This is a genomic window from Vibrio sp. JPW-9-11-11 (assembly GCF_013369335.1).
Classification (GTDB): Bacteria; Pseudomonadota; Gammaproteobacteria; order Enterobacterales; family Vibrionaceae; genus Vibrio.
Map to the genome: position 1 here is coordinate 285,993 of NZ_SZQJ01000005.1, position 57,671 is coordinate 343,663.

Annotated in this window: 55 protein-coding genes and 2 tRNA genes; 37 read left to right on the forward strand and 20 right to left on the reverse strand. The window is 47.2% G+C overall.

What is annotated here, in order from left to right; all coding sequences use genetic code 11:
• Positions 1 to 173: 173 nt before the first annotated feature.
• The 7 genes from FCU94_RS07145 to FCU94_RS07175 all read left to right on the forward strand — a co-directional run bounded on the left by FCU94_RS07145 (position 174) and on the right by FCU94_RS07175 (position 7,731).
• The gene (locus FCU94_RS07145) at positions 174 to 992 is read left to right on the forward strand and encodes a substrate-binding domain-containing protein (protein WP_176287852.1); all 819 of its coding nucleotides are present in this window, start codon (positions 174 to 176) and stop codon (positions 990 to 992) included.
• Positions 993 to 998: 6 nt separating this feature from the next.
• On the forward strand, positions 999 to 1,697 hold the full coding sequence (locus tag FCU94_RS07150) for an ABC transporter permease (RefSeq protein ID WP_176287853.1): 699 nt from the start codon (positions 999 to 1,001) through the stop codon (positions 1,695 to 1,697).
• A 4-nt stretch (positions 1,698 to 1,701) separates the two neighbouring features.
• Positions 1,702 to 2,418 carry an energy-coupling factor ABC transporter ATP-binding protein gene (locus tag FCU94_RS07155; RefSeq protein WP_176287854.1) on the forward strand — a complete coding sequence of 239 codons (717 nt, stop codon included), beginning with the start codon at positions 1,702 to 1,704 and terminating at the stop codon, positions 2,416 to 2,418.
• A complete protein-coding gene (gene mobA / locus FCU94_RS07160; protein ID WP_176287855.1) occupies positions 2,396 to 2,983 on the forward strand; it encodes a molybdenum cofactor guanylyltransferase MobA in 588 nt (195 codons plus the stop codon). The genes FCU94_RS07155 and mobA overlap by 23 nt, the downstream gene beginning before the upstream one ends.
• Positions 2,980 to 4,758: a bifunctional molybdopterin-guanine dinucleotide biosynthesis adaptor protein MobB/molybdopterin molybdotransferase MoeA gene (locus FCU94_RS07165; RefSeq protein WP_176287856.1), complete on the forward strand. Its 1,779-nt coding sequence runs from the start codon at positions 2,980 to 2,982 to the stop codon at positions 4,756 to 4,758. The genes mobA and FCU94_RS07165 overlap by 4 nt, the downstream gene beginning before the upstream one ends.
• Positions 4,759 to 4,815: 57 nt before the next feature.
• Positions 4,816 to 5,082, forward strand: coding sequence for a DUF2960 domain-containing protein (locus FCU94_RS07170; RefSeq protein ID WP_176287857.1), 267 nt, complete (start codon positions 4,816 to 4,818; stop codon positions 5,080 to 5,082).
• A 153-nt stretch (positions 5,083 to 5,235) separates the two neighbouring features.
• On the forward strand, positions 5,236 to 7,731 hold the full coding sequence (locus tag FCU94_RS07175) for a sensor domain-containing phosphodiesterase (protein ID WP_176287858.1): 2,496 nt from the start codon (positions 5,236 to 5,238) through the stop codon (positions 7,729 to 7,731).
• 47 nt (positions 7,732 to 7,778) lie between these two features.
• Here the strand turns inward: FCU94_RS07175 and nagK are convergent, their stop codons facing one another.
• Together nagK and FCU94_RS07185 are read right to left on the reverse strand one after the other, a co-directional pair.
• Positions 7,779 to 8,687, reverse strand: a complete 909-nt coding sequence (nagK, locus tag FCU94_RS07180; RefSeq protein WP_176287859.1) for an N-acetylglucosamine kinase — start codon at positions 8,685 to 8,687, stop codon at positions 7,779 to 7,781.
• Positions 8,688 to 8,821: 134 nt separating this feature from the next.
• The gene (locus tag FCU94_RS07185; RefSeq protein WP_176287860.1) at positions 8,822 to 9,568 is read right to left on the reverse strand and encodes a tRNA-uridine aminocarboxypropyltransferase; all 747 of its coding nucleotides are present in this window, start codon (positions 9,566 to 9,568) and stop codon (positions 8,822 to 8,824) included.
• Positions 9,569 to 9,635: 67 nt separating this feature from the next.
• Between FCU94_RS07185 and FCU94_RS07190 the strand changes: the two genes are divergently transcribed.
• Complete coding sequence (locus tag FCU94_RS07190; protein ID WP_176287861.1) at positions 9,636 to 10,424, forward strand: sterol desaturase family protein; 789 nt, start codon at positions 9,636 to 9,638, stop codon at positions 10,422 to 10,424.
• A gap of 20 nt (positions 10,425 to 10,444) precedes the next feature.
• Here the strand turns inward: FCU94_RS07190 and FCU94_RS07195 are convergent, their stop codons facing one another.
• The gene (locus FCU94_RS07195) at positions 10,445 to 12,475 is read right to left on the reverse strand and encodes a methyl-accepting chemotaxis protein (RefSeq protein ID WP_176287862.1); all 2,031 of its coding nucleotides are present in this window, start codon (positions 12,473 to 12,475) and stop codon (positions 10,445 to 10,447) included.
• Between the two features lie 84 nt (positions 12,476 to 12,559).
• Here FCU94_RS07195 and FCU94_RS07200 point away from each other — a divergent pair, with 84 nt between their 5' ends.
• Positions 12,560 to 13,072, forward strand: coding sequence for an NlpC/P60 family protein (locus FCU94_RS07200; RefSeq protein WP_176287863.1), 513 nt, complete (start codon positions 12,560 to 12,562; stop codon positions 13,070 to 13,072).
• 10 nt (positions 13,073 to 13,082) lie between these two features.
• On the opposite strand, the gene FCU94_RS07205 is transcribed toward FCU94_RS07200, so the two are convergent.
• Positions 13,083 to 13,427 carry a DUF3802 family protein gene (locus FCU94_RS07205; protein ID WP_176287864.1) on the reverse strand — a complete coding sequence of 115 codons (345 nt, stop codon included), beginning with the start codon at positions 13,425 to 13,427 and terminating at the stop codon, positions 13,083 to 13,085.
• Positions 13,428 to 13,776: 349 nt separating this feature from the next.
• On the opposite strand from FCU94_RS07205, the gene FCU94_RS07210 reads away from it, so the two are divergent.
• Positions 13,777 to 14,643, forward strand: a complete 867-nt coding sequence (locus FCU94_RS07210; RefSeq protein ID WP_176287865.1) for a fructosamine kinase family protein — start codon at positions 13,777 to 13,779, stop codon at positions 14,641 to 14,643.
• A 238-nt stretch (positions 14,644 to 14,881) separates the two neighbouring features.
• The gene (locus FCU94_RS07215; protein ID WP_176287866.1) at positions 14,882 to 15,085 is read left to right on the forward strand and encodes a CPXCG motif-containing cysteine-rich protein; all 204 of its coding nucleotides are present in this window, start codon (positions 14,882 to 14,884) and stop codon (positions 15,083 to 15,085) included.
• A gap of 18 nt (positions 15,086 to 15,103) precedes the next feature.
• Here FCU94_RS07215 and FCU94_RS07220 read toward each other — a convergent pair whose 3' ends face one another.
• A complete protein-coding gene (locus FCU94_RS07220) occupies positions 15,104 to 15,715 on the reverse strand; it encodes a riboflavin synthase subunit alpha (RefSeq protein ID WP_176287867.1) in 612 nt (203 codons plus the stop codon).
• A 138-nt stretch (positions 15,716 to 15,853) separates the two neighbouring features.
• Between FCU94_RS07220 and FCU94_RS07225 the strand changes: the two genes are divergently transcribed.
• Entirely contained in the window at positions 15,854 to 17,224 is a 1,371-nt protein-coding gene (locus FCU94_RS07225) for an MATE family efflux transporter (protein ID WP_176288349.1), read from the forward strand.
• A gap of 42 nt (positions 17,225 to 17,266) precedes the next feature.
• On the opposite strand, the gene FCU94_RS07230 is transcribed toward FCU94_RS07225, so the two are convergent.
• Positions 17,267 to 18,130, reverse strand: coding sequence for a DNA ligase (locus FCU94_RS07230; protein WP_176287868.1), 864 nt, complete (start codon positions 18,128 to 18,130; stop codon positions 17,267 to 17,269).
• Positions 18,131 to 18,434: 304 nt separating this feature from the next.
• On the opposite strand from FCU94_RS07230, the gene FCU94_RS07235 reads away from it, so the two are divergent.
• The 22 genes from FCU94_RS07235 to FCU94_RS07340 all read left to right on the forward strand — a co-directional run bounded on the left by FCU94_RS07235 (position 18,435) and on the right by FCU94_RS07340 (position 42,401).
• Positions 18,435 to 18,755 (forward strand): STAS domain-containing protein, encoded by a 321-nt coding sequence (locus FCU94_RS07235; RefSeq protein WP_176287869.1) that lies wholly within the window; start codon positions 18,435 to 18,437, stop codon positions 18,753 to 18,755.
• A 29-nt stretch (positions 18,756 to 18,784) separates the two neighbouring features.
• Entirely contained in the window at positions 18,785 to 19,624 is an 840-nt protein-coding gene (locus tag FCU94_RS07240) for an OmpA family protein (protein WP_176287870.1), read from the forward strand.
• Positions 19,611 to 21,698, forward strand: coding sequence for an SLBB domain-containing protein (locus FCU94_RS07245; RefSeq protein WP_176288350.1), 2,088 nt, complete (start codon positions 19,611 to 19,613; stop codon positions 21,696 to 21,698). Before FCU94_RS07240 ends, FCU94_RS07245 begins: the two co-directional genes overlap by 14 nt.
• Positions 21,698 to 22,402, forward strand: a complete 705-nt coding sequence (locus tag FCU94_RS07250; RefSeq protein ID WP_176287871.1) for a chromosome partitioning protein ParA — start codon at positions 21,698 to 21,700, stop codon at positions 22,400 to 22,402. Before FCU94_RS07245 ends, FCU94_RS07250 begins: the two co-directional genes overlap by 1 nt.
• 8 nt (positions 22,403 to 22,410) lie before the next feature.
• Positions 22,411 to 23,214, forward strand: a complete 804-nt coding sequence (locus FCU94_RS07255; RefSeq protein WP_176287872.1) for a phosphate/phosphite/phosphonate ABC transporter substrate-binding protein — start codon at positions 22,411 to 22,413, stop codon at positions 23,212 to 23,214.
• A gap of 9 nt (positions 23,215 to 23,223) precedes the next feature.
• The gene (locus FCU94_RS07260; RefSeq protein ID WP_176287873.1) at positions 23,224 to 25,524 is read left to right on the forward strand and encodes an ATP-binding protein; all 2,301 of its coding nucleotides are present in this window, start codon (positions 23,224 to 23,226) and stop codon (positions 25,522 to 25,524) included.
• A gap of 24 nt (positions 25,525 to 25,548) precedes the next feature.
• The gene (locus FCU94_RS07265; protein WP_176287874.1) at positions 25,549 to 27,024 is read left to right on the forward strand and encodes a sigma-54-dependent transcriptional regulator; all 1,476 of its coding nucleotides are present in this window, start codon (positions 25,549 to 25,551) and stop codon (positions 27,022 to 27,024) included.
• Positions 27,005 to 28,054 carry a glycosyltransferase family 4 protein gene (locus tag FCU94_RS07270; protein WP_176287875.1) on the forward strand — a complete coding sequence of 350 codons (1,050 nt, stop codon included), beginning with the start codon at positions 27,005 to 27,007 and terminating at the stop codon, positions 28,052 to 28,054. Before FCU94_RS07265 ends, FCU94_RS07270 begins: the two co-directional genes overlap by 20 nt.
• A gap of 129 nt (positions 28,055 to 28,183) precedes the next feature.
• Entirely contained in the window at positions 28,184 to 29,386 is a 1,203-nt protein-coding gene (locus tag FCU94_RS07275; protein ID WP_176287876.1) for a glycosyltransferase family 4 protein, read from the forward strand.
• Positions 29,379 to 30,554 carry a glycosyltransferase family 4 protein gene (locus FCU94_RS07280; RefSeq protein WP_176287877.1) on the forward strand — a complete coding sequence of 392 codons (1,176 nt, stop codon included), beginning with the start codon at positions 29,379 to 29,381 and terminating at the stop codon, positions 30,552 to 30,554. Before FCU94_RS07275 ends, FCU94_RS07280 begins: the two co-directional genes overlap by 8 nt.
• Positions 30,555 to 30,565: 11 nt before the next feature.
• Positions 30,566 to 31,993: a lipopolysaccharide biosynthesis protein gene (locus tag FCU94_RS07285; RefSeq protein WP_176287878.1), complete on the forward strand. Its 1,428-nt coding sequence runs from the start codon at positions 30,566 to 30,568 to the stop codon at positions 31,991 to 31,993.
• Entirely contained in the window at positions 31,993 to 33,366 is a 1,374-nt protein-coding gene (locus FCU94_RS07290; RefSeq protein WP_255199247.1) for an O-antigen ligase family protein, read from the forward strand. The genes FCU94_RS07285 and FCU94_RS07290 overlap by 1 nt, the downstream gene beginning before the upstream one ends.
• Before the next feature lie 84 nt (positions 33,367 to 33,450).
• Positions 33,451 to 34,179, forward strand: coding sequence for an acyltransferase (locus FCU94_RS07295; RefSeq protein ID WP_176287879.1), 729 nt, complete (start codon positions 33,451 to 33,453; stop codon positions 34,177 to 34,179).
• Positions 34,172 to 35,287 (forward strand): glycosyltransferase, encoded by a 1,116-nt coding sequence (locus FCU94_RS07300; protein ID WP_176287880.1) that lies wholly within the window; start codon positions 34,172 to 34,174, stop codon positions 35,285 to 35,287. Before FCU94_RS07295 ends, FCU94_RS07300 begins: the two co-directional genes overlap by 8 nt.
• Positions 35,284 to 36,723, forward strand: coding sequence for a GumC family protein (locus FCU94_RS07305; RefSeq protein ID WP_176287881.1), 1,440 nt, complete (start codon positions 35,284 to 35,286; stop codon positions 36,721 to 36,723). The genes FCU94_RS07300 and FCU94_RS07305 overlap by 4 nt, the downstream gene beginning before the upstream one ends.
• 130 nt (positions 36,724 to 36,853) lie before the next feature.
• Entirely contained in the window at positions 36,854 to 37,942 is a 1,089-nt protein-coding gene (locus FCU94_RS07310) for a glycosyltransferase (protein ID WP_176287882.1), read from the forward strand.
• Positions 37,939 to 39,126 carry a glycosyltransferase family 2 protein gene (locus tag FCU94_RS07315; RefSeq protein WP_176287883.1) on the forward strand — a complete coding sequence of 396 codons (1,188 nt, stop codon included), beginning with the start codon at positions 37,939 to 37,941 and terminating at the stop codon, positions 39,124 to 39,126. Before FCU94_RS07310 ends, FCU94_RS07315 begins: the two co-directional genes overlap by 4 nt.
• Before the next feature lie 9 nt (positions 39,127 to 39,135).
• Complete coding sequence (locus FCU94_RS07320) at positions 39,136 to 39,774, forward strand: sugar transferase (RefSeq protein ID WP_176287884.1); 639 nt, start codon at positions 39,136 to 39,138, stop codon at positions 39,772 to 39,774.
• Positions 39,775 to 39,938: 164 nt separating this feature from the next.
• Positions 39,939 to 40,015: transfer RNA gene (locus FCU94_RS07325), tRNA-Val, on the forward strand.
• Positions 40,016 to 40,048: 33 nt separating this feature from the next.
• Positions 40,049 to 40,125 (forward strand) — tRNA-Val (locus tag FCU94_RS07330).
• A gap of 244 nt (positions 40,126 to 40,369) precedes the next feature.
• Entirely contained in the window at positions 40,370 to 42,127 is a 1,758-nt protein-coding gene (locus tag FCU94_RS07335) for a Na/Pi cotransporter family protein (protein ID WP_255199240.1), read from the forward strand.
• Positions 42,128 to 42,206: 79 nt separating this feature from the next.
• On the forward strand, positions 42,207 to 42,401 hold the full coding sequence (locus tag FCU94_RS07340) for a DUF2986 domain-containing protein (RefSeq protein WP_176287885.1): 195 nt from the start codon (positions 42,207 to 42,209) through the stop codon (positions 42,399 to 42,401).
• On the opposite strand, the gene FCU94_RS07345 is transcribed toward FCU94_RS07340, so the two are convergent.
• On the reverse strand, positions 42,384 to 42,863 hold the full coding sequence (locus FCU94_RS07345; RefSeq protein WP_176287886.1) for a LabA-like NYN domain-containing protein: 480 nt from the start codon (positions 42,861 to 42,863) through the stop codon (positions 42,384 to 42,386). The two genes, FCU94_RS07340 and FCU94_RS07345, sit on opposite strands and share 18 nt — an antisense overlap.
• A gap of 341 nt (positions 42,864 to 43,204) precedes the next feature.
• Here FCU94_RS07345 and FCU94_RS07350 point away from each other — a divergent pair, with 341 nt between their 5' ends.
• Positions 43,205 to 44,239 (forward strand): GGDEF domain-containing protein, encoded by a 1,035-nt coding sequence (locus FCU94_RS07350; protein ID WP_176287887.1) that lies wholly within the window; start codon positions 43,205 to 43,207, stop codon positions 44,237 to 44,239.
• Here the strand turns inward: FCU94_RS07350 and FCU94_RS07355 are convergent, their stop codons facing one another.
• The 4 genes from FCU94_RS07355 to FCU94_RS07370 all read right to left on the reverse strand — a co-directional run bounded on the left by FCU94_RS07355 (position 44,240) and on the right by FCU94_RS07370 (position 48,205).
• Positions 44,240 to 44,899, reverse strand: coding sequence for a DUF2726 domain-containing protein (locus FCU94_RS07355; RefSeq protein ID WP_176287888.1), 660 nt, complete (start codon positions 44,897 to 44,899; stop codon positions 44,240 to 44,242).
• A 72-nt stretch (positions 44,900 to 44,971) separates the two neighbouring features.
• On the reverse strand, positions 44,972 to 45,778 hold the full coding sequence (locus FCU94_RS07360) for a hypothetical protein (protein WP_176287889.1): 807 nt from the start codon (positions 45,776 to 45,778) through the stop codon (positions 44,972 to 44,974).
• 124 nt (positions 45,779 to 45,902) lie between these two features.
• Positions 45,903 to 46,589 (reverse strand): response regulator, encoded by a 687-nt coding sequence (locus tag FCU94_RS07365; protein ID WP_176287890.1) that lies wholly within the window; start codon positions 46,587 to 46,589, stop codon positions 45,903 to 45,905.
• A complete protein-coding gene (locus FCU94_RS07370; RefSeq protein WP_176287891.1) occupies positions 46,586 to 48,205 on the reverse strand; it encodes an ATP-binding protein in 1,620 nt (539 codons plus the stop codon). The genes FCU94_RS07365 and FCU94_RS07370 overlap by 4 nt, the downstream gene beginning before the upstream one ends.
• 334 nt (positions 48,206 to 48,539) lie before the next feature.
• On the opposite strand from FCU94_RS07370, the gene FCU94_RS07375 reads away from it, so the two are divergent.
• Positions 48,540 to 48,764 carry a hypothetical protein gene (locus tag FCU94_RS07375; protein ID WP_176287892.1) on the forward strand — a complete coding sequence of 75 codons (225 nt, stop codon included), beginning with the start codon at positions 48,540 to 48,542 and terminating at the stop codon, positions 48,762 to 48,764.
• A gap of 36 nt (positions 48,765 to 48,800) precedes the next feature.
• Here the strand turns inward: FCU94_RS07375 and FCU94_RS07380 are convergent, their stop codons facing one another.
• From FCU94_RS07380 to FCU94_RS07420, 9 genes are all read right to left on the reverse strand, one after another.
• On the reverse strand, positions 48,801 to 49,949 hold the full coding sequence (locus FCU94_RS07380; RefSeq protein ID WP_176287893.1) for a tetratricopeptide repeat protein: 1,149 nt from the start codon (positions 49,947 to 49,949) through the stop codon (positions 48,801 to 48,803).
• Entirely contained in the window at positions 49,946 to 50,563 is a 618-nt protein-coding gene (locus tag FCU94_RS07385; RefSeq protein ID WP_176287894.1) for an energy transducer TonB, read from the reverse strand. The genes FCU94_RS07380 and FCU94_RS07385 overlap by 4 nt, the downstream gene beginning before the upstream one ends.
• Positions 50,563 to 50,967, reverse strand: coding sequence for an ExbD/TolR family protein (locus tag FCU94_RS07390; RefSeq protein ID WP_176287895.1), 405 nt, complete (start codon positions 50,965 to 50,967; stop codon positions 50,563 to 50,565). Before FCU94_RS07390 ends, FCU94_RS07385 begins: the two co-directional genes overlap by 1 nt.
• The gene (locus tag FCU94_RS07395) at positions 50,958 to 51,521 is read right to left on the reverse strand and encodes a MotA/TolQ/ExbB proton channel family protein (RefSeq protein ID WP_176288353.1); all 564 of its coding nucleotides are present in this window, start codon (positions 51,519 to 51,521) and stop codon (positions 50,958 to 50,960) included. The genes FCU94_RS07390 and FCU94_RS07395 overlap by 10 nt, the downstream gene beginning before the upstream one ends.
• A complete protein-coding gene (locus FCU94_RS07400; RefSeq protein WP_176288354.1) occupies positions 51,521 to 52,861 on the reverse strand; it encodes a MotA/TolQ/ExbB proton channel family protein in 1,341 nt (446 codons plus the stop codon). The genes FCU94_RS07395 and FCU94_RS07400 overlap by 1 nt, the downstream gene beginning before the upstream one ends.
• Positions 52,861 to 53,628, reverse strand: coding sequence for a DUF3450 domain-containing protein (locus FCU94_RS07405; RefSeq protein ID WP_176287896.1), 768 nt, complete (start codon positions 53,626 to 53,628; stop codon positions 52,861 to 52,863). The genes FCU94_RS07400 and FCU94_RS07405 overlap by 1 nt, the downstream gene beginning before the upstream one ends.
• A 133-nt stretch (positions 53,629 to 53,761) precedes the next feature.
• A complete protein-coding gene (locus FCU94_RS07410) occupies positions 53,762 to 54,538 on the reverse strand; it encodes an MBL fold metallo-hydrolase (RefSeq protein WP_176287897.1) in 777 nt (258 codons plus the stop codon).
• A gap of 164 nt (positions 54,539 to 54,702) precedes the next feature.
• Complete coding sequence (locus FCU94_RS07415) at positions 54,703 to 55,665, reverse strand: lactate/malate family dehydrogenase (protein WP_176287898.1); 963 nt, start codon at positions 55,663 to 55,665, stop codon at positions 54,703 to 54,705.
• A 122-nt stretch (positions 55,666 to 55,787) separates the two neighbouring features.
• A complete protein-coding gene (locus FCU94_RS07420; protein ID WP_176287899.1) occupies positions 55,788 to 56,660 on the reverse strand; it encodes a DMT family transporter in 873 nt (290 codons plus the stop codon).
• Between the two features lie 127 nt (positions 56,661 to 56,787).
• On the opposite strand from FCU94_RS07420, the gene FCU94_RS07425 reads away from it, so the two are divergent.
• Complete coding sequence (locus FCU94_RS07425; protein WP_176287900.1) at positions 56,788 to 57,489, forward strand: glycerophosphodiester phosphodiesterase family protein; 702 nt, start codon at positions 56,788 to 56,790, stop codon at positions 57,487 to 57,489.
• The last annotated feature ends 182 nt before the right edge of the window (positions 57,490 to 57,671 follow it).

Consider the following 57,671-nt stretch of genomic DNA (forward strand, 5'->3'; position numbering starts at 1 on the left):
TCCCCGGTCAAAAATTAATTGTGTAACTTATTGATATTTCGTTCGAAAATGTTCACATATTTCTGGCACCAAGCTTGCTTAATATGCGTGTCGATTTATAAATATATCGACAGTGTCGAAAGCCGTGAGATAAACGGCGGTTTTTGTAAGTCAAAAAATGGAATTATAACGATATGAAAGCAATTACGATTACCTTTGCAGCAGCGTCATTAGCTCTAGTCAGTTACTCTTCGTTCGCTGCAGGAGAGAAGCCCCACGTTCGTTTAGCAACGACTACCAGCACCTACCATTCCGGTTTGCTCGATTACTTGTTACCTAAGTTCGAGCAAGAAACGGGATATCAAGTGGATGTGATCGCTGCTGGCACCGGAAAGTCGCTAAAAATGGGCGAAAATGGCGATGTTGATTTGGTCATGACTCATGCGCCTAAAGCGGAGGCCAAGTTTGTCGAACAAGGTTTCGGCGTGCTGCCACGCAAACTGATGTACAACGATTTTGTTATCGTGGGACCGCATTCCGATCCTGCGAGTGTCAGTCAACAAAAGGATGTTGCGGCCGTCTTTAAGTCCATTGCCAATCAAAATGCGACATTTGTCTCGCGGGGAGACGATTCTGGCACGCATAAAAAAGAAAAAGGGATTTGGCAGCAAACCAATATCGAGCCTAACTTCGGCGGTTATCGCAGCGTCGGCCAAGGCATGGGGCCAACGCTGACTATGGCCAATGAAATGCAAGGCTACACCATGACTGACCGTGGTACTTGGCTGGCTTACACCAATAAACTCGATCTTGAAGTACTGTTCCAAGGCGACAAAGATCTGTTTAACCCTTACCAAGTCATTTTGGTCAACCCTGAGCGCTACCCAAGCATCAACTATCAAGGAGCAAAAGTGTTCAGTGACTGGTTAGTGACTTCGAAAGGTCAAGCGCTAATCAATAGCTTTAAACTCAATGGCACACAACTGTTTGTTGCGAACGCTAACGAGCAGTAATTGCCGATGAACTTATGGCAAACCACCTTTGATGCGCTAGCACTCCTGGTCAGCTTTGACCAGGAGCTATGGGAGATCGTTGTGGTCTCCTTTAGCGTTTCTTTGTCGGCCATCTCTATCGTTCTCTTTCCAGCGATCATCTTCTCCTTCTTACTGGCCTACACCGAGTTCAAAGGTAAATGGATTTTTTTGTCTTTGATTAATACCTTACAAGCGGTTCCTACCGTCGTTATCGGTTTATTACTCTACATGTTATTGTCTCGCTCAGGGCCGCTTGGCGACTGGCAGATGCTGTTTACTCAAAAAGCGATGATTGCGGGGCAGATGCTAATTGGTTTCCCCATGCTCGTTTCTATGATGCATGGCGCGCTGCAATCGAGTGACCGACGCGCGGTCGAAACCGCTGTGACGCTTGGCGCGAGCATACCCAGAGTTATCGCTACTATGATTTGGGAAACCCGCTTCCCTTTAATGGCCGCCGCCATCGCTGCTTTTTCACGAATTGTGACGGAAGTAGGCTGTTCGACCATGGTGGGGGGGAATATCATGGGTATCACGCGTAATATCCCTACCGCCATCGCGATGGAGAGTCATAAAGGCGCGTTTGCTCAAGGGGTTGCACTCGGCATAGTCCTATTGGCTTTGGCACTGGTGCTTAACTTCTTGCTGACCAGTATGCGTGGCAAAGGGTATTTGAGGACTTAGCAATATGACGATAAAAATGACTGCCCAGCAGTTGTCGATGCGCTTTAAAGAACGAGTTCTATTTCATATCCCGTCCTTATCGATTGGACCCAATGATGCCATCTATCTAAAAGGTGACAATGGCGTAGGTAAAACGACGCTACTCAAAATACTCTCTGGGCTTATCAAACCCACCACAGGGCGCGTTTACGCGCCCAATGACCGTTGGATGCAGCGCTGGTTTACTCGTAGTGGGCGCAACCAAGTGATCTACCTGCACCAATCCCCTTACCTATTTGATGGCAGCGTGTACCAAAATGTCGCCTACGGTATCCGTTATCAAAAAGAACCAGCAAAAGATAAGCGAGCGCAAGTCATTACCGCGTTACGTATGGTAGGCTTAGAAACGCTCGCTGATGAGCATATTTCTGTGTTATCAGGAGGCGAAAAGCAGCGTGTAGCGATGGCGCGAGCTTGGATTTTAAAGCCTTCGATTCTATTAATGGATGAGCCGAGCGCTTCGCTTGATCAAGAATCGATCGAGCGCTTAGTGATGATGGCGCAAGATTTGTTGAATCGAGGTTCAAGTTTGGTTATAACCAGCCACCAGACCAATGCTTTAACAGACTTATGCCGCAAGCAGTGGTGGATCAAAGCCTCCACCTTGGTCGAGTCGCCGCTACTTCAAGTCATTACCGATAAAGAGATAAAGAGTCGCTATGCTTCTTCCAACGCAAACTAGTTGGGTTATTTTGGCGGGTGGACAAGCCAGCCGCATGGGTGGCAATGATAAAGGGTTAATTTTGTTGGATGGTAAACCACTCATTCAACATGTGATTGACCGTCTTGCCCCGCAAACTTCTCAGATTTTCATCAACGCCAACCGTCACCAATCGCAGTATGCGCAGTACGGCCAAGTATTTACTGATGAGTTCAAACAGTATCCCGGCCCTTTGGGGGGGATCCATGCTGGTCTTCTCAACGCACTAACCGACTGGGTCGGTTTTGTTCCTTGTGACAGCCCACAGATTAACAGCGACTTGGTTACTCGTTTTTGCTCTGCGGTCAACGCTGAGAGTGACATCCTCGTGGCGCATGATGGAGAGCATCAACAACCTGTGTTTACGCTCTACCACAAACGCGTGCTACCGAAACTGACCGCATTTCTCGAGCGAGGTGACCGTAAGATTATTTTGCTCTACAAAGAGTGTCGCACCCAGTATGTCGATTTTAGTGACTCACCGCAGTGCTTTGTAAACTTAAATACGCCCGAAGAACTGGCCCAATTTGGAACGCTTAGCAGATGAACAATCCACTCCCTATCCCACTACTTGGCTTTGCCGCCTACTCAGGTACAGGAAAAACGACCTTACTCGAAGCCCTGTTGCCCAAGTTGACACAAGTTGGCCTTAGAGTTGGCGTACTCAAGCACGCACATCACAATTTTGATGTCGATAAACCAGGCAAAGACAGCTTTCGATTGCGCAAAGCTGGAGCGAGTCAAATGTTGATCTCGTCTCGAAACCGTTTCGCCTTAATGACGGAGACTCCGCAGCAGGAGTCAAGCTTTGAGTACCTGCTATCGCGCTTTGATTGTGACAATTTGGATGTCATTTTAGTTGAGGGGTGCAAGAACATTGCTTTCCCCAAAATTGAACTGCACCGCGAAGCGGTCGGCAAGCCTTGGCTGTATCCAAACGACAGCAATATCATCGCGATTGCTGCGGATACGATGGTGACCGATTGTCCCTTGCCACAATTGAACATTAATGATTTAGCGGCGGTCGCCAAATTTGTTGTCGACTATGTCCAAGCCCATACCTCAGCTCAAAACCAAGCTAGCGCGGTTGCATGTTGCGATACACTCTCTCCTGCCTTTTTGTCGGTCGTTCAAGGGCAAGATAAAATTCTTTCTCAAGTTGACGTAATCACCGGCAAAGAGCGATGCGCCCTTGAAGATGGCTATGGACGCGTATTGTCCCGCCCTGTGACTTCTCCCATAAACGTTCCACAAAATACCAATTCAGCAATGGACGGCTATGCTATCCGCAGCGATGACCTAGAGTCGGATCACTACCAAGTCGTGGCCGAAGTCTTCGCAGGTCATGGGTACGAGCAAGCTTTAGCCAAAGGCCAAGCGGTCAAAATCATGACTGGCGCACCCATGCCCATTGGGGCTGATACGGTTGTCATGCGCGAGCAAGCGACACAATCTGGTGACACTGTCACGTTTAATCAAGCTCAAATCAAAACGGGACAAAATGTCCGTCAGGCGGGAGAAGACTTAGCCATCGGCGCAGACGTATTTTCGACTGGCCAGCGTATCTCTTCACCTGAAATAGGCATGATGGCTTCGCTTGGCTTAAACGAATGCGAGGTCTATCGAAAACTCAAGGTCGCCCTATTTTCGACTGGTGATGAAGTGCAAGCGCCAGGAACGCCGCAAAAAGATCACTCCATTTACGACTCAAACCGATTTACCCTGATCGGCTTGCTGCAAAGGCTGGGCTGCGATGTGATCGATTTGGGCATTATTGATGATGACCAAGCGCTGATGATTAACGCGCTCGAACAAGCCGCACAACAAGCTGACGTGGTGATCACTTCAGGTGGTGTGTCTGTCGGCGACGCCGATTACATTAAACTTGCGCTAGATAAATTGGGCCAAATTGACTTTTGGCGTATCAATATGCGCCCTGGCCGACCGCTCGCCTTTGGCCAACTGAATCACAAGCCATTCTTCGGTTTACCAGGCAATCCTGTGGCCGTGATGGTCTCGTTTATTAATTTTGTTGAACCGGCCTTGCGCAAAATGCAAGGTGAGAAAGATTGGCGGCCCCTTAAGGTTAGTGCAATTGCGGAGCAAGACCTCCGCTCACGACAAGGACGGACAGAGTTCAGTCGCGGTATCTATCAAGTCGATATCTCGGGCCAACTGACGGTGAGAACCACAGGCCAACAAGGTTCGGGGATCTTACGCTCAATGAGTGAGGCCAACTGTCTGATCGAAATCTCGCCCTCTATCGACAACGTCAAGGCCGGGGAAAGCGTGACAATCATCCCACTTCAAGGCAGAATCTAAGCTTTGCTACTCTAGGCCAGCACAGCTGGCCTTTTTAATGACTTTTAGGATGTTTTTATGGCGCGCACGATTCTTTACACCTACAAAGAGGAAGAGAAGACTCTTACCTTTTCATACCAACAATACCGTACTATTCATGAAGCGGTTGCCGATGCTGAAGGGATTGACCTTACGGAATATTTGAAAATGGAGCAGCAGATAGAAGCGATCTCTGACACCAAAGCCGTGCGTAACTATCGTGACAACCACTTTCGCAAGCTTGGGTTTGGTAAAATTACCCTAAAACAAAAAGAGAATCGTGGTGTGGGCCATAAAAACAAATAGTCAGCGTTGAGGGCTATCTATTTGCCCTCTCTGTTAACAACTTTATATATTTCAATCACAATTCACCGTAAAGCGGATGTACAACCCCTACTAACTGTGTGACTATCTGTTGAATCATTTTCCGTATCATTCAACTTAGGAACTCGCTGCGCAATGGAATCGCTGATCAGAAAGGTGATTGATTCAAAAGACGAAATGGAGCTTTATCAGCGTTGTTTAAACGAAGTCTATTTACGCTATAAGCCCGATCATTGCCTGATTGCTGAATACAACTTAGAGCAGCGAAGCGCCACTACACGGTGTTATCTTGCCCATGGAAAGCTTGCCGACAATATCAGTTATTCGCTAGGTGGCACGCCTTGTGAATCGGTACTCGACAACTCAGCGATGTGTGTTTACCCCGCTGGTATTCAAGAGCAGTTCCCCGACGATGACATCCTTCAAATCATTAATGCCCAAAGTTATCTAGGGATTCCGATTCAATCGAGAAGTCAAACCACCATTGGCGTCATTGCGTTGATGTACAACGACGCATTGCCTCACACTGACTTTGATACCAATTGGTTCGAAACGCTCGGCTTTCTGATCGGTAAAACCATTCTTCAGCAGCGACTGGGCAAACAAAAAGATGATTTATTAAGCCAGTTTCAACGCTCGGAACAGTTAACTCATAGTGGTTCGTGGAACTGGAATGTCGCCGAAGATCACTTTACGTTTTCAGACCAACTCGCCAAGATGCTCTCAGCACCTCACGCTGCATCACTTACTTTTGACCAGTTTTTCAGCCGCTACGTGTTCAATCAGCCAGAACCATTTGTCAAATTTAAAGCTAGCCTCAACTTGGCCACTCACACTGAACACTTTACGGTATATAAAGAGCACAACCCCGGCCAGCTTCAACTCGAAATCAACTATTCAAGACAATTTAGCCCGCAAGGCGATTTACTTGAAGTCACAGGACACGTTAAAAATGTCACCCATGTTTCTGATTTAGAAGCCGAGTTTGACCTTGCTCAACGTGTCATCGAACTGTCGCCTAATGGCGTGCTGATCACCGATAAGAATAACCGCATCATTAACTGCAATTCAAAAGTAGTGAAGATCAGCGGTTACACTGCAGAACAACTCGAGGGGCTAAACCCCTCTGTTCTAAGCTCTGATCTACATGACTCTGATTTCTATCGTTCAATGTGGCAAACGGTTCATGAGCGCGGCTTTTGGCAAGGAGAAATATGGAATCAGAGTAAAAGCGGCGCTATATACCCTGAGCATTTATCTATATATCAACTGCGCAATCGTTTGGGTGAAGTTCAAAACTATATCGGTATCTTTGAAGATCTGAGTTTACAGAAATCAATTGAAAATGAACTCAACCGCTACAAAGACCAGTCTGACTTTACCGGATTGATGCAGCGTGAAAAATTCATTAACGCCCTAGAGCAGGTAGAAGAGCCTGTTGTTGTTATCGTCGATATTAAGCGTTTCTCTTCATTTAATAATATTTATGGTGAGTCATTTGGCAATAAGCTCCTCATCTATGTAGGGCAAGCCATCCACACTCATTTTAGCGGCGACTCTATCAATACCTGCCGCTACGGCGCCGACCAGTTTGCATTGAGTGTCGACAAGCGATCGTCCATCAACATAGACCACTTGGTAGAGAAAATACGCTTGGTGCTTGAAACGCCGTTTAAGATAGACACCCACTCGGTCGACCTATCGGTGAACATTGGTCTATCTAGTTGTAAACAGGTGCTCGATACCCACCCACTCAAACAAGCTTATTACGCACTGACCGAGGCAAAACACTCCCCATCCACTGCGACGATTGAATATTCTGTCGATCTTGAAAATAGGATTGCTCGTCGACATGAATTGAGTCGCAAGCTCAAGAAGGCTCTCGACGAAAAACGTATCGGCGTTGCCTATCAAACGATTTTCGACCTCGAGACCAGTTCGATAGTAAAAATGGAAGCACTCGCACGTTGGACAGAAGATGACGAGGTTATCCCTCCTTATGAGTTCATTTCCATTGCCGAAGAGTTTGGTTACATCTTCCAGCTTGGTCAGGTATTACTCGAGAAAGTATGCCAGGACATGGTTAAGCTCAAGCACCTTGGTTTTGATGAAATCTCTGTCAACGTGAACCGCTCCATTGATGAGCTAAGCCAAGAGAGCCATAGTCACTGCTCGATTACCAAAATCATTGATAAACATGGGCTTAGTTACAAAGATATCGTTATTGAGGTTACCGAATCGATTCCGTTAGAGGATAAACCCCAAGTACAAGAGCTGCTGCGTTTTTTACGTAGGCAAGGGGTGAAAGTGGCATTAGACGACTTCGGTACTGGTTACGCGTCGTTTTCCAATTTGATGAAAAATACCATCGATATTCTAAAAATCGATCGTTCATTTGTTATGGATATCGAACAGAACCGCAACAACGTAGTCTTAATTCAATCTGTCACTCTGTTGGCTGAACAGCTTGGTGTTTCGGTGATTGCTGAAGGCGTTGAGACACAGCAACAGTTAGATATTTTGCGCGGATTGAACTGTCGATACATTCAAGGCTACTTATTGAGTAAGCCTAAACCGATAGAAGCGGTTATCGACGATCTGCAAAGTGCAGCTGCTGAAGTGATGCTGTAGAGTGTGATAAACGAACAACGGGAGCTAATGGCTCCCGTTGTTGATCGTTATTTGATGTTCAAGAATGCGGCACCGCGAACACCACCAGAATCGCCATGCTTCGCTTTGATGATCTTCGGACATTTGGCTACAGAAAGTAGGTACTTAGGCACTCGTTTTGGCATCTCTTCGTAAATCAGCTCAAAATTCGACAGCCCGCCTCCTAGCGCGACCACATGTGGGTCATTGGCAGTAAAGATATTGGCAAAGCAAATCGCGAGCAGTTCCATAAAGCGTTCAACATGCTCACACGCTTTTTCTTCGCCCGCTTGATACGCTTGAATAATCTCAATCGCCTTTTTCTCTTCGCCAAAATAGTGCGCGTAGATAAGCTCAAAACCACGACCGGACAGGTAGCTGTCGAGGCAGCCTTGTTTACCACAGCCGCAACCAAGTAGCGGCGCGTTGTCACCAAGGTGGAACCATGCATCGATAGGTAAACGCATGTGACCCAGCTCGCCGGCTACGTGGTTTCGACCAGAGAATACTGAGCCGTCATAAACCAGCCCGCCGCCAAAACCTGTTCCTAAGATCAACCCCATGACTGAAGGCTCATCTTTTAACTCTTCATCCCACGCTTCGGAGAGTGCAAAACAGTTCGCATCATTTTCGATCTTAACGCGGCGACCAATTTTGGCTTCTAAGTCCGCGCGCAGTGGTTTCCCTTTCGCCGCAGGTACATTGACCGTCAGTACGGTGGCGTCGTCCGCGTCTTCCATGCCAGGTAAACCAAGACCAATTTTACCTTCACAGCCAAACTGTTGATCGTACTTGCTGACTAGGCCTGTAATTGTGTCAACTAACAGTGCGTAGTCATCGGTAGGCGTTGGCACGCGTTCGGTCGCGACTCGTTCTAATTTGTCGTTAAACGCACCAAACTCTATTTTAGTGCCACCAACGTCAAAGCCGTAGTACATCTCATCTCTCCCAAAAACAAATAATAAAATCAATAACCGATTTATTATCCATATAGCTAAGCCTACAAACTGTGACTTATGACCAATTTAGCCTTGAGGTAGTCGTGTTTGGACACTCCTTGTGCACACGGTCATCAATTATTAGAGCGATTTCTCGTTTCTACGTTATTAACAAAGGCTTGTAGCACGGGACGCTCGCTCTCCGACTTCGCTCGACTCTTACTCTGTAGATAACTCTCTTTGAATACCTCAAACCAAGCCGTCAAGGTACTCGCTAAACACGCTTGACCTATTTGTTCAAATACTAGGCTAGCCACTTCCGCTGTTGCGAGGTGTTGGGCCTTATCTGACCGGCGCATCACATAACGTGAAACGGACTCAGGCTGGATAGATAAAACCGGCAGATCATCAAGGTAGGGAGATTTACGAAAAATACGCCTCGCCTCTCGCCAACTGCCGTCAATAAAAATCAACAATGGCTTTTTGTCAGCTTTTGCGCCAATACCATCGACTGGTATCAATCGCGCGTGATCCTCGACATACTCGTCAGGGAAAACCACCACAGGCTGGTAATTTGGGCTTGCAAGTATCGCCAACATAGACTGATCTGGTTCAGTGCGATGCCATTGGAATGCATACCCTTCTTTAACCGTATCTAAGATAAGCCGTCCAGTATTACTCGGCTTAAATACTTCATTGTCTGAAAGCAAGAGCATTACCGCGACATCGCTGTCGATATCCGGTTGGTAATCGCACAAACAATTCGACTTAGCGACTTGGCAGTATACACAACGCTCCACTTTGCTCCCTCGAGCGACAAAAGGCTTAGTGGATTGCGCAAGACGATGTTGGTAGAGACGATGAAAAGCGTGGATTCTCATAGTGGAACATATTAATGTTAAGGGCGGTCAGTTTACTTAGCCCGATACGTGTTGCAAGGATAATATCATGCAAAATACCGAAATGATTCGGATTGGATTCTTCATAGCTACGCTACTGTTATGTGGGATGTGGGAGTGGCGAACGCCGCGAAAAGCGCTGACACAAAACAAAGCATTCCGCTGGCTCAACAACCTCGGTTTGATAGCATTTAATTCGCTATGTTTAACTCTGACCATGCCGATTGTCGCACTCGGCGCCGCCTACTACGCAGAGCAACACGCATTTGGGTTATTTAACTATTGGCAGTTGCCCACTTGGTTGGAGATCTTGTTGGCGGTGGTCCTACTCGACATGGTCATTTATTTTCAACACCTTATCTTTCATCGTGTCCCTTGGCTTTGGCGTTTACATCGCATGCATCATGCCGATCAAGACATCGATGTCACCACAGGCACACGCTTTCATCCGATCGAAATGATACTTTCGATGTGGATTAAAGTCGGCGTCGCAATACTGCTCGGCATCTCACCATTGGCTATTGTTGTCTTCGAAATCGTACTAAACGTCAGCGCGATGTTTAATCACAGCAATGGGTTCCTGCCTTTAACGGTCGATAAGCGACTTCGCAAACTGATCGTCACCCCCGATATGCACCGTGTTCACCACTCAGTTATACCAAGTGAAACACACTCTAATTTTGGCTTTTTCTTATCTGTGTGGGACCAGCTATTTGGTACTTATCGACCACAACCCTCATTGGGACATCAAGGGGTTAAGATTGGGATTCCACTTTTTCAGCGCACCAACGAACAAAGGTTGGATAAAATGCTTACCCAGCCTTTTCGTAATGATTAATACTATCGGCATCGCCCTGTTTATATTGCGTACTTATGCAGCATTGTTTGCTGATCCCCAGCGATATTCGCGACCTGCTGTGAACTCTCTACCATCGACTCCAGTTGGCGCTTAGTTTGCTGGCCTTGATCAGAAACGCGGGTAATCGATTGACTCACATGAGCCGTTGCGCTTTGCTGTTGCTCCGTCGCGACAGACACTTGCTCCACACGAGTGCGTATATGAGCAACGGCGGTTTCGATATCAGCAAAGGTCGATTTCACCCTATCACTTGACTCGAGTGCATTGCTCATTTCTTGCCGAGACTCCGCTACCGAAACTCGAGAGCTTTCAGCCGCCGCCACCAACTGATTCATTCGGTCACGAATACTACTGGTTTGACTGGAGGTATCACTTGCCAACTTGCGAACTTCATCAGCGACCACTGCAAAGCCCCTTCCCTGCTCACCAGCGCGCGCTGCTTCAATAGCGGCATTCAGTGCAAGTAAATTGGTATTTTCTGCGATCCCTGAGATCAAATCGACCATTTCACGGATTTGTTTGACCCGCTTATCCAGTTCTACCATCGAACTTTCGTTAGCATTGAGTGTTTGCTCAAGTCGGTGCAAACGCATGCGATTTTCTTCTATCGCTTGTACCCCGCTGCTTGAGTGCTCAGTCGCCACTTTTGACTCTTGATAAGATTCTTGAGTGATGGTTGCGATCTCGCTGATCGAAGCTTCAAGTTGATTGACGGTGGCAACCATGCTGGTGAGCGATTCGTTTTGTTCAATTAAACTCTGATTGGAATGCTCGGCCGCGGTATGGCTGATTTCTGCGGTTTGATATAAAGTCTCGCAATTTCGGGTGACCGTCGCGATAGATTCATGCGTCGATACAATCACTTGGTTAAGCTTGCGTGCGATCTCTTTCATCTCTAGTGGACCAAGCTGGTTCACTTCAAAGGTAAAGTCATGCTGAGTCAACTTGTCTAAACTACCAAGAATGTTTTTCAATCCGACGTGAATCCAACGACGTAGCGATAACCATGACACTATCACGAGCACAACAATAACTATCCCACTTAACAGTAAGGTTGATGTCACAGACTCCATCGTCGATTTGACTACTTGCTGGCTTTGATTGATGAGTAATTGTGCTTGCGATGACACCTGATTGAGTTGCTCGATAGTTTGATTAGCAATCTCAACAACGTGGACAACTTCAGCAGACTGCTGATTGACCAGTTCAAGCTTAGCAAGGATTTGGTCGACAATGCCCCCTTGAGTAAATCCCGCTTCAACCATCTGATAACCCGAGGTTAAGCTGGTAAAGTCCACCACATCGGGATGCCACTCTTTGAAATCATCATAAGCCAGGCTTACCCCTGCCAAGCGACTTTTCATTTTACGGTACTCTTGCTGTGCCTTATCTAAGTCCTCGAGCATCATCAATTCAACAAAGGCACTTTCCATGGAACTAACATTGGCAATGAAGCGATTGGCGGCGTCAACTGACTCGGGATTATCTCCACTGAGAAACGAGCTTATCCGACTCATCTCAGGCCCCACAGAGCCCAAGCCGTAGCGAAAGGCATCAAGTTCTTGATTGATGCGCTCTTGACGAGCTAACAAGTTACGTTGTGTCGCAATAACCTCGGAACTGAGTGTATTCAGTTGGGAAATCAACTCGGCCATCGACTGAGTTTGCTCTGGGCTGATCCCTTGTTGATAATCACTGGCAATATTGAGGACTTGCTGAGAAAACTGGTTTGTATCAGAGACCAGCACATCGATACGCGCAGAGATATCATTAAGTGCTTGCGTATCGCGTGTCTGAGTGGCATAGCTAAGTTGTTTGACCTGATCAAGAATCGATTGGGTGAGTTTGGCATTGGTCATTGCGAGAGGAAGTGCTCGCTGTGATAAGTCGGAAAACTGTTGACCTATTCGGTCGAGCCCTTTAATACTGGTCGCGGAGAGAACAATAACCAGTAAAATAAAGGTGATAAACACCGTGCTGATGGTTTGAATCAATGAGAGTTTAAATTTGCCTTTGTTCAGCGTATCCATGCGGAGAAAGTGTCCTGCTGCTTGGTATTGATTGCTGGCATAATATGGCGGGTTTGTTACGGTTAGATTTCACGGAGGGGATTTATGAGTCTACAACGACCTTGTGCGAGTTACTTCAAAGTTGGCATACTAACCGCTCTATTATTTGGCTGTAGCACGCCACGCCACTCAGAGTTCAACCAACCTGCCTCATCGCCACTTTCTATGGAACAACAACAACTTAAGCATTCATTAATGCAGGTTTACGCAGTATGGCAGGGGGCTCCCTATCGACTTGGCGGAACATCCATCAACGGCGTCGATTGCTCTGCGTTTGTTCAAGTCACCTATCAGCAAGCCCTGGGGTATCGGTTACCGCGCACCACCAAAGATCAAGTTAAAGTCGGCGACGAAATAAGCTACCAGCAAGCCAACGTGGGCGATTTAGTATTCTTTAAAACCGCACCGAAAGTGAGACACGTAGGCGTTTATCTGGGCAATAAACAATTTATGCATGCATCAACGTCAAAAGGAGTGATTATTTCGCGGTTGGATAACCCATACTGGGCTTCTAAGTATTGGCATGTAAGGCGAGTTCGATCCTCGCCTGAAATCTAATTACAGCGGATTAGTCGTATTTAGCGACCGCGGTATCAAAAAGGTTTTTCACTAATGCAATGTATTCGTCTAAAAAGCGAATTTGCTCGTTGGTGGCGGGTTTGCCCCAAACACCAGCCAAGACTTCTCCTAGATCTTCTACGACGGAGTCGGCCTCTTTGAGTAACTGAAAACGTACACTTGAGTGAAGCTCTGGGTTTTGCTCAAAAATAGCCATGATATTGCTCGCAACCATATCAGTCACGACGTCTTCGACGCTCTCTGTTCCTATCTCGCCCTCTTCCGAAGCGAATACATCTAGGTTGAAAGCTAAGTGCTCAATAAGAGCTAGATAACCATCGGTTTCAACAACCACAGTTTTTCTCCATTTGGTACGTGCCGTCGATTTACACCTTTAATACTAAGACATATCAAGGAGTTTACACAACCTAACTCAATAGCGTTGCTGATCAAAACGACATTTTAAATCAAGGCCTACTTACAAAACCTAACACAAGTTAGAGGGAAAAGTTTGAAAGCTTCTCAAAAATATCAAGTTGATGGTCGCATCAGGTGAATAAGATGCTATCCAGAGACCTAAGTCACACTTTAAAAGTGTAACCTCGTATTTAAGTTAAACGATTGAATTTTTTGCAGTAAGAACCAGTATCTCCACAAACGATCATCTACACTGTGATTAACTGACTCGGATGATGGAATGAATTATGTGGCAAGCCATTGCAAAGCAGCTTTCAGACACTTTATTGTTCTCTTTCCAAATCAACGAAAAAGAGAAAGTCGACGGTGGGGACATCAGTGAGTGCTATATGATCTCGGATGGTCAACAACGTTATTTCGTTAAAGTGAACAACCGTTCTTTTATTAATAAGTTTGAAATCGAAGCTGAAAATATCCGTATTCTACGCGAGAGCAATACGGTCTTTGTACCAGAACTGATTTTGACGGGCACATCCAAAAGTCACTCCTTTATCATCCTCAATTATCTGCCCACCAAACCACTGGATGACAACAAAAACAGTTATGCGTTTGGTCAACAACTCGCCCGCTTACACATGTGGGGGGAGCAAAAAGAGTACGGTTTTGACCAAGACAACTACATTGGCGCCACCCTTCAGCCCAACAAATGGGATAAAAAGTGGTCCCGCTTTTTTGCAGAGCAACGCATCGGCTGGCAACTACAACTCATGCGTGAAAAAGGCATCCATCTTGTCGACATCGATGAGTTTACCCAACTTGTTCATCAGCGCCTCGCAACCCACCAACCCAAACCCTCGTTGTTACACGGTGATCTATGGCACGGCAATGTCGCCAACTCCGTTGTAGGACCAATTTGTTACGATCCCGCTTGTTATTGGGGCGATAGAGAGTGTGATATCGCCATGACCGAACTGTTCGAAGGTTTTCAGCCGGAGTTTTACCAAGGTTACGAAAGCGTCATGCCGTTGGAGTTCTCCTACAGTGAACGTAAAGATATCTACAACCTTTACCATCTACTCAATCACTACAATCAATTTGGCGGTCATTACTTGGATCAAGCCGATAAAATGATCAAGCGAATTCTGTCATTCTAGTGAAAAATTATTCATATGTAACAACGAGTTACATTATCTTACATAGTCCGTGTCAACTCAATTTATCGAGAAAGGTGATTTCTCCCTTTGTCACGGATGAAATTCCTTACCTAAATCATGTTTTATACTTAATTCATACCTAACACTAACTTCTCCACTTAGTATTAAAGTGAAGCGAGCTTAAAAGCAAGGCTACTGGTATCGCCTACTGTTTGTTGAAGATGTAAAGGACAGAATTATGAAGAATTACACAGAAAAGATGGTTGCTTGTCCGCACTGCGGTCACTCAATTGGCATTACTCTTGATGCGTCGAATGGCAGTCAAAATTTCTATGATGACTGCCCAGCCTGTTGCAACGCTATTCACCTAAGTATGAACGTAGATGAACAGCGAGACACGATAGAGCTCTTTGTTGACGCAGACGACGAGCAAATCTTTTAGTCTGCATTGGCGAGATTCCTATTGAGCGCGCTGCGCTAACACGCGCTCAACAGTATCAACGATCGCCTGCGTTTGAGGGTCGATTTCTACGTTTACCTTATCTCCAGCGGCTCGGCTGCCAAACAAGGTTCGATTCAGCGTCTCTGGGATCAAGTGAACACAAAACTGATTGCCGCTCACGTCTCCTATGGTGAGCGAGCAACCGTCTAGCCCGATATAGCCTTTAGCCAGCACATACTTCATCATCTCCGATGGTAATTCGAACCAGATAGTTCGATTGTTCGGAGAATCAACCACCTTAGTGACTTCAGCAATGACTGCAATGTGACCTGACATTGAGTGGCCACCAATTTCATCGCCAAATTTAGCCGCCCTTTCGATGTTAACACTATCGCCGACGACCAATTGCCCAAGGTTAGTGAGCTCGAGCGTTGCTTGCATTAAATCAAAGTCGACCAGATTGTCTTCGATACGGGTAACCGTTAAACAGCACCCATTGTGTGCAACCGAAGCACCAATCGTGAGCCCTTGTTTCATTTCGCCATCGAGTTTTAACGTATGCGTTTGAAACTTTTCTTTTTTTTCAATAGCAACAACTTGTGCCATTCCTTGAACAATACCGGTAAACATTCGCTGCTTCCTGTGAGTTTTTCATGGTGTTTAGTGTGACATTTCTTTATTATCCGACACAACGTTTTTCTCAGCGTACTCAGTGCTCGGAGTATGGAAACGCTGCTTGTTTCTAGTCGTCATATCGGAGTTACCTACTTGCAACATTATAAGAATGAAGCCACCCAATTGATCAAACTTGCGACGCCAGTATTGATCGCATCCGTGGCACAAACAGGAATGGGGTTTGTTGATACCGTGATGGCAGGAGGCGTGAGTGCAACCGACATGGCTGCGGTCTCTATTGCCTCAAGTATTTGGCTACCCACGATACTATTTGGTATCGGGCTACTGATGGCCTTAGTTCCCGTCGTGGCTCAACTGAACGGAGCTGGTCGTCAACATAAAGTGCCGTTTGAAATTCAACAAGGTATTACCATGGCGCTGTTGCTCTCGGTGCCAACCTGTTTAGTTCTGATGCAGACTGAAAACATCCTCAACGTCATGGATGTCGAAGCTCTGATGGCAGATAAGACCATTGGCTACATGAATGCGGTCATGTTTGCGGTTCCCGCTTTTTTGCTTTTCCAAGCATTACGCAGTTTGACCGATGGTATGTCATTGACCAAACCCGCCATGATCATTGGGTTTATTGGCTTAGTGCTCAACATCCCGCTCAACTGGATGTTTGTCTACGGTAAGCTCGGCGCGCCAGCGCTCGGTGGTGTGGGCTGTGGTGTCGCCACAGCGATTGTCTATTGGATTATGTTTGGACTGCTGTTTTTCTATGTCGTGACTTCGCAAAGGCTCGCTAAAGTCAACCTGTTTGAGCAGTTCCACGCACCGGATTTTAAAGCGCAAATCAAACTGTTCAAACTCGGTTTTCCGGTCGCGGCCGCACTGTTTTTTGAAGTGACTCTGTTTGCGGTGGTGGCACTTTTAGTCGCACCGCTAGGCCCTTTAGTCGTGGCAGCGCATCAAGTCGCGATTAACTTCTCGTCATTGATTTTCATGCTACCTATGAGTATTGGTGCCGCTACCAGTATTCGAGTGGGCCACAAACTGGGTCAAGAGAGCGTTCATGGTGCAACGGTTGCTTCTCGGGTAGGGCTCATCGTCGCCATCACTCTGTCACTGGTTACGGCAATGCTCACCCTACTCTTTCGTGAGCAAGTCTCACTGCTTTACACCGACAACCGAGCGGTTATCGACCTCGCGATGCAACTTTTGGTATTGGCCGCGGTTTATCAAGTGACCGACGCCATTCAAGTGGTGGCGGCGGGCGCGTTACGAGGATATAAAGATATGGCAGCCATCTTCAACCGCACCTTTATTGCCTATTGGATCCTAGGTTTACCTATGGGCTACATATTGGCCATGACCGATTGGATTGTTGCGCCAATGGGCGCGCATGGCTTTTGGTTTGGCTTTATTATCGGTTTATCATCCGCTGCAGGATTACTTGGTTTGCGCTTAAAGTGGTTGCACAAACAAAGCGACGAACAGCAACTCTTGCTCGCCACCAAATAACAAATAGCAATAAGGCCAGTTATCTGGCCTTATTGCTATTATCTAATCAGTGTTGTGCTCTCGTTGACGAATATAACGAGCAAAGCGTGGGACATTATTATCCGTTAACCCGTTGTATCTAAACTGGATCTGAGTTCCCAATGGAGGTGGAGATTGTCTTAGCGCGTCAGATAACCCGCTACCGATGTAAAACTCAAGCCCACTCGGTAACTTGACCAACAGTGATCCTACTTGGTTTTTGTACTTACCACTGCCCGTTTTATAACCGATTACTGTTGCCTCAGCGTCTTGGTACTGTTTGAGCTTTAACAAGCTATCATGACGACCCGAATGATAGTGACTCGACATATCACGCAGCATCAGCCCCTCTCCCCCTTGCTCTGTTACCTGCGCTAACTGCTGCATTAACTCAGGCTCAGAAACTACCGGGTTCTGAGGCAAGTAATCAATGTGCAAATGTGAGGTCCGCTCAACATACGCTTTTATCTGAGTATACCTTTGCGCATAACTCCCTGAATTATTGGGCAAATCAAACACCACTAAACGAATCTTTCTCCATGCTGAGTCACTGGGCTTCTGATCGAGTACTGTGGTCTGAACCAAGGTAAACTCTCCTCTCCCAGCCCACAGTTCCCCCTCTAGCGCAAAATCTGGCAACGGAGCTACAAACCAATCAGGGGCGATAATTTCTTTTCCTCCACGTGTCGTGAGTTTATTTCCATCCCATATCGCTCGAATACCATCTAGCTTTTCACTTACCCAATAATGACCGAGGTTGATGTCTGATGAGTAATTTTTAGCGAGAGTGATATGGGCAAACACTGGCGGCTGATCGATATCTCGTTCAACGGCTTTAACCGGTAGTGTCATCATGGCAACGGCAAGGTAGGAAAGGCGCATCTGCATATTGTCGTTCCTGTTATCGATAGATATAGGTATTAATTCACAGTTCATAGCGCGTGACGATTTGGTCGTGCAATGAAAACGAAACGAATCGAACTGAATACGTGTTTTACAACATCGCAGTTGCAGCCAAAGGCGGGTTTGCCGTAAACACCGCTCTCTCCCAAGACTGCCTCTCATATTGAGAAAGCGGTTTTCTCAATATGAGAATATAGACAAATTTAATCTTAACATACTGAATATATTACCAATTAAACTTGGCACACTCTCTGCTGTTCATGTAACAAACCTAACAGGAGAAGCCGTCATGGAACTACGTAAACAACAAGCCAACGCCAACAACATCACTCTATTTATCAAAGGTAACTTGGATGCAGATGGTAGCCGATTTGCCCAACCACATATTGACGACTTGATTGCTCATGAGACTGCGCAAGATATCGAAATTGATTTTAGCCAAGTGCAATTCCTCGATTCTTCTGGTGTAGGCGCTATTGTTTACTTGTATAAGCGACTGGTTGAACGTCAACGTACAATGCGTATCGAGAATGCATCTGGGCAACCTTTGGAAATCATCAACCTACTACGCATTAACCAAGCGATACCCGTGAACTCGCAAAGGTACTAAAAACAATAATATGAACAAAGGAAGTTGGCATGAAATGGACCCTACCCTTTCTCATTCAGATAATGCTCGTGCTCTCCATCATCGGATGTATGAGCCATCCCGATCATGGCCAAGGTGGGCTTGCTGAACAGTATCTTGAGTCCACTTTTACGCCAGTCATGCCTGACGAACCGCTTGGCCCTGAGCACGGGCTGCGTTTTGATTGGCAACTGGCCAAGCTTCACCTTGATGCCCTCATACGTGAAGGAGCAAAATGGTGTTTCCCAGCTGCTGTCGTTCAAGCGGTAGAAAAACAGAATCGAATCGCACGTGAGTTAGAAGGAGGGTTGTTACTCGATGCAGCCAACGACCTGGTTATTCAACGTAAACGTCTGAACGAGTTAGAGTTACAACTCGATTACGTTACGTCGCAGGCAAGATGCGCCCCTCCTGTGAATGAAACCGCATTTCAACAGCGACTCGCGGTCGTCGATCAGCTCTACAGCATACTCAATGTCGATAACCAATTCGCGTTTAACTCCGTAGAAATCAACCCTAAGTACATGGGACAACTAGCCCGCGCGGCCAACATTCTTATCGATCACCCAAGTTTAAAACTCGCGGTAACCGGCCATGCAGATTCTGTAGGAAGCGCCCCCTACAATGCGGACTTGGCCATGGGGCGTGCCAAGCAGGTGAAGCGCTATTTAACCATCTTCGGCCTCGCGCCCAGTCGAATTCAAACCTTATCAGTTGGCGATACCCTCCCCCTTTATGAGGGCGATACCGAAGCCACCCGATTAACCAATCGGCGCGTGAGTATCGAAGTTTTGGACAGCCAGGAAGATCACGTATCTCAAGGTCAAGGAGGCTATGATGAGATGGATTAACTTACTTATCGCCCTGCTATTAGCATCGTCGCTCGCACTGGCTAATGAAGAACGTGTTCAGATTGGGGATTTAATTCAAGTGAACCTCCCCGGAGAGCCCAGCTTGAACAAAGGGTTTCAAGTTGATAAGCGTGGCCGTATTACTCTCCCTGAAGTAGGTGCACTGTATGTAGCGGGTTACAGTGAGCCACAACTCGAGAAAGCAGTGAAAGAGTCGCTCGCTAACGTTTATCGCGACCTCTCATCTGCTTCCATTTATATTGCAGAACAACAGATTTTAGTCTCAATACAAGGCTATGTTAGCGCGCCAGGTGAATACACGCTGGCGAAAAGTGCTGACATCCAAATGGCAATTCATGCAGCGGGTGGTTTACGGTCCGGTGCCCAGCTAAACAACTTATTCATCAAACGTGGTAAAGAGAAAATTATTTTCAATTACAAAGCGTTCCTCGACACGGGTGATGAAAGCTTACTCCCAGCCCTACGTTCTCTCGATACCGTGTTTATCCCGGCGTCACCTTTGGTGGGCAATATCGAGCAAGAGTTTGACGCCAGTAAGCTAGCCGATGCGGGCGACAGTGGTGATGGCCGCACGGCAATTAAAGTGTTTGGCGAAGTGAATGCACCCGGTTCGTTTAGTTTTAAACCAAGTAGTGATTTAGTCGATGTGATCATGCGTGCGGGCGGTGTGACTCGTTACGCATCTGTCGAGCAAATTCGCATCATCGCCAATAACAAACCGGAACTGTTTAACCTCAAAACCTACTTAGACAGCGGTGATGTATCGCTGCTTCCCAATTTAACGCCTGGAACCACCATTTTTGTACCCAAACAAGAAGACGAAATCAAAGCGGGGGCTAACGTTGTTTATATCATGGGTGAAGTCGCTCAGCCTGGCGCTTACGAAGGCAAGAAAAACGCATCATTCATGGATATTCTCGCCAATGCTGGCGGTCCGACTCGTTACGCAGAGTCGCGTCAAATACGCATAATCAAAGCCAATGGGCAAATCGTTAAATTTGACCTGACCGCCTTTACGGAAGGTTTAACTCGCAACGGTCTGCCCGCGATTAGCGCAGGCGACGCGATTTTTGTGCCCGAAAAAACCGATATGAACGAGAAATCTTGGTTGAAGATCGCACCAGACCGTGCGGTTAGCATCATAGGTGAAGTCGTCCGTCCAGGTCGTGTCGAATGGTCGGATGAAATGGATCTGATGGATCTTCTTGCCCATGTTGGCGGCCCTACTCTAAGAGCCGACACCTCCAAAATAGAGGTTGTCACTGCGGGCAATCAGGTCCACAGCTTCAACCTAGATACTTTTATTCTCGCGGGCGCACCAAGCTCAGAGCTTCCTCCGGTCAGTGCGGGTGCGATCATCCGTGTGCATGACTTACCGCAAGACCCTTCAGACAATAAATCACAATGGGTACGTCAAAGTTCAGATGCCTCTATCTATGTATTTGGCCAAGTCAACGCGCCTGGACGATACCGTTTTACCCAAGACATGCACTTCTTAGACATTCTTTCAGCCGCAGATGGTCCGACTAAAGACGCCGACATTCACAATATTCGCGTCACCCATAGAGATAAAACTTACGCAAAAGTGAGCAAACTCAACTTGTCACTCTACTTTGAAACCGGAGACGAAAGCTTGCTTCCCAAAGTGACCATGGGCGATACCATTTATATTCCTGAAAAAGACAAGATCTGGCTTGATCGCTCGAAAGAGTCGACCGTGCGAGTACTAGGAGCGGTCAACAGCCCTGGCCGCTACGTATTTGACGACAACATGACCGTTCTTGACCTATTAGCAGAAGCTGGCGGTCCATCAGATCGCGCCTATCTGGAAAAGATTTCCATCGTCAATATGTCTTGTTGCCAAGGACAAGCTCGCACCTTTGACCTAGTGTCATTTAGTAAAACGGCCAATATCTATCAGTTACCTGTTCTACGCGCGGGCGACACTATCTATGTACCCGACCGCAACGACAGTTTTCTAGAAAAAGCACGCGTTGGCTTGGAAGATATCTTGCGTCTCACCACGACCATCGTATTGATAGGAGCGCTGTAATGACGATTCCTGCGACTCATAGTGAAATTGAGCAAATCTACCTCGCCGCAGAGATGGCGCAATGCCGCTCATTGTGTATTACGGCGTGCCATTCTGGTGACGGCGTCACTTCTATCGTTTCTGCCCTCGCCGAACGGTATCTTTTGGCCGGTCACAAAACGCTAGTCGTCGACCTTAATACCTTTCATCCTGCATTTGAATGTATTGATATTGCTCCCAACAGCTCACCGTCGGATCAACAGGTCGGACGATTGATTGAGCACGCGGTCACCCACCAGCTCTTCACCGGGCTTACTGTGCCTAACAACCAGCCAGCGCTGCTCGCCTACAAAGATCCGGGCCAATTAAACCAAATCATCGAGGAATGGTTAACTCAATTCGACCGCGTGATCTGTGACACCTCGCCATTACTGCAAGTCAATCGCAGTAACATTCCAGCTCAAGTCGTTGCCAGTGCTTGCGATCACACCGCGCTGGTGGTGATGGGCGGCAAAACTTCCCGTGGACAGCTTGAGAAAGCGGTACAGATGCTCAGTAGCGAGCGTATCTCACTGTTAGGTTCAGTACTCAACTTACAGCAGCAAGCCACACTCGCCGAAGAGATGGTTCGCGAGCTTAACCGGTTGCGCTTTATTCCCAAAGCTTGGCGAGAAAAGTGGGCAAACAAAATACTCACTAACGAGTTCCTCGTTCAATCTGCATAGGTGCTGCTATGAAACTGATTCTCATTGGCTTACTCGCTCTCATTTGGGGTCTTCCCGTTTCCGCTCAATCGTTGGTGTTTGGGGTTGTACCCCAGCAATCAGCCAGTCGTTTAGCGCAGCAGTGGGTGCCCATAATGGCACATCTGAGCGAAGTCACTGGGCTTGAGATAGAATTTCAGACTGCCGCTGACATCCCCACGTTTGAGCAGCGCCTTGCAAGAGGCACCTACGACATCGCTTACATGAATCCCTATCACTACACTGTATATAGTCAAGCTCCTGGTTATCGAGCCATTGCCAAAGCGCGTGACAAAACAATTAAAGGCATCATAGTGACACAGCGCTCGAATCCATCCGACTCTATTCAAACACTCAATAATCAAACTCTCGCTTTTCCCTCTCCCGCCGCTTTTGCCGCTACGATTTTGACTCAGGCAGACTTAAAAAACGCGGGCGTGAGAGTTCAATCCGACTACGTCTCCTCACATGATTCTGTCTACCTATCAGTGGCTAAAGGGTTTTATCCGGCGGGTGGCGGTGTCCTGCGTACTTTTACCGCACTCACTGAAGAGGTCAAATCCCAACTCAAGATACTGCATACCACGCAAAGCTATACCCCACATGCCATTGCGTCGCATCCTAGACTTAATCAAAAGCAGGTCGATCTACTCAGAAATGCGCTAACAGGGCTCGATAGTAGCCCACAAGGGCAAGCGTTACTGAACCCGCTTAAAATCAAAGGCTTTCAATCAGCCCTTGATGGAGATTGGGACGATGTTCGTCAACTCGATATACGCGTACTTGCCCCGTAGGAGAACGCCATGACGCTTCGCTCAAAAACTATATTAGGCATTGCGCTCATTGAAATCTGTGTTCTTATCGTGTTGGTTTTCAGCGCGATGCGGTTTATGTCAGAGTCTAACGAGAAACAACTGCTTCAACGGGTCCAGTCTAGCGCTGTCATGTTTGTCCATGCTGCCAAAGATGCGGTGCTATCGACCGATATCGCGACGCTCGAAGACTTAGTCAACGAGTTTATCACGCTCGAAGATGTTGCCTATGTCAGGGTAATACGAAACGGCAAAGCAATGGCAATGGCGGGGGAAGAAGGGTTATTAAGAAGGCCGTTCGCGGCTGACGATAGCTTGAGTTTCGTTGACGATGGCATTTACGACTTAAGCACTGAGGTCATCAGCAACGACCAATATTTTGCTCGCATCGAGATGGGGTTTGAGACTGCACAGATCAACAATATGTTGGATGAAGCCCAACAAGCGATCATCGGTATTGCAATCATTGAGGTTATGTTAGTCGCGCTGGTTTCATTTTTGCTCGGAACCTACTTAACCCGCCGCCTGACTCAGCTCACTAGCGCCGTAAAAACACTGGGCGAACAAGGGCCGGGATTTCAATTGAAACAGCACAGCAAAGATGAGCTTGGCCAAGTCTCCCAAGCCTTCGATGAAATGTCCGCCAAACTCGAGAAAGATTACCACCTTTTGATGCAAGCCCGACAAGGCGCAGAACAAGCTAACGACTCGAAAAGTCGCTTTCTCGCGTCGATGTCACACGAGATACGCACTCCAATGAATGGGGTGCTGGGTATTCTTAATATTCTTGAAGAAACCGAACTGAGTGCGGAACAGCGTAAGTTAGTCTCAACGGCGACCGAGTCGGGTCATTTTTTGCTATCGGTTATCAACGACATCCTCGATTTTACTCGTATGGAGTCCAATACTCTTATCCTCGAAGACAAGCCGTTTGACTTTCGCCACTGCGTCGAAAGTGTGGTCGATTCATTCTCACCAGCCGCGGTGAGTCAACATCTTGTTCTGCACTGTTACTTCGATGGCGATGTACCAGATACCGTTCGCGGAGACCAAAATCGAGTTAAGCAGATCCTGCTCAACTTACTGGGGAATGCCTTCAAATTTACCCATGAGGGTAGCGTCACCATTAAAATTGCCAGTCGCCGACTGAACCACAACAAAGTTCGACTTCAATGTGAAATTCGAGACACGGGTATCGGTATCGATAGACATGCTCTCGAGTATCTGTTTGACGAGTTCACTATGGTCGACCAAACCTATTCGCGCAGCAAAGAAGGCTCTGGATTGGGATTGGCCATTTGTCGCAGGCTCTGTCATTTAATGGATGGCGATATTAGTGTAGAGAGTAAACCAAACGCAGGTAGCACCTTCTCTTTTCATATCTGTCTTCCTCTCTGCGACGAGCTAGCAACACTGTCGGTCACTGAAGACGCACGACCTTTACTGTTTCCTAGTGCAAGAATTTTAGTGGCTGAAGATAACCGCGCGAACCAACTCGTGATTAGAGAAATGTTCAAACGTCTGGGGTTAGATATCGACATTGCGCAAAATGGGATTGAAGTGCTCGAAATGGTTAAAAACTACCAATATGACCTAATTTTTATGGACATCTCCATGCCTAAAATGGACGGAATGAAAGCCACGGCTGCGATTCGTGCGCTCGCTGACTCAAACACCGCCAACCTCCCTATCGTTGCGCTCACGGCGCACTCTCTTGCCGGTGATAAAGAGAAGTTTCTTGCTGCAGGTATGAATGATTACTTATCCAAACCCTTAAGGCTTTCACAACTGGTTGAAAAAATTAATCTATTCTTAAATAAGCACTCAACTACAGCACAACTAGGGTTCGACCAAATGGTGACATCCAATAAGCAACCTATCCCTTATAATGAGGAAATAGATGAACAATCGACAGACGATGCCATGTTGGACCTTGTCGATGAGGCAGTCCTTCAACAGATGATCGAAGACACCAGTGCGGACATCATACCCATGCTCATCGATCACTACTTGCAAGAATCACAGCAGCGGCTTGATAAAATTTACCAAGCGATAGACACGCAAGACAAAGAAACACTTGAGTTTGAAGCGCACACTTTGGGTAGCTCTTCATTGGCTTTAGGCAATCGTGCTTTATCGCGACTGGCTCGGCAGATGGAACACCTTTGCTTAGAAGGAAGTGCATCGCAAGCGTATCAGTTAAAGCAGCAACTCGAACATACTGCAATCCAATCATTGCAAGCGCTGGCATTACGCAAGCAACAAGGATTTAGCGAGCCGTCACAACAATAAAGGCTAAGACAGAGGACGTTGGTTATGAAAGCAAAAGTATTATTGATCGAAGATTCAACTTCACTGGCAATTCTCTATAAGCAGTATGTGAAAGATGAACCTTACGATCTGTTTCACGTAGAAACCGGCCGTGAAGCGATCGCTTTTATTGAGCGCAACATCCCTCAACTGGTGATCCTTGACTTAAAGCTACCCGATATGGACGGCGAACAAATCTTGGATTGGATCAACGAAAATCAAATTCCGACCTCGGTGGTGATCGCTACTGCGCATGGTTCTGTCGATCTTGCGGTGAACTTGGTGCAAAAAGGCGCCAAAGATTTTCTAGAAAAACCCATCAATGCCGATCGGTTAAAAACATCCATCGCGCTTCACTTGCAGCAAGTGAAGCTAGAAAACTTAGTCGAGAATATCGAATCGAAATTTGATCGTAATCGCTTTCATGGCTTTATCGGATCGAGTCTTCCGATGCAAGGCGTTTATAAGATCATTGACGCCGTGGCTCCTACCTCTGCCAGCGTATTCATCGTCGGAGAAAGCGGCACGGGTAAAGAAGTATGCGCAGAGGCCATTCACCAAGAGAGCAAACGCAGTGAGAAACCTTTTATTGCAATCAACTGTGGCGCGATCCCTAAAGACTTGATGGAGAGTGAGATTTTCGGTCATGTCAAAGGGGCGTTTACCGGTGCCACCGCTGACCGCAAAGGCGCCGCATCGATGGCCTCTGGTGGGACACTTTTTCTCGATGAGCTGTGCGAAATGAAACTCGAGATGCAAAAAAAGCTACTACGCTTTCTCCAAACGGGCACTTTCACTCCTTTAGGCGCAAACAAAGAGGTTAAGGTCGACGTTAGGATCATCTGCGCGACCAACCGCGATCCTTTAGTCGAAGTGGAAGCGGGCCGCTTTCGAGAAGATCTCTACTATCGCGTTCATGTCGTTCCGATTGACATGCCCCCTCTTCGAGACCGTGGTAACGACATCATTACCTTAGCGAATCACTTCCTTAAAGTGTACGCAAAAGAAGATGGTAAAACATTCTCTGCGGTCCATCGTGATGCGGAGTCGACTCTAAAGCGTTATAACTGGCCAGGCAACGTGCGACAACTGCAAAATATCATTCGTAACATCGTCGTCCTCAATGAAGATACCCATTTAAGGTTACAACACCTGCCTCAGCAAGTGACGAGCAACAAACGAACAAAACCTTTCACCGAAAGTCACGACCTTGCTCATGAGCGCGTAACAGCGAGCGCAGACTATGCTCCGTCCACAGAGACAAATGTTAGTGACGACGCACCACAAGTTCCGAATGATCCACGTGCACAAGCCACACCGATTAGGCCGATGTGGCAGATTGAACGCGAAGCTATTCAGCAAGCCATCGACTACTGTGAAGGTAATGTGCTTAATGCTGCGGTGTTGCTCGAGCTCAGTCCTTCAACAGTGTACCGTAAAAAACAAGCGTGGGAAGCAGAAGATGAGCAGCAACTCGTCTAAACCAGTGTGGTTATTGGTGGATAGCCTAACTTTCGGTGGTATAGAGACCCACCTACTCGAGTTAGCCATGGGCCTTAAAGCCTTCAACGTCCCGGTGACAGTATTACTGTTGCGTCATTATCAAACATCCAGCCTGCTAGTCGATAAATTGCAGCAAGCGCAGATAAAAGTCGAGTATCTCGACAACCACAGACACTATCTCTATGAACTGATACACCGAATAAAGCAAAACAAACCTGCTGTACTTCATTGCCACGGTTACAAAGCCAGTTTATTGGGTAAGTTAGTTCGGCTCATCACCGGTGTACGCCAAGTGACGACCTATCACGCAGGGGAAACACCGCAAGGTAAAGTTTGGCTCTATGACTTAATTGACCGCTATAGTGCGTGGTTCTCCGATCGTGCGATTGTCGTCAGCAACCAAATCGCGGCCAAAATCCCATCTGAAACCTTGCTTTTAAATAACTTTGTCGCCGTTCCTGATGACAAGATTGTGCAAGGCACGCAGATCGCTTTTGTTGGCAGGCTCAGCCCTGAAAAAGCCCCCGATCGATTTATGCAGCTCGCTCGACTTAACCCATCACTAGAGTTCGATGTTTATGGAGCGGGCCCTATGCAGGAAACACTTTCTAAACAACAAGCGCACAACGTGCGTTTTCATGGACATCAAGCGAACATGGCGACGGTATGGCCAAAAATTCGAGTTTTGGTCATTTGTTCACGCTACGAGGGCCTCCCCCTGACAGCGCTTGAAGCCATGGCACGCGGTATTCCCGTTGTTAGCTTGAATGTAGGTAACATCCCGTACTTAATAGAGCACCAAGTCAATGGGTTTATCGGCGAAAGTCTCGAGGATTTAAATCAACACCTGCAGCATTACTTAGCTTTACCTCCTGCCGAGCAGTTAGCCCTTCAACATATTGCAAAATCAACAATCACCACCGAGTACTCCTCGCAATCTGTCCTCCCCCAATTACTCAATGTGTACTTTTCTCATCACTCTCAATCTGATTATCAAATTGAGAAATAGTCCTCAACATAAACGCCATTGAATTTATATCCAATTAAAACAATAAGTTAAACAAGATTACAAGTTGGCACTGAGCTTGCGTTGCTTCCATTAGATGAGAAAACTTCGACTCAGCTAGAGAGGCATCGCATGACCAAACGCATTCTTTTCGTTCATTATGGAGATAACTGGATCCGTGGCAGTGAAAAATGCTTACTTGACCTGATTCACTATGTCTCGCGCCATCAGTATCAACCCGTGGTGTGGACTAACAATCGGGAGTTAGCCTCGGTTCTGGCCGAAATTGGTGTTGCCCATAAAACCGACGACTTCCCAGTACTACTAGGCTGGAAAGCGCCAAAACTCAATATTAAAGCTTGGTATCACCTGATGGCGACTGGCCGAGCGCTAATCGAGCAAAACAACATCGATTTAGTACACATTAACAGTGCAGCACCTTGCCAATGGATGGTCGCTGCCGCCAAAATATGCGGCGTCCCCTCAGTAACCCAGCTGCATTGTCCTTACCCTGCACGCGACCGATTAACTCTCGGGATGCATTTATCCCCCCATGTTATTGCGGTTAGCCACCACGTCGCCAAACCGATGTTAGAAGATGGCTTTCCAGCGAACAAGATGTCGGTGATTCACAATGGCATCGATACCCAGGCCCTAGAGGCACAACCTAAAATCGACGTGAAAGCACATTTGGGCATCCCGAGCGAGGACTTTGTATTCGCCACTGTTGGTTCGCTCATTCACCGTAAAGGGGTCGATAGGATTCTCACCGCGATGCGACACATCGCATTTGAATACCGCAACGTGAGCTTAGTTGTCATTGGCGACGGTCCACTTCGTAACACACTCGAGCGCCAAGCGGAGTATCTTCATCTCGCTGACCGCATTTATTTCACGGGTGAACAACGTCAGGTGATTGGCTGGCTTAAAGGGTGTGATGGTTTTATCAGCGCCGCACGCAGTGAAGCCTTTGGTCTGGTGATTGCTGAAGCGGCACTCGCCAAAGTGCCGATTATCGCGCCGTTTGAAGGCGGCATTCCAGAGTTTATCCAGCACGGTGAAACTGGAATTCTCTATCCCAACAAAGGCGTAAACCCGCTAGCTAAAGCGATGCGGATACTGATTAACAACCGAGCTTTGGGTGAGAAATATGCGGCGAACGCGTATCAGCACATTAAGACTCAACACGACCTCTCTATTAGCTGTGATCGTATCGAAGCCGTTTATCAAACGTTACTCGCGAGCCCATCCAAGTCTCGCTCTATAGTGACTACCTTATCACCAATCAGAACATACCTTACTCGTCGCATGTCAATGGGAGCTGAGCATGGCTAAACAACCAATCACACTGCTCTTTGATCCGATCCCCTTTAAAGGCGGTTCTAAAGTGGCGACTAGTGATGCACTTAACTGCACAGATGCAAACAACAATCATTACTTAGTGCTCACCGTCGATATAGAGTTCTGGCAACAAACGTCTTTTTATCAGCAGCATAACGTCAAATGCCAGGTTATAAGACCCGTTAAGTGGCTCATTCATCGCCATCATGGCGTAGGGTACTGGTTAAACCAATGCTATTTTGCCCTATGCATACTTAAAGTGATGTTGCTGAACAATGTTCGGCAGCTTATTGGCGCATCGGGGCCAGGAATGGATATGGCGCTGTATCTTGTACACAAGCTTGTTGGCACGCCTGTCGTGCAGTTCGTTCACGGCAGTGTTGGCTTGTCTCGCTCAATTGGTTACAGCTTAACCCTCGCCAATCATGTCTTTTACCTCAATACTGCGCGGGCAAGTATCAGCCAAGCGATCCAATGCTATTACTCTTCGATAACTGCAATCGATAACACAGAACCACTCGCGGAAAGCTATCTTTCGGCGTCGCACTATCAAACGTTCGTCAATGGTATTCCCGCTGAACGCTGGCCAACGCCTAGCCAAACCTCAATGCCAATTTGCTTTTGGGCCGCTTCGTTACTCAAATGGAAAGGGTTAGACCTTTTACTCGATGCCGAAGCGATTTGCCATCATTACCAACCTTTGCCTGTCACTGTCTGTTATATTCGCCCGCAGCAAACGTGCTTACCTATGAGTCTTGCGCCGGTTGAACGCAGCAATATCCAATGGTGGGAAGACCCTGATAACTTAGATCAACTGCGCAGCGAAGCCAGTATCTTTGTCTCGACCAGCCAAAGCGAACCTTTCGGTCTTTCCATTTTAGAAGCGCTCGCGGCTGGCATGTGTGTCGTCCTTCCGCAAGATGGGGCCTATTGGGATCAACACCTCACGCACACTCAAAACTGCATTAAGTACCAACCTAACGATGCTGAAAGTTTGGCCCACGCTCTGCTACTTGCCACCAATGACAGTAGCGTAATGCAGCGTTGCCAACGCAACGCTGCGCAGATAGCTAGTCAATATCGCGCCGAGGTTTGCTATGCCTCCATTGCTAGTACAGTGGGGGCGACGCCAACACTCGTCACCCAGCGTGTACATGAGTAAAAGGAGCGAACATGGGCATCACTCAACTTAAACACATCAGTCTCTATGCAGTAAGTTTAGTGCTGGTTAAAGGTATCTCTCTAATCACCTTGCCAGTCATGACCCACTTCCTCAATCCCAAGCAGATTGGCCAGCTCGAACTACTTGGCGTCACAACGGTTTTTTTAAGTCTCGTCGTTGGCCTGGCAATGCACGAGAACCTCTATCGTTTTATTGGCACAATAGACTGCGGATACAGACGAAAAAAACACGCCGCTAAGCTGTATAGCGCTTCGCTCTCACTTTCAATAGTATTGAGTGCAGGGATATTGACCATTTATCAATTAGTTGCCCCAAATTCATTACTAATTACAGACAACCAGGTGCTGCTCATGGCGCTGGTACTCTGTTTCGAAGCCCCTCTCGCCATCGGACTGGCTTGGTTAAGACTTCATAATCAAGCTACGCTCTTTTTCAAACTCTGCATGGCAACCGTGGGGGCCCAGCTTACCTTACTGCTACTAGTGCTAATGACCCGCCCCGATGTAACGACTATTTTTGCTGTGAATGTAGCCGCAAGCTTTGGTCAGTTTCTTTTTCTCCACTATTACCTAAGCTTTGGCTTTCGTCTGCCTAGTTTAAACCAGTGTCAACACTACCTCAGCTACTCGGCTCCGCTCATGTTATCTGCAGTCGTCGCATTCGGATTAAGCGGAGCCGAACGCTGGATCATCGCAGGGATAACGGATCTGTCCACTCTCGGGCTCTATGCGATTGCGGCCAAGTTCGCGCTCGCGGTGGGTATTGCTCTGCAACCTTTTCACATGTGGTGGATGCCAAAACGATTTGAAGCGATGCAACGGCGTGGCGGTGATTACGTGGCCACCACCACCACCCAGGGCGCTGTGTTACTGTGTACTTTAGCGGTCGCAATTTGTTGGTTGAGCCAGTTATTCATCCATTGGATGATGCCGCCAGTCTATCTGGCCGCTATCCCGTTTATTGGCATCACTATAATGATGATGGTGTTTAAAGAGATGGTCGAGCTTTGCAATTTTGGCTTGCTATATCAGCGTAAAACCAGTCAACTGCTTGTGATCAATCTTGTCTCCACTGTTTTAGCTTTTGGCGTTTGTTTTGCCGTCAGAAACTTCGGCACCTATGCGATTTTATTGGCGCTGATGACAGGCCAGCTTTGCCGGTTGGTATTGGTTTTTGTGCAAAGTCAAGCGCTCAGACCGCTCAACTATCCCGTCGTTCAGATCGCGGGGTTACTGCTCATGACCTGTTTGTTCATTATCACCAGCCAATACTCGTTTCACCCACAGTGGTCATTGTTGATGCTTGGCCTTGAACTAGCGGTACTGCTTGGCTTTGCGGCGCGCAGTCGACTTATCGACGTAAAACGCGTACGCACATTGCTTTTAGAGTTACAAGGCTCATTGGGTAAAGCATCATGATGACCCGCACGCACAATAAAACGACGATGTGGATGGGCCTATTGTCGTTTTCCATTGCGGCTTTATGGTATCTGATGCCACATCCAGCCTTAGTCGTTGTGCTCTGCTTCGCCCCACTTGGTGCACTATTTGTTCTCAACCAAACCTTTTGGCTGGTGAGCTTATTCGTTTTGTTTTCGTTCTTCCGTATTCATGAAGCCATTCCCGCTCTTTACTCACTAAAAATTCCATTATTGCTCTCCTTAGGGGCATTGTCGGCGCTATTATGGCATGTGCTTATTAGCCGTCAGTTGACTCCTTTTTGGCATCCGAGTCTGACTTGGCTGGCGCTGTTTTGGATCTTGGTCGTGATCGGTTCTGTGCTCTCTTCTAATCCAGGCCTAGCAATTACCTATTTTAAGAATATCTATTGGAAGATTATTGTCATGACGCTTGCCATTGCCTGGTTAGTGGACAGCCAAGACGCAGTAAAACGTATCGCCACTTTGATCATTCTTGCCGGCTCACTGATTGCAATTGTCGCTCTGTACAATTCAGCCGCAGGGATTGGATTGGTGGAAGGCACTCGCGTGACGATTGGACGAAATCTGGGTTCTGTGCTCGGTGACCCAAATGACCTTTCGTTGGTGCTGATGTTCCCACTCGCTTTTGCGATCAGCTTTGCCACTACCAAGAAAATTGGTTTCTCTCGAGTGCTTGGAGTGGTCGGTCTAGTGTTGGCAATGTCGGCAGTCATCGCAACTCAAAGTCGTGGCGGTCTGCTTGGCTCAGTGGCTGTGTTTGGTATTTTTGGCTTGCGTTTGATTCGCTCCAAGTCGCTACTGATTATGATTGGCCTAGTAGGCGCAGCGCTGTTATTTGCCGTCGCAGGCATTTCGGATCGTCAATCCGGCGGGGACGCAGAAGAAGGAATTGACGCGTCGGCGATGGGGCGTCTTTACGCATGGGAAGCCGCCTTCAAAATGGCCTTGGACAACCCATTGACTGGTGTAGGGCTCAACAATTTTTATGCGAATTACTTTTTTTATAGCCCACATTGGGATGGCTTGAATCATGCAGTTCACAGCACTTGGTTTGGTGTGCTCGCCGAAACGGGCTTTCTAGGGCTATTGGTTTTCGTTGCCATTATTGTCTCTCTGGTTAAAACCAGTCGCACAAGCCTAACCCGACTTGCTGCTCTATCTCACCACGTCTCTCCTTACCTTTACGCTACCTGTTTGGCGGTGTATGCGGGCATTATTGGCACCATCGTTTCCGGAACCTTTCTTACGCAAGGTTTTACCTGGCCAATTTACATTCTTGCTGCGCTTTGTATTGCCATTTCTCGCATTAGTCAAAACTATTCTCATATTGAGAAAACCGCCACAGAGTAATCTTAACTATCTGAATTTTATAATTTTATGTTTTGGCACATTCCATGATACGCAAAGGATACAATTCATTTTTGGAATGCGCCTATGAACGCTCAACAGCTCAATCAGTTAAAAGTGTGGCTGCAGCACCACGATAACCCCGCTTATCGCAGGTTGTTTTTCGCATTAAAAGCCATTCGTGCCTGTGACATTCCTACCCCTCGACTGGTCAATAAGCTCATCTATATGGCGTATAGATCGATCACATCCATAACAAGTACTCTTGGGCGTTTACTGATTTACACACCGGCGTTCAAAGGACGGACCCAACGGTGTGGTCGTGGCTTGTACCTATTCGGTGGGGTCCCGTTTGTCTCTGGTCCATTGACAATTTCACTCGGTGATCACTGCCGGATTTCCGGTCATACCACGTTCAGCGGTCGACCTCAGTCTGATCATCCTCAACTCATTGTTGGTAGTAACGTCGATATTGGCTGGCAAAGCACGATAGCCGTTGGTACAAGAGTCGTCATTGAAGATAACGTTCGAATCGCCGGGGGGGCATTTCTGTTTGGCTACTCAGGTCATGCGTTTAACGCCGAACAACGCGCTAGAGGGCTTGGCGATAGTGATACAGATGTCGGTCACATCGTGTTAGAGCGTGATGTGTGGCTCGGCACCAATGTGACAGTGTGCCCCAATGTCACTATAGGCCGCGGAACCATTGTTGGCACTGGAAGTGTAGTGACAAAAAGTTTACCACCGTTTGTCGTCGCGGCGGGCAACCCTGCACGCGTGATAAAACATCTAGATCAAGGAGACGCCTATGCGTGATTTGATTGTTTTTGGGGAGGACTTTGGCGGTTTACCTTCCAGTACTCAACACTTAGTCACTCGGTTGGCAAAACAGAGAAAAGTGCTGTGGGTAAATTCCATCGGGCTTAGACAACCCAAGCTCAACCGTCATGACATTCAGCGTGCGGCGCTGAAATTGCTTGGCCGCGCGAAAGGGGGTTACCACACCAGCCATTTACCACCGAGTAATATTACTGTGGTCAACATAAAGACCATACCAGCGCCCCGCTCTCGTTTTGCGCGCTTATTGGCTAAATGGATGACGTGCCAACAACTCCGGCCTATCATTCGGCAATTGAATTTAAACAGCCCAATTTTGTGGAGCTCGTTGCCAACCACTGCAGACCTTTGTGGCCACTTAGGTGAATCGGCGGTGGTCTACTATTGTGGCGATGATTTCTCAGCGCTTGCAGGCGTCGACCACGATGTCGTGCAACAACACGAAAACAAACTCGCACAACAAGCCGACCTCATTTTTGCGGCCAGTTCGGCTTTATTGACCAAGTTTCCACCTTCAAAAAGTCACTACCTTCCCCATGGCGTGGATACCCAGCTATTTAGTACGCCGTGCCAACGCGCAGTCGATCTCCCCAGTCGAGCCAAAAAGACCGCGGGTTTTTATGGGAGTTTGTCCAACTGGTTAGACTATCCTTTAATTCATCAAATCTGCGCGGATAACCCAGACTGGGAGTTTGTCTTCATCGGCCCCATTGAACTGAATCATAATCCACTACCACGCCTGCCTAACGTTCACTATTTGGGAACGCGTCCACATGATCGCTTGCCAAGCTACAGCCAACACTGGAATGTTAGTTTGCTGCCGTTTGTTCAAAACTCTCAAATCGCCTCATGTAGCCCACTTAAATTACTTGAGTATCTCGCTGCTGGTAGCGCTGTGATTAGCACATCTTTTCCGGCGCTCAGTCCCTATCGTCAATCCGTGACCATCGCCGATAGCGCCGAGGCGTTCTCCGCCGCCCTCGCTCAGATAGCGTGTACGCATTCTCCTCTTTCGTCAGCGGACATGAGTCATCTCAGTTGGGATGCCCGCACAATGCAACTGACCGTATTACTGGAGGCATTATGAATGAACTAAAACTGCGTTTGATCGTGATCCTCAACGCCGCATGGCGTCAGCGCTACGTTATCGTAGTCCCAGTGCTGATTTTGCCTTTCGTCGGCTTGCTGATCGGGAAAGTTGCCCCCACGACCTACGTATCCCATACCTCGATGCTGATTCAAGAAACCGCCAAAATGAATCCGTTTCTTGAAGACATCGCGGTATCAACAATGCTCAAAGAGCGCCTGAATGCGCTAAGTACATTATTAAAAAGTCGTCACGTACTCAGCGCCGTTGCCAAAGAGCACCATTTAATCAATGAGACTATGTCGCTCGAGGAAAAAGATTCCGTCATCAATACCTTGTCCAACAGCCTCACGATTAGTCAACCGGGTAAAGATTTCCTACACATCTCTTTGTCGGCCGATAAACCCGATGGAATGAAACAGATGTTGGAGTCAATCAGTGATCACTTTATCGAGCAACTGCTCGCTCCTGAGCGTTCATCGATTCGGGACTCATCAGAGTTTCTCGCTATTCATATCGAAAAACGTCGCCAAGAGTTAGATATCGCCGAAAACGAGTTAGCGGATTTCAAAAACAGATTTGCCTCTGTAACACCAGAAATGCAGTCTCAAGCCTTGAGTCGCCTCGCTTCTTTAAAGCAGAGTTACGCAGAGAAAAAAGCGGAGTTAGCGGGGGTTGAACGCAGTTTGGGCTCGCTCGATCAACAGTTGTCTAAAACCAATCCTGTTGTGGGTAAAATTGAAGACCAAATTATCGATATTCGCAGTGAATTGACTCTGCTGAAAGCCAAGTACACCGACAAACACAGTTTGGTGCAAGGTAAAGAGCGAGAACTGCGACGCTTAGAAAATGAACGTAAGTTGCTGCTAGGTAGCGACCAACCTAATATCAGTCGCGACCAACTTTGGGGAATCGCCACCAGCAACCAACTAAGAGATATCAACGATGTACAGCCACTTTTAGTCACTCAGTTGCAAAGTCTACAATTGGTGCGTAGTCGCTATGAGTCGTTGAGCGAAGAGACTAAAAGCCTGCAAACTATGATTGTTAATTTAGAGAGCGAAGCGAATAAGTTTGGTGATAATGCCAAAACCATGCGTCGCTTAGTGCGCAACGCCGAAATCAAACGTCAGCTTTATGATGAGTTAATTCAGCGCTACGAAATGGCGCAACTGACTGGGTCGTTGGGAATATTCGAACAAAATAAGCGAGTGAAGATTATCGACTTGCCTTACACTCCGAGCCGACCAGCCAACCTCCCCTTAGTGATATTCATCATCGCAGGAGTTGTTGCAGGGTTAGGCCTAGGCGCCGGGGTGGCGACTTTGATTGAGTTGTTTGATTCTTCAGTGCGCCGCCAAGACGAAGTCGAAGCCATCACTGGTGCGCCTGTCATCACTCACCTTCCCAATATCAAACCGCGATTGTTCAATTGAAAATCAAATTGACTATCAAGATGAAAAACCGCACCAAACCCAAACTAACTATCTAATTTTAAAACATTTTTACCCTGGCACACTCAATGCAATATTACGTTAGGTAACGATGATATGGTGAGGAGTCGCTATGACACAAGCAAGTAAATTGATTGTCCATGTCGTGCAGCACTTGGCGCCCGGAGGACTCGAATCTTTAGCACTGGATATGCTCTCTTTTTCCTCCTCTCGCCAACGTACTTTACTGGTGAGCTTGGAGGGCAATAGACAGCAGGCCTTTGATAAATGGCCTCGACTCGAGCAGTATCGCGACAAAATACTTTTTCTTAATAAGCCTTCAGGGGTCAGTGGTAAAACCTTCATTCAGCTTTACCGCTTGTTTCGCACACTCAGGCCCAATGTGGTCCACACCCACCATATTGGCCCGATTTTATACGCTGGCTGCGCGGCCCGATTGGCTCAGGTAGAGACCCGAATTCATACTGAGCATGACGCTTGGCACTTTGCTAAAGGGAGTCATCGCCGTATTCAATCCTTTGCCGTTCAAATTGCGCGTCCCAAATGGGTTGCCGATGCAGAGCTGGTTCGTGAGCAAATTAGGCAGCACTTTTCTCATCCGGTGACGGTGATCAAAAACGGTGTCGATTGCGAAAAATTCAAACCCGGATCTAAATTGCTCGCTCGACAAGCGCTGGGACTACCAACCGATCGTACACTAATAGGATGTGCTGGTAGACTGGAGCCTGTCAAAGGCCACGCTGTCCTTCTTCATGCCCTGGCTGCGTTACCAGACAACGTCAGCTTGGTATTGGCCGGGGCGGGCTCTCAACTTGCGTCATTAAAGCAGCTCAGCGGTAATCTCAATATTCAACACCGAGTTATCTTTTTGGGCTTAGTGGGTGAGATGGCGCGCTTTTACCAATCGCTCGACCTGTTCTGTTTACCATCGCTAAGTGAAGGTTTCCCACTTTCGACACTCGAAGCTCAAGCCTGTGACATTGTCACTATTGCCACCCAAGTGGGCGCCAGTGAAGAGACAATTTGTCCTCGCAGTGGCGCCGTGGTTGAAGCCGATAATCCCATAGCGCTGGCCAAGGCCATCAGCGACAAACTAGACTCACCCGGTTCGGTGTCGCCGCGTCAGTTCGTGCGTCAGCACAATGACATCCGTACCATGATTCGAGCATACGACTCATTAGCCACGGAGAAACACGCATGATCGATCTCATTCTCATCAGTACGTTTTCATTGTGTGCTTTTCTCATTGCGTACCACCATGTAGGCTACCCCATGCTGCTATCTTGGGTTTCCAAAGTGCAACCTTCTCAACCGCTTGAAGCCGTTGCTCGGGGCTATAAGCAAGCGCGCCAAGACACTCATTGCCTCTCGATCACAATTTTGGTTCCCGCTTATAACGAACAGCTTTGGATCGCCGACAAAATTCGTAACCTCGCGTGTTTAGACTACCCACGAGATAAATATAAAGTCATTGTCGTTTGTGATGGATGCAGTGATAAGACCGTTGAAATCGCCGAACAAACCATTCAAGAAGCCATATGCAGCGATACCCACTTTGAAATTCGTGCCTATGACGACAACCGAGGCAAAGTCTCCATTTTGAATCAACAAATTGCTCGTATTGATACTGATATCGTCGCTTTAAGTGATGTATCTGCACTCATCTCTGTCGATGCCTTGTGGATTGCCAATCAACACTTCCAGCAACCCAATATTGGCGTGGTGAATGGCCATTACCAGCTTTTCGAGACCAACAATCATGGTGAAAACCGCTACTGGCAATATCAAAGCCGGGTCAAAATGAATGAAGCCAAACTTGGTTCCACCCTAGGTGCGCACGGCGCTTTCTATTTGTTTCGCACAGATCTGTTCGACATGATGGACAACAACACCATTAACGACGACTTTGTTATCCCAATGCAAATTGTTCGCCGAGGTTACGTGGCGACTTACGAGCCGCGCATTATGGCATTGGAGATGGAGGCGACAAATACGGCCAATGACTACCAGCGCCGGCTGCGTATTTCAGCAGGCAACATGCAGCAAGCTATTTTGTTGTTCGACATGTTCTTACCCAAATATCGTGGCGTCGCCTTCGCTTTCTTTTCGGGCAAAGGGTTGCGTCTACTCACACCTTACTTACTGTTGGCCTGCTTAATCAGCTCGGCGTTGCTGGCTAGCTACTTGCTGTTCAAAGTAGCGTTGGTCAGCCAACTCACCATTTATGGTCTTGCTCTGTTAAGTCATCAATTTCCCACATTGTTTCGTCATAAGGTATGTACTTTAGTGCGTTACGTTGTTGCGGGACACTGGGCGAACTTAATCGGCGGACTGCGTTATTTATTTGGACTGGAATCAGGAAAATGGTCTCGCATAGACCAATAAGGAACGATTATGAGCAATGCATCTACTCACTACTCTATTTGGCTCGCTAAACGCTTATTCGACCTGTTTGGCGCAATGTTCGCTTTGTTGCTGTTTACCCCAGTAATGCCCTTTATTGCCCTCGCCATTAAGCTATCATCGCCAGGGCCAATATTTTACAAACAGCTAAGAGTGGGCAAATCGACCCCAAATCAGATGATGTTTTTCGAGATCATTAAATTTCGCACCATGTATCAAGATGCCGAACAGCGAACAGGCGCCGTTTGGGCAACAGAAAACGACCCACGTATTACGCCTGTAGGCCGTTTTTTGCGCAAGACCCGACTTGATGAAATTCCTCAACTGTTCAATGTCGTTAAAGGTGAGATGTCGTTAATTGGTCCGCGTCCAGAACGGCCAAGTTTCTACCACAAGCTCGAAGCCGCTATTCCTTATTTTGCCGACCGTACCTACGGTGTGATGCCGGGTATTACTGGACTGGCGCAAGTCAATCAAGGCTATGACACCTGCATTGATGATGTACGCCGTAAAGTGGGCTTTGACCATAGCTACGCGTTATCGCTCTGTTCACTGCGTTCCTGGCTGAGCATGGACTTGAGTATCATCACCAAAACCATCATCGTGATGTTTGATGGCCGCGGCCGTTAACGGTTGGCGGCTGATATCTACGTGATTTAATGCACATTTTTTATTCTTTCGCGAATAAAACAGCAACAATTCGCTTAGATAAAGAGCAAACGAGTTCAAATCGATAAAAATGGGCTTGCACGAATGAATAAGTCTCGGTAACATCCCTCTCGTTCTTAAGGAATGGGTCCGTAGCTCAGTTGGTTAGAGTACTACCTTGACATGGTAGGGGTCGGCGATTCGAGTTCGCCCGGACCCACCACTCCTTTACAGCTTAATGCAAGAACAAAAATTTGGGTCCGTAGCTCAGTTGGTTAGAGTACTACCTTGACATGGTAGGGGTCGGCGATTCGAGTTCGCCCGGACCCACCAAATTTTACAAAAACGCCCGCTCTATCAGCGGGCGTTTTTGTATCTATTAATTGCTCGCCGGCTTTACCCTCACAACACGCCGTATCGTCACAATACAACGTCTCCTCTGACGACATCTCACCCTTATACGTAAAATTTTGCCGCTTATTGAAGTTCGATTTAATCACTGTGACACCTTCTCGCCGAGACATAACTATGGTTTAACCTATACTTACATTAATAAATAGAACAATAAGTCGCGCCTATGAACCCATTACCGATTATTGCTAGTCTTGTTTGTCTATCCTTTCCCGCTTTTGGCAGCCCCGATTTGGTTGAGCTCGATTACACCTCGATGTCGATGGGCCTTTTTGGCGGTTTGGCGATGTTTCTTTATGGCATGGAAAAAATGGCGGGCGCACTAAAACGCGCCGCTGGCAGCCGCATGAAGCAAGTGCTAGGTACCCTGACCACCAACCGTATCAGTTCTGTGGTAACCGGCGCGGGATTGACCGCCGTGATTCAATCCTCTTCTGTCACCACTGTGCTTTTGGTTGGGTTTGTCAGTGCCGGACTCATGTCATTAAATCAAGCCGTTGGGGTCATTATGGGCGCCAACATCGGTACCACAGTCACGGCACAAATCATCGCTTTTAAAGTGACCAAAGCCGCTATGGCAATGATCGCCATTGGTTTTATTATCGAAATGGCATCTAAACAGCAGCAAAATAAAAACTACGGCAATATTATTTTCGGCTTAGGCTTGCTATTTTTGGGCATGAACTTGATGAGTGAAGCCATGTCACCGCTGCGGGTATTCCAGCCCTTTATTGATTTTATGGTGAAAATGCACAACCCCATTTTGGCCATTTTGCTCGCCGCCTCCTTTACGGCTTTAGTCCAGTCCTCCTCTGCAACGACAGGGATAGTCATTGTGCTCGCCAGCCAAGGTTTTATTACCTTAGAGTCAGGGATTGCGATGTCTATGGGGGCCAACATAGGTACTTGTATGACGGCATTGCTCGCCGCGATAGGCAAAAGTACTGAAGCAAAACAAACCTCAGCGATACATCTTTTGTTTAACCTGATTGGGGTGATCATTTGGCTTCCTTTGATCGCGGTATTGGCGAGCGTCTCCGCCTCTCTCTCACCAAGCTATCCGGAGCTGGTAGGAATGGAGCGCCTTGCCGTCGAGTCGCCTCGCCAAATTGCCAATGCCAACACACTATTTAACGTCGCGAACACTTTAATCTTGCTTCCATTTAGCGCGCTTTTTGTTCAATCCGTTAAGCGTTTGGTCCCGCACAAACCGAGCAACAAAGAGAAACAAAAGATCGCACTTAAATACATCAAAAATGAGTACCTTGCCACGCCGGATATCGCTCTCGAGCAGGCTCATTTAGAAATAGCTCGTGTCGGTCGGCGGGTTTCTAACATGGTAAATCAGCTTCCACCTTTGGCTGCGAGTTATAGTAGCGACCACGACAAGCAGATCGCCAGACAGACATTGCGCGAGATAGAAAAAGTAGAAGACGAAGTAGATATGCTCCATGGCCAAATTCTGTCTTATTTAGGCAGGCTGCGCCAATCGCCGCTTTCTACCAAGGAGAGCCGCCAACAGATCAAGTTGGTTAGCCTAACGGACCAATTGGAGAGTATCGCTGATTTGGTGGTGAATGCGATGCTACCACTTTGCTACAAAACCTTAGACGCGAACATTAGTGCCAGCCCTGAGATGCGTAAAACTCTCGACCTGACACACTCTCGGGTAAATCGAGCGTTACTTGACAGCGTGAATGCAATTCGCCGGGGCGACAGTCAACTTGCAGAAAATGTGCTTAATGCCAAACGAGAAATTAACGCCCTGCTCGACTCGATTCTAGAGCTTCAAGCAGAGCGCTTAGCTCAGGCTACCGAACAAAGATTGGATATTTTTCGAATCCAGATGGAATGGGTCGAGTCGTTAAAACGCATTTATACCTTGAGCAAGCGGGTTGCCAAACTACAACTGCGCAATCAATGATGGCGCTTCATTCGGACTCAAGGTGTTGTCTCGTCGTATTTCTGTTACTATCCGCGCTCAATTTGTTTTGGACTAAGTCATGAACCGCAAAAAGAAGATCAACAGCATCCTAAAAGCCAAACTTAAAAAAAAGAATGCGAAGTTGCATAAGAGCAACAAACCGCGCTACGTTTCAAAAGCTGAGCGCGAAAAAATGGAACAAGCCCCCGACGCTGAACACGTTGGTGAACAAGCGGGTCTAGATCAAACGCAGCCGCTACCTTCTGAGCAATAATGCTTCGTCAATCGCAACGAAGCGATCACAAGCATCAATAAGAGTTTGCGCGGTCAACCCTGGCACCGCGTAAACGTCGACTTTGGTGCCAAATCGCTGCTGAACTCTCTCAACTAGTAGTTCAAAATCTCCATCGCCTGAGAGTAGGATCACTCTGTCTACCTTTGGTGCAACCTCATACACATCCAATGTGATACCCACATCCCAATCTCCTTTTGCACTCCCATCTTGTCTTTGAATAAAGGGTTTTAGCTTTACGTTAAAACCTATACCACGAAGAATATGATGGAACTGTCTCTGTTTTGCATCGTGTGACGCAATCGCATAGGCATGCGCCTCTACAACCTCCGTACCAGTGGTCGCCACATACCAAAACTGGTTGTAGTCAAAGTTAGCTCGATATTTATCTCGTGTGGTGTAGTAGATGTTTTGTACATCAACAAAGATTGCGACTTTTTCCATTGTGGGCTCATAGTGATTGGAACATCCGCGTCATTCTATCAATGTTCGCACCACTTGGCTGTTTTAATTTGCGCCGTGACCAACACGTGCAATCCCTCTCCTATTGAGAAGACTAAAGTCGAACATTTTATGAGGCGACAAGGTAATTATTTGACACATTTGTAACTACTTTCATTTACTTACCCGACAAACACCACGAAACGCACGCTGTTTTCAGTCCTTTTGCTAAGAAATATGTGAGCTTAATTCAATTATCTCCTTGATTCCGACGCAGAAAAGCATAATATGAAACGTTATTCAAGCTTACACATATATGCTTTAATCTAATAAAGGCGACACGGATGGAGCTAGACATTTTCAATCCTTCACGTCAGTTGCGCCGTGCGGTGCTGTTTTGGCTAAGTGCGCTATTAGGTTGCCTCTCTGCTGCATTAACTTTCTACAAATTATCCATCGATCAAATCGACACCATTAGTTTGCTTATCGCGCTATTTGGGGTGTTTTCTACTTTTATCGCCTACAACGCGTATCGTGGTAGCACACCGAAACTCACCGTCACACTTTATGTCTATAGTTTAATCACGGCTACCTGCCTGGCCACCGCGCTTCTTCCCATCGAGTTTGGCGTCATGACATGGACTTGTCTGTTTCCCGTGGTGTTTTATCTGTTGCTGGGGCGTCGCTTCGGTTTCCTCGCCACTTTATTCGGTTTTTGTGTGCAAATGGTGATCATCGCCAACAAAGTCACAGCTTCAGCACTGTTTCATTACTCCCCCTTGATGGTGAATTTTGTCTTAACTTTTATCGCAGTGTGGACAACTGCACACATCATTGAAGTGAAACGCCGAATGTCAGAATCTTCTCTCGGCCAGTTGGCTTCTCGTGATGCCCTAACGGGTGTGTATAACCGCCATGCGCTAATGCATAACTTCGAACGTTATCGTAAAGAGAGCCGCAAACTCCCTTTGTCTTTGTTGGTGCTCGACCTCGATTTCTTTAAAGCGGTGAACGATCAATATGGGCATGATGTTGGCGACAAGGTTCTTATTCAAACCGCAGCATTGATTGATGCGCTGAGTGACGAGCACTTGGTTTACCGTATTGGTGGGGAGGAGTTTTGTGTCGCGCTACACGACTGTGACGCTGAGCGCGCAAAAGAAAAAGCCGAACACATTCGCTACGCTATTGAACACCACAGGTTCAATGACGGAGACGAACCAATCTCACTTACTGTCAGTATTGGTGTCTATCAATGTGATCACTACGCCAACTTAGAGTCGGTACTCAAAGAAGCCGATAAAGAGCTCTATCGAGCCAAACAAAATGGCCGCAATCAAGTTATGGTATGCAGCCCTTGTCCCGTTAGAGTATCTTAACTATTCGTCTTCATCTTCAAAAACAACATTGTAGTTTTCAGTGTAAGTGCAATGAGGTTGACGACTGCAAGTAAAGAAGCGTCGGCCTTTATGCTCACCTTGAGAGGCAATCTTTATCGTCATGGGGCTGCCGCAACGTTTACAAAATCGAACCTCTTTGTCTGGTTCAATTAAATCAATATGAGCCGCCAGCAAACGTCGTAACCGACCCACTTGATAGCTGTGTTTAATATTGGTGCCGATAAGAGGAATGCCTGCCGATTTGCACACGTGCATCAATAGCTTTTGTCGCTCAATCTTACCCTTGTCCAATTCTTTGCCATTATCCAGTTCAATAGCTACTCGAACTTCTAGGCTTCGCGGGTCGCAAACGACGAAATCAAAATAGCTTTTCGCGATCCGACTGTTGGCAACAAACCACTGTTTCTTGTCGGTGGCGACGGGGGCAAGCACATTAGACATGTTGACTTTACTCAGCACAACGCCATGCTGACCGACTGCGGAGATAAGTGCGTTATAGAAAGCAGATTCATGGCCGTTGAGTAATGGCCCTTTACGCTTGTAATGGTTGTCTTTCAGCTCATCTTGTTTTAGAAAGCGCTTTTGCACAACAACGAAAAAAATAACAAGAATGGCAACAACAATAAATACACTTTCCATCGGGCTAAAACTGACCTTAAATGAATCACATAGGGTAATTATTCGAGTTTATACCCAGACGGCAAGCTTGTGTTAATGTTTTTGAGAGACTGACGGGGGTAACTCGAGATATATGACAGTCCGTTGCTCTGGTTGCAGTTGTTTGAAACTCGACCCCCAATACTTATCCACCAACTGGTCAATCAACCCCTCTTGCTTTGCACGCAGTAAGGCATGTTCCAGTTTCGGTTTGTAGTGGGCCATTTGAGGAGAAAGATAGAACTTGAAGTCCCGATTATAGACGAGCATTAAGCGCTTCTCGATCGATAGATGTGGATTTTGCGCCGCCTCTAATCCAATCTCATTTAATCCACGAGGAAAGTAATTTATCGGGCCTGAAGCGCTAAGTTTCCAGTACAGAGAGCGCCACTCTCCATCCGCTTGAAAGACTGGTAGAGCGTTAAACTGCCATACATCAACATCAAACCAACTAATACCCAGCCCCGCGACAAGATTTGACTCTCTGAGCGCATCAAGTGAGTCAATTGAATCAAACTTTTCTTGGAGATCAGAAGGAATTAAGAGAAGCCGTTTGCCAATCAGGCCATTTGTTAAAGGAACATCAACTGAAGCATAGCTCTGGTCTCGTTCTGGCGTTGCTAGCAACCAAGTTAAGCTTAGTTGGTCTGATTCGACCATTTTGACCACCCGCTTTTGCGGAATATGGTCACTGGGAACGATGATATTCACGTCGTAGCCATCACGAGTGAGCGCTTCATATAACAGTTCGTGATAGTACTGATGGCCATTATCAACTTGGGAGGCGAGGGTCAAGGTCATTGACTCTTTGGCAAAGCCATTGACTGCAATAAAAACACTCAGTAAAGCCCAAATCTTCATTCACTGCCCTTATAAAACGATACGATGTCCGTCGATTAAAGTCCCTGTCATAACGATCAATACTATTGACTAACTAGTTAATAATGTAGAAGGGCTTTGCCCAAACGTCCAGTGTCAACGACCGTCATTGTGTGGATTTCCGATAAGTCCGCTCGGGCCGCCCTACACTGCCGTAGTTAAGGTCGGCTTGCAAATCTCCGCAACTGATTAAGTATTCTAGATAACGCCTGGCCGTCGTGCGACTGGCGCCGATTCTTTCCCCAGCCTCGTCGGCAGTCAGGCTTTCACTGTCGACAAACAACGCCTTAATTTTATCCAGTGTGACACCATCGATTCCTTTTGGCAGCCTGCTCTTAACGCTTTCCGTTCCATCATGGCTTCTGAGCATTTTATCGACGAGAGATTGGTCTAAATCGAGCGTGTGATCGAGTTGGTGCTTTTGCGCACTGTATTTTTTTAATGCCGCTTCTAAACGGGGAAAAACCACAGGTTTTAGCAAGTAGTCGACGACGCCCCCTCGCATTGCTTGCTGAAGTGTCTCTACATCTCGTGCTGCGGTAATTAAGATGACATCACAGCTTAGGCTTTTTGCTCGCAATGCATTGAGTAACTCAAGTCCGGTTCCATCGGGTAGATACACATCCAGTAGCAGTAAATCGGGCTTGAACACCTCTAGCTGCATATCGGCTTCGAGTTTACTGGTGGCAATGCCTATCACCTCAAACCCACCGATTTGATCTAAATAGCGCTGATGAAGTTGCGCTATCGCCAAATCATCCTCAATGATCATCACTTGGGTTGCTTGGCTCATGCCCGTTCTTCCTTAGGTAAATACACTGTCATCCTTGCTCCATGTGGCTTGTTATTGACCATTTCCAGTTCACCATGGTAGCGCAATGCCAACTCATTGGTGAGATACAGCCCAACACCACGCGTCGTTGAGCCTTTGCTTGAGACACCGCGCCGAACCAAGGCTTCAATACTCATTTCCTCTGGCAATCCGCAACCTTGATCACTCACTTCTAGAATAACCTCATTACCAAAGTCACTGATAGACACTTCGACCACTCGTCTATCGGGCGCAATTAACCGATGCTGAGTGATAGCGTCGCGCACGGCATCAAAAGCGTTGTCAATCAAGTTACCTAAAATAGTCACTAAATCTTCTGGGTTGATCTGGTTTGGTAACGGCAACAATCGTGAACCTTGCTCTACAACCAGTTCCAGCCCGAGTTCACGAGCCCGTTCGGTTTTTCCAAGCAGCATGCCTGCGATTAAAGGTTCTTTGATTGTCTCACGTAAAAATTCGATCAGCGCCTGATAGTGCGCTGTTTCTTGACCAATTAAGTGTTGCACTGCCTCCAGCTCTCCCATCTGAACCATTCCGCTGATGGTATTGAGCTTATTGCGGTGTTCATGGGTCTGGGAGCGGAGCATTTCTGCATACTCTTTGGTTTTGGCTAACTGCTCATTGAGTTCCGTTAAATCATCTCTTAAACGGAAGCTCGACACGGCACCAACCACCTTACCTTCAACAATGATCGGACTGCGATTGGCAATAAGGCGCTTTTCGTTGAGGTATAAGTTGATATCATGGTCGGTTCTGGCTGTTTGCAATACGGTGTGCAAATCACTCTCGGGAAGCACTTCAGTGAGCGGCTTATCAATGCACTGCTCTTTGACTAAACCCAGAATTTTACACGCGCTTTTGTTAAGAGAACGCAATCGACCTTTATCATCAATAGTTAAGATGCCTTCTTTTAATGTTTCTAAGGTCACGTCCAGCTCAACGTATAACCGCCCTATTTCTTCGGGCTCAAACCCCAAGATGGCACGCTGAAAACGGCGTGAAGCATAGCTAGAGATCAGAGCATTAGCGACCACTACAATAAGTGCCATCAACAATAGATAAATAAGAAACGGCTCGATTCTGTCTTGCAGGCGGTCAATCAAATAGCCGACAGAGACCACACCGATAATCTCACCCTGCTGATTAAACACCGCCGACTTACCACGAACCGAGTACCCGAGCGACCCTTTAGCAAAAGAAATATAGGCTTCCCCCTCTACTAGTGCACGCTCGTTGTCCCCCCCTTTCATCGGGTTGCCAAGACGCTCATCGAGCGGATGAACGAGACGAATGCCTTGTTGGTCGCCGACAACAATAAACGCCGCGCCGATCAATGTAGTCAAATCGCGAAAGCGCTGCTGACTCTGTTGGTCAACACCTTCTTCTATCATCTGGATGACGTAAGGAGATTGCGCAAGAAACGAAGCCACGCCTAGCGCTTTGTGCCCCATTTCATCTTCCTGAGCATGCTTGACGTAAGTAAACCCCGCCGCGACGAGAATCAATAGTTCAATAAGCCCAGATAACGTCATAATAATCAGCAATCTTTTACGAAAACTGATACCGCTCCATGTCATAGCATCTCCTTATCTCTGGCAGAAGCATAACATTCAGATAACATCACTCCGAGTGGTGGTACAGTGAACTGTGAAGCCCATATTGATAACGATTCCATTTGGTTATTAAAACGCCGCCCAACAATAAGCAATCGCTTGCTTAAGCAAAAACATGAGAGCCAAGCCCACTCTCTTTGATTTAGATCAAGTAAAATGTGCGTAATTTATTGCGCTCAACATTCAATTTAGTTGTATAATTATTGAGCAAAACTGGACCGAGTAACGATACGCAACCAGCAGGCTTCACAATAAAATAACATCCTAGCCAGCTCACACACTGTCAGAGGGAAAGACAATGAAACGCGACGTTTTTGGCATTTGTTTGTCGAAGAATATGCTGTCAAACAATTTATCAAGCACTTTTACCCACGTCAGGGCTTATGAAAAATCAGAACAAGGGGAAGACGTCACCGTGATGCACGCTTTCCCGCAAATGTCTGGTCAAGAGGTGTTACGCAACATGCATGATACTGGACGCCTTCTATGGCGCGCAGAGTTCGTCTGCATGGACAACAAGTAACCCAATTTGATTCCACTGCTCTGTTTGGTCAAATCGCTAATGCTGGCTCTGATGGTGGGTCAAAAAGTCTAACCACCGCTTAGCCTCTTTGGACGGCTCGAGCTGCATTGCGCGTTTTGCGGCCTCAGTCGCTTGAGGCCATTGCTCCAGCTTTGAGTAGATCTGTGCTTCGGTAAGCATGATCTTGGCAGAAGGCTTGGGTATTTTTCCCAGCGACACCAATGCCGCTTGATACTCTTTCTCTAATAGCTGCAACTGAGCAACCTGCCAATAATACTCAGGCTCCTCGCTTGCGATCTCAATCCAAACCTGCTGCGCTTTATCCCACTCCTTAGCCCACTGCCAATAGTTGGCTAGTTGAACCAGACGTTGAAGTGAACCATCGTCTTGATCAACCAGTTGTTTGGCGGCAAGCTCTGGCAACCCTTGCTGTGCATAAAGCCGCGCCAACAAACTTAAGTCACTTGGCTCTAACTCTACTTGAATGAGTTTTGCCAGTGACAAGGTATTCATTGCCCCCCGATGGTCCCCCTGAGCAAGGTAGACTGAACTCAGTTTTCGCCACCACTTTGCCTGTTGCGGTTGTAACTCAACAAGCTGATTCAAGGTATCGATCGCTGACTGCCAGCGCTTCAAGTTGAGTTCTCCCCCCAACCTCAGCTGAAGAACCTTGCCTGGTGTTTTGGGATGTTCGTCGAGCGAGTGTTGCGCGGAGTCAATCGTGGCTTGCCATTCCCCCTGCTGATAATGCGCGTATGCAATTCGCTGCCAAAGCTGTTGCCGCTCAGACGAGTCACGCTCATGCTGGGTCAATGGATAATAATAATTGAGGCTAGTTTGATAGTCTTGCTCAAGTAAGTAGAGGTCGGCGAGCATACGTTGAACCTCACGCGTTTGAGCGGATAGTAACGCTTGAGTAGCCAATGCTTGCTTGAGTGAATGGATCGCGTCTTGATGACGACCTTGCTGCCAGTAGAGAGCGCCTAACCATCGCGCCAACTGCGCTTTATCACTATTTCGTGACACCGTCACTGACTCTAGCAAGGCGAGCGCTTGTTCATTTTCTTGATGCTGTGTCATCAGTTCGACTTGCTTGAGGGTATTCACAAGGTAAGCACTGTTACCTTGTGCGCTTACCCCATGAGTCAATAACAGACACAAGATGGCGATGTAGGGACGCTTCATTGGCTGAGTTCAAACGCCAACTTGACCGTTTGCCCCCGCTGAATAACTGCTTTACCATCGACAACTATTGGCGAATAGCGCCAACGCTTAAGCGCTCTGATCGCGCTGCGATCAAATATACGTTTCGGTTTCGCCTGCAATACCTCAATGTCGAATGGCACGCCATCTTGGTCAATATCAAAACGCAACGTCACATACCCCTCAATACCGCGTTGAACCGCTTTGGGAGGATAGTCGGGGTCAACCCGATATACGGGCACCAATTCGACTGGTTCGGTCTCGATATCAAGTGATGGCATCATCACTTGAAGCGGGTCCATTTCAATGCCAAGGACAGGTGCCACTTCAAGCCCTTGCGAACGCAAATCGAACTTAGGGGGAGCGATGGTCACCGCGAGAGCGAGGGATGGCTCTGGCAAATGCAGGGGCGGATTGGGCAACACTCGTTGTTTGCGTAACGGCTGAGGTTCTGGGGGCAGAGCTAAAACATCCAATGTGATACCAGGGATAATGTGTGGCTCTGCCTTTCGACTGTCGGTCAAGCTAGCCATTAGTGCAAACACCGCCAAGGTTAGAATAAACGCTATTGGCGTAAACCACAGCAAACGAACCATTATCGCCTCTCTGCTCCAAGAGCTATCTGCTCTATACCTGCCGACTTAGCGGCATTCATCACTCGAACCACAGTACCGTTGAAAGCAAACTCGTCTGCTTGAATCATCAACCCAACTTTTGGTCTTTCTGCTCGCAACACGTTTAACGCCGATTCAAGCGCCTCAATATCAACCAGACGTTTATCGACATAGATTTCATTGTCGCCCGTGACCGCAATAAAAATACTGGCTTGTTTTTGTTGCGATGCTTGACTCGCTTTAGGCTGATTCACCTCCACGCCAGACTGTGAAACAAAGGCGCTAGTGACGATAAAAAAGATCAGCATAATAAACACAATATCAAGCATAGGTGTGAGGTCGATATGCGCTTCCTCTTGCTGTTCAACTCGTCGACCTAATCGCATGCTTCACTCCTAAATTGCGCAGATAACACTCTAATTCGATTGCGCGCGTGCTTTGCCAAGCGAGCATGGATGAAGAGACCGATCAATGCGGCCACCATACCGACCATTGTCGGTATGGTGGCCATTGAAATCCCTTCGGCCATCAACTTAGGGTTACTGCTGCTGTATTTAGCCATAGTGTCAAAAACGTTGATCATACCGGTAACGGTTCCAAGCAAACCTAGCATTGGGCATAAGGTCACTAAGATTTTGATAAATCGTAAATTGTTTCTTGCAGTAAGCTGCAGTTGCGATATCCAGCCCTCACGTATACGTTGAGCATACCACGAAGTTTGATCGCGTCGTTGAAGCCACATTTCATGCCATTGCTCGGTAGATTTAGGTAACTCTACGTGTAAGCAATACAAGCGCTCTAACGCCAGCGCCAACAAAAGCATGACCACAGCAAACAACCCCCAAAGTACCAACCCGCCCCGCTGCATGAAGTTCGCCAAATCGACACTCCAATCAAAGGATTGTGCCATCTCGGTCAATAGAGTCGTGAGTTCGTTCATCATGCGACCGACGCCATTTTGTCTGAACCCAATGCCAATTCGCCTTCTGCTTGTTGAGCCACCAATGCAACACCCTGTTTCTCTAAGATTGATTTAATCGCTTCAACCTGGCTGCTTAATAGATTGTGGGCCAGCAACAATGGCATAGCAGCGACAAGCCCAAGCACCGTGGTCATTAGTGCCATCGAAATACCGCCCGCCATGACTTTAGGGTCACTGTTGCCATACTGAGTGATGACTTGAAAGGTCTCTATCATACCCACGACGGTTCCCAACAAACCGAGCATAGGCGCAAGCGCCGCGAGCAATTTGAGCATAGACAACCCTTTATCGAGATGCGCTTGTTCATCCAGCACTGTCTCTAGTAATCTCAGCTCTAATGCTTCAACGCTACGATTCGGATTATGCTGATACACCGCAAGCACGCGCCCCAGCGGGTTATCTTTGGCGTCAGCGGGTAACTGCAGCTGCTGGTGGATTTGTCGACGTACCACGACTAAATGAACTGCGCGTACTAGCGCGATGACAAGCCCGATAACCAATAGTCCGATGATGATTTTAGCCACCGCTCCGCCTTGCTCCACTCTATCAAATAGACTGGGCGTTGTTGCACGCTGTTTAATGAGTTCACCACGAGTCGGGTCTATCAATAGCGACATCGAACGTCCTTGCAGTAAAGGTTGTATGTCGGCGAATCTAGGGGCACCTTGTGGTTGATTGGTATAATCGCTCGCCGTTTGCGCTTTTGCGTGCCACTCGAGGAAACCTTGCTCTCCGATCAGCGCAAAATCACCTAGCTTAAGCGCTTGGCTTTGATGACTCAGTCCTTGAGGATCAATTTTCGTTACCGTGACTAAGCGCAGCTCACCGCTTGCCTTTATTTGAGCCAAGTAAGCGCGCCAAAGGTGCTCAACTTGTTCTATAGAAGGCAGTTGGCGCGCCGTGGCAATGGTGTCAATCGCAGTAGAATCAGGGGACGGCCCGCTCGATTGTTGCTGCGTGGTGTGTAGTGTTTTAGCATGCTGACGTACCAAGGTGAAAACATCCGTCAGGCTTGCGGTTTCGGCTTTCAACAGTTGCTCAAGCTCGGCGAGTTTTTTTTCATTCAGACGAAACGTTTCACTTAATGATTGAGTCTGCGCTTCTAGTTGCGCTTTGTCCTGTTGTAACTGCTGTTTTATCGCGCTTAGCTCTTGAACCGTGTCGGTAAAACGCCGTTCTCGCTGCTGATTGTGTTGCTGCTGCTTGACGGCTTCACTTTGAGCAGCAGACATTAGCTCATCCGCTAACAAAGCGCTCGATAGGCAAACCGACATTAACATAGCCATTGCACGTATCATCATTGCGCCGCCTCCACTCGTTCGAGTGAGACGGGCAACGTGATCAACTGCGGTATGCTTTGCTGAGCCGCGACCTCGTAGGCCGTATCGAGTTCTTGATATAGGCTAGGTGCGAGGGCAATCCAATCCTGCATGCGCCTATCCCAAGCCCAATAGTCACTGCGACTGGTGGTACGCGCAACCAGTGAGACCCTTCCCATTTGCAGTACCTCTACCTGACGCGTCTCCCCTTCAACATCAATACTCTGTTCATACTGACTTAGCTTAAGCCCGTACTCGAGTTCAATCTGGTAAGCTTCAAAGATACGACGAAACTTTTCGCCGTCACTGATATCGGCTCTGGTCATCATCGCCTCAAGTTTGGCTACACGTTCGCCTCTTACCTGAGACTTAAACGGAAGATCACTCCCCACCCATAGCTTTAGCTGTTCCAGCATGTGATACATCAAAGGAACCAACCCTTGCTTAGTCTGAGTCACTTCTTGGCGCTGCTGATGCAAGCTCTCTTGTTCAGCTTGCTGGCTGGCAATTAACCTTGATAAATGGTCACGATATAGCGTTAAGTTAGAAACCTGCACACGCAAACGCTCGATTTCAGCTTGAAGCTCAAGTGCTTGCTGAGCTTTGCTGTCAATTCGCTGTTGACTAGCGACGCTTGCTGTATGTGTATCATCTTGAATTTTCTGCGCACTTGCTAAATCGGCTGCCGTCACTTGAACAGTCCAGACAGCAAGTGATGCAATCAAGCTTAATTTAATTAATTTCATAACGTTATGTTACCGATACGATGCCAGGCATGAGAGAAAGTCACTGTTAGTGACGACATAGTATCGCGTCTCGCTAAAACTTCAATTGCAGGTCAACATTTCGCAGATTGATGATAGGTATTTCTAACTCACATCAATCATGCTTATTAATACCAAAAGCCCACAATGCACCAAACAAGCTTTTCAATTTGATTTTAAACGCTCGCCAATGGGTGGTGGGAGTTCTTGGGGCAGTATCGACCAAGTGTTGATAGGTTTGAGCAGATAGCACCACCTCTCCTCCATGAGCAATAAGCAGCGATTGAGGGGCCAAGTCATACACTCTTTGCAACGAAGTTCGATATTGATTGGGGTAAAAGACTGGGAAAGGGGCAATCAGTTTTTGTTTCACCTCAACCATGAGGTCAGCCACATACAGAACACCTTGCTCTGAGTGATAGAGCGATAAATCTCTATCGGTATGACCCGGGGTTTCAAGAACGGTCCAGTCCGGAAAATTCGGAATTGCCTCACCGTCAGACAGCATGACATCCGGCATTAACTTACGCGGATACCACAGGTTGCGTTTTGGCTTACGTTTTCGCTGAGCAACCCAGCGCGCCAAGGCAATGTCGGTTAAATGCATCAAAAATCCGTCAATACCGCGGTACCAGTGATTAGGGCGAAGCGCAGATACCACCTGACACCCTGTTAGATCACGCAGTTTATGCGCTGCCCCAGCATGATCTGGATGCATGTGCGTAACAACAACCGTAGTGAGGTGAGAGAAAGGTCGACCTAATTCATGGGTAATATAGTGCTTTAGATTGGGAATATCGGCACGAGACGCTCCATCCAGTAGTAGCAGTTTATCGGGGTAGACAGCCAAGTATAAGGTTTGAATGTAACCATCAAGGGTATGGATTTTCATGACACCGACCATTTTAACAATATCGCAACATTCCACTCTATCAAGAATTCTGTTTTATTAAAGAGTAATGGCTCTAATTCATGATCGAACACGTCTAAGTTCAACACAAAAACGCACAGCCTATGCTGTGCGTTCGTTCAATGATTAAAACCATTTACCGATGGCTACGCTTTAGAAATCGCGAGTCCTGTTTTAAGCGCAACTTGCTCTACGACCTTGTTCACCTCTATAGCGATATTCTCTAATACGGCTCTCTCGTCGTCTGTGAACGGGTGCTGCAAGATGGATTCAGCGCCATTTTTTCCAACCACTGTCGGTAAACTCAACACTACGTTGTCTAGGCCATATTCACCATGGAGCAAAGTCGCAACCGGCAATACAGAGCGCTCATTGATCATAATGGCTTGGATAATGCGAAATACACTGGCTGAAATGCCATGGGTGGTATTTTGCTTACGTTTAAATATCTCGTAACCAGCTTGCTTTACCGACTCCAACAGTTGATCGGCGCAGATACGCTGAATATTGTGCGTATCGCAGTAATAATCGGCCGATTGCCCCGCAATTGAAATAAGACTTTTCGGGGTAAAACAGTGGCTGCCATGTTCACCAAGCACATAACCAAAAACGTTCTTAGGGTCGAGGTTAACGCGATTGGCAACAATACTCATTAAGCGAGCTGTGTCTATCACGCATCCGCTACTGATCACTCTTGAGCGTGGAAAATTAGTGTTGGTAGCAATAAAGTGTGCCACAAGATCGCAAGGGTTGCTTACAACGATCAAGGTCGCATTGGGTGCAACACGCTCAACTTGTTTGGCGATATCGACACCGATACGGCTGTTGATTTCTGCCAAATCAATCCGTGTTTGACCTTGCTTAATTTGCGCTCCTGCGGTGATAACGACGATGTCAGCACCAATAAGTGTGAAGTAATCATCGGTGGGAATGATATGGGTATTTTTTGAAAACGTCAGTGCCGCAGTATGTCTAAAGTCAAAGACTTCCCCTTCTGCACGCTCTAAGTTGTTATCCAGTAGCACGAGTTCACTAACACTGCCTAGTGTTAATAGGTAATTGCATACTCCCACTCCGACCGAACCTGCACCAATTACACCAATCTTCATTATTCATCCCTGTAAAACTGATTATTCAACCACGGATTGTACTAATAATTGTGTCATTAGTTCCAATTTAATTTCGCTCTTGAAATAAATCATAGTCGATCTTGCTATCCAGCGCTCGCCTATCAGTGCTTAACGTTAAATAGACGTCCATCGGTTCGATAGAAAATCAGGGCGAGCAAAATCAGCGCGCAACCTACCAGCTTGTTACCCGACAACTGCTCGCCATACCAAAGCACACTGAGCACTACTGTCCATATTGGCTCAAGTAACATGATTAAAGCGGCATTCGCTGGGTGACATCCCCGTTGCCCTAGCGTTTGCATCACATACCTTAAACTGGTTGCCAAAATGGCGCTTAATGCAAACCATCTCCAAATTGAGGGCGACACGTCACGAGGAAAGCTCTCAAACATCAATGAGGCAATGGCGGCGATAACGCCTGTCGTGAAAAGTTGAATACAGGTCAATAACAACACAGGCAGTTTGTGCGCAAGCTTGCTGTTAACGTTAAAGTGAAGTGCCAGCAAGCAGGCATTGGCTAGAAACCATAACTGGCCCGCAGAACTCTGCCATCCATCGGTTAATGACAGCATAGCCAAGCCAGACACAGCGATCGGCATAGCAAGCCAAAATGCACGTTTCGGCCGCTCTTTAAACAGCAGCCAGGCGATGATAGGCACAATGATCATCGACAAACTCACGATAAACGCACCTTCTCCCAAGGTTTCGCTGATTGAGATCGCGTGAACCCAGCAAAGTAATGCCAGCGCTAAAATGGTACCGCCACCTATAGCTTGTATCAACGACTTGCGATTGAGGTGCTTAATTAGCGGCAGTGACAGGGGAAGTAAACAGAGGGACGCGACGAGAAAACGTAGCCCAACAAAGCCAAACGGTGGCATTCCCTGAATTGTTTGCTTTGAAAATATCCAACCTAATCCTGCCAAAGCGGTAGTTGCGACTAAAATCCAAGCGGCTTTTCGTTCTGCGTTCAATTTATCAAGCGCCTATGATTGTTAAAAAAGAAATCACTTGATAGTGTCAGATCTGATGGTCGCTGGCTACGATATTTTCTCCGAAAAATCAGCGCCCTATTCACTATTCACTCACAGGTACGCAAGTATGATTATTGTTGGACATCGGGGGTTTGCGGGTCACTATCCCGAAAACACTCGAGCGAGTATTTTGGCAGCCGCTAAGCTTGGTCTTGAATGGGTCGAAGTTGACATTCAGCCGACTCAAGACCACCAGTTAGTTGTGTGTCATGATCACACCATCAACCGGTGCAGTAACGGTCGAGGGCGCATCGATGAGATGACGCTAGATGAGTTAAAACAGCATGACTTTGGCGCTTGGTTCAGTTCACGCTTCGCTGGCGAAAAAATTCTTTGTTTGAACGAGTTGCTCACTCTCGCAAAGCTGCACAATATAAAACTGAACTTAGAGATCAAAATTGACCGTCATAACCCACATCATGTGTGTACGCTTTTAGCCCATATTCTCACGCAAGCCGAATATCCTGCCCAGCAACTTATGCTGTCGAGCTTTAGTCCAGAGATAATGCGTGAATTGTTCCAACACCTTCCCCACTATTCTCGTGCGGTATTGTGCGAGAGAGTAACAAAGCGCGTTCTTTCGCTTTTGAGTGAGGTTGAAGCGTCTCATTGCAATGTTAATCACCGTTGGGTAAGTAAAAAGAAGGTCGATCAACTTAAAAGCCTTGGTTATCAAGTGTGGGCTTACACCGTCAACAATCCACGCTCGCTAAATCATCTACCTAATTTAGACGGTATTTTTAGCGATTACCCACAACGGTTTTTATAACCTTTTCTAAAAACGCGCTATACAGTGCTCTACCCTACCACTGTACAACACTGTATAGCTCCAAGTGACATGCCTCACAATATCTCACCTTTCCCTTAATACTAAACAACAGCTAATATTCACCATAAATACTTTTAAAACAATAATATAGACCCAAAACCCCTGTTAATTACTTATCTATC

Bases quoted from the DNA above. Each gene is read 5' to 3' on its own strand.
- FCU94_RS07390 (WP_176287895.1), bottom strand. From the start codon at position 50,967: ATGCGATTAGGTCGACGAGTTGAACAGCAAGAGGAAGCGCATATCGAC.
- FCU94_RS07415 (WP_176287898.1), bottom strand. From the start codon at position 55,665: ATGAAGATTGGTGTAATTGGTGCAGGTTCGGTCGGAGTGGGAGTATGC.
- FCU94_RS07375 (WP_176287892.1), top strand. From the start codon at position 48,540: ATGAAACGCGACGTTTTTGGCATTTGTTTGTCGAAGAATATGCTGTCA.
- FCU94_RS07190 (WP_176287861.1), top strand. From the start codon at position 9,636: ATGCAAAATACCGAAATGATTCGGATTGGATTCTTCATAGCTACGCTA.
- FCU94_RS07315 (WP_176287883.1), top strand. From the start codon at position 37,939: ATGATCGATCTCATTCTCATCAGTACGTTTTCATTGTGTGCTTTTCTC.
- FCU94_RS07220 (WP_176287867.1), bottom strand. From the start codon at position 15,715: ATGTTTACCGGTATTGTTCAAGGAATGGCACAAGTTGTTGCTATTGAA.
- FCU94_RS07170 (WP_176287857.1), top strand. From the start codon at position 4,816: ATGGCGCGCACGATTCTTTACACCTACAAAGAGGAAGAGAAGACTCTT.
- FCU94_RS07235 (WP_176287869.1), top strand. From the start codon at position 18,435: ATGGAACTACGTAAACAACAAGCCAACGCCAACAACATCACTCTATTT.
- FCU94_RS07365 (WP_176287890.1), bottom strand. From the start codon at position 46,589: ATGAGCCAAGCAACCCAAGTGATGATCATTGAGGATGATTTGGCGATA.
- FCU94_RS07285 (WP_176287878.1), top strand. From the start codon at position 30,566: ATGGGCATCACTCAACTTAAACACATCAGTCTCTATGCAGTAAGTTTA.
- FCU94_RS07270 (WP_176287875.1), top strand. From the start codon at position 27,005: ATGAGCAGCAACTCGTCTAAACCAGTGTGGTTATTGGTGGATAGCCTA.
- FCU94_RS07200 (WP_176287863.1), top strand. From the start codon at position 12,560: ATGAGTCTACAACGACCTTGTGCGAGTTACTTCAAAGTTGGCATACTA.
- FCU94_RS07290 (WP_255199247.1), top strand. From the start codon at position 31,993: ATGACCCGCACGCACAATAAAACGACGATGTGGATGGGCCTATTGTCG.
- FCU94_RS07215 (WP_176287866.1), top strand. From the start codon at position 14,882: ATGAAGAATTACACAGAAAAGATGGTTGCTTGTCCGCACTGCGGTCAC.
- FCU94_RS07425 (WP_176287900.1), top strand. From the start codon at position 56,788: ATGATTATTGTTGGACATCGGGGGTTTGCGGGTCACTATCCCGAAAAC.
- FCU94_RS07410 (WP_176287897.1), bottom strand. From the start codon at position 54,538: ATGAAAATCCATACCCTTGATGGTTACATTCAAACCTTATACTTGGCT.
- FCU94_RS07400 (WP_176288354.1), bottom strand. From the start codon at position 52,861: ATGATACGTGCAATGGCTATGTTAATGTCGGTTTGCCTATCGAGCGCT.
- FCU94_RS07310 (WP_176287882.1), top strand. From the start codon at position 36,854: ATGACACAAGCAAGTAAATTGATTGTCCATGTCGTGCAGCACTTGGCG.
- FCU94_RS07320 (WP_176287884.1), top strand. From the start codon at position 39,136: ATGAGCAATGCATCTACTCACTACTCTATTTGGCTCGCTAAACGCTTA.
- FCU94_RS07260 (WP_176287873.1), top strand. From the start codon at position 23,224: ATGACGCTTCGCTCAAAAACTATATTAGGCATTGCGCTCATTGAAATC.
- FCU94_RS07275 (WP_176287876.1), top strand. From the start codon at position 28,184: ATGACCAAACGCATTCTTTTCGTTCATTATGGAGATAACTGGATCCGT.
- FCU94_RS07380 (WP_176287893.1), bottom strand. From the start codon at position 49,949: ATGAAGCGTCCCTACATCGCCATCTTGTGTCTGTTATTGACTCATGGG.
- FCU94_RS07295 (WP_176287879.1), top strand. From the start codon at position 33,451: ATGAACGCTCAACAGCTCAATCAGTTAAAAGTGTGGCTGCAGCACCAC.
- FCU94_RS07345 (WP_176287886.1), bottom strand. From the start codon at position 42,863: ATGGAAAAAGTCGCAATCTTTGTTGATGTACAAAACATCTACTACACC.
- FCU94_RS07210 (WP_176287865.1), top strand. From the start codon at position 13,777: ATGTGGCAAGCCATTGCAAAGCAGCTTTCAGACACTTTATTGTTCTCT.
- FCU94_RS07405 (WP_176287896.1), bottom strand. From the start codon at position 53,628: ATGAAATTAATTAAATTAAGCTTGATTGCATCACTTGCTGTCTGGACT.
- FCU94_RS07195 (WP_176287862.1), bottom strand. From the start codon at position 12,475: ATGGATACGCTGAACAAAGGCAAATTTAAACTCTCATTGATTCAAACC.
- FCU94_RS07395 (WP_176288353.1), bottom strand. From the start codon at position 51,521: ATGAACGAACTCACGACTCTATTGACCGAGATGGCACAATCCTTTGAT.
- FCU94_RS07240 (WP_176287870.1), top strand. From the start codon at position 18,785: ATGAAATGGACCCTACCCTTTCTCATTCAGATAATGCTCGTGCTCTCC.
- mobA (WP_176287855.1), top strand. From the start codon at position 2,396: ATGCTTCTTCCAACGCAAACTAGTTGGGTTATTTTGGCGGGTGGACAA.
- FCU94_RS07250 (WP_176287871.1), top strand. From the start codon at position 21,698: ATGACGATTCCTGCGACTCATAGTGAAATTGAGCAAATCTACCTCGCC.
- FCU94_RS07185 (WP_176287860.1), bottom strand. From the start codon at position 9,568: ATGAGAATCCACGCTTTTCATCGTCTCTACCAACATCGTCTTGCGCAA.
- FCU94_RS07255 (WP_176287872.1), top strand. From the start codon at position 22,411: ATGAAACTGATTCTCATTGGCTTACTCGCTCTCATTTGGGGTCTTCCC.
- FCU94_RS07165 (WP_176287856.1), top strand. From the start codon at position 2,980: ATGAACAATCCACTCCCTATCCCACTACTTGGCTTTGCCGCCTACTCA.
- FCU94_RS07385 (WP_176287894.1), bottom strand. From the start codon at position 50,563: ATGGTTCGTTTGCTGTGGTTTACGCCAATAGCGTTTATTCTAACCTTG.
- FCU94_RS07305 (WP_176287881.1), top strand. From the start codon at position 35,284: ATGAATGAACTAAAACTGCGTTTGATCGTGATCCTCAACGCCGCATGG.
- FCU94_RS07245 (WP_176288350.1), top strand. From the start codon at position 19,611: ATGAGATGGATTAACTTACTTATCGCCCTGCTATTAGCATCGTCGCTC.
- FCU94_RS07360 (WP_176287889.1), bottom strand. From the start codon at position 45,778: ATGAAGATTTGGGCTTTACTGAGTGTTTTTATTGCAGTCAATGGCTTT.
- FCU94_RS07265 (WP_176287874.1), top strand. From the start codon at position 25,549: ATGAAAGCAAAAGTATTATTGATCGAAGATTCAACTTCACTGGCAATT.
- FCU94_RS07145 (WP_176287852.1), top strand. From the start codon at position 174: ATGAAAGCAATTACGATTACCTTTGCAGCAGCGTCATTAGCTCTAGTC.
- FCU94_RS07335 (WP_255199240.1), top strand. From the start codon at position 40,370: ATGAACCCATTACCGATTATTGCTAGTCTTGTTTGTCTATCCTTTCCC.
- FCU94_RS07370 (WP_176287891.1), bottom strand. From the start codon at position 48,205: ATGACATGGAGCGGTATCAGTTTTCGTAAAAGATTGCTGATTATTATG.
- FCU94_RS07340 (WP_176287885.1), top strand. From the start codon at position 42,207: ATGAACCGCAAAAAGAAGATCAACAGCATCCTAAAAGCCAAACTTAAA.
- FCU94_RS07230 (WP_176287868.1), bottom strand. From the start codon at position 18,130: ATGCAGATGCGCCTTTCCTACCTTGCCGTTGCCATGATGACACTACCG.
- FCU94_RS07300 (WP_176287880.1), top strand. From the start codon at position 34,172: ATGCGTGATTTGATTGTTTTTGGGGAGGACTTTGGCGGTTTACCTTCC.
- FCU94_RS07155 (WP_176287854.1), top strand. From the start codon at position 1,702: ATGACGATAAAAATGACTGCCCAGCAGTTGTCGATGCGCTTTAAAGAA.
- FCU94_RS07175 (WP_176287858.1), top strand. From the start codon at position 5,236: ATGGAATCGCTGATCAGAAAGGTGATTGATTCAAAAGACGAAATGGAG.
- FCU94_RS07150 (WP_176287853.1), top strand. From the start codon at position 999: ATGAACTTATGGCAAACCACCTTTGATGCGCTAGCACTCCTGGTCAGC.
- nagK (WP_176287859.1), bottom strand. From the start codon at position 8,687: ATGTACTACGGCTTTGACGTTGGTGGCACTAAAATAGAGTTTGGTGCG.
- FCU94_RS07280 (WP_176287877.1), top strand. From the start codon at position 29,379: ATGGCTAAACAACCAATCACACTGCTCTTTGATCCGATCCCCTTTAAA.
- FCU94_RS07355 (WP_176287888.1), bottom strand. From the start codon at position 44,899: ATGGAAAGTGTATTTATTGTTGTTGCCATTCTTGTTATTTTTTTCGTT.
- FCU94_RS07350 (WP_176287887.1), top strand. From the start codon at position 43,205: ATGGAGCTAGACATTTTCAATCCTTCACGTCAGTTGCGCCGTGCGGTG.